This window comes from Streptomyces tanashiensis (assembly GCF_014648895.1).
Classification (GTDB): Bacteria; Actinomycetota; Actinomycetes; order Streptomycetales; family Streptomycetaceae; genus Streptomyces; species Streptomyces tanashiensis.
In genome coordinates this window covers 1-56,616 of sequence record NZ_BMRZ01000025.1, presented here as the reverse complement: position 1 = coordinate 56,616, position 56,616 = coordinate 1, and the positions used below count along the sequence as shown (strand labels likewise).

Sequence of the window (56,616 nt, the reverse complement as noted above, 5' to 3'; positions counted from 1 at the left end):
ACGATCTGGGTGATCGGCGTGAAGAAGAGGCAGGCCGCGAAGAACAGGCCGGTGATGACCGAGGAGAAGCCGGTACGGGCACCCTCGCCGACGCCGGTGGCGGACTCGACGAACACGGTCTGGCCGGAGGCGCCGGAGACGCCGCCGATCGCGCCGCCCGCGCCGTCGATGAACAGCGCCTTGGACAGGCCGGGCATCCGGCCCTTGTCGTCGGCGAGGTTGGCCTCGGTGCCGACGCCGATGATGGTGGCCATCGCGTCGAAGAAGCCGGCGAGGACCAGGGTGAAGACGATGACACCGACGGTGATGTAGCCGACGTCGCCCCAGCCGCCGAAGGAGACGTCGCCGAAGAGCGAGAAGTCCGGGCTGGAGACCGCGCTGCCCTTGAGCTCCGGAGCACCGTTGGCCCAGGCGCCCGGGCCCTTGGCCGGGATGTCGGCGACCGCGTTGACGATCAGGGAGATGACGGTGCCGGCGACGATGCCGATGAGGATCGCGCCCGGAACCTTGCGGGCCTGGAGCGCGAAGATCGCGAGCAGGGTGACGGCGAAGATCAGGACCGGCCAGCCGACGAGCTCGCCGCCGGCGCCCAGGGTGATGGGCGGACCGAACTGCGGACCGGCACCCACGAAGCCGGCCTTGTTGAAGCCGATCAGCGCGATGAAGAGACCGATGCCGATGGTGATGCCGTGCTTGAGCGGCAGCGGGATCGCGTTCATGATCATCTCGCGGAGACCGGTGACCACCAGGAGGCAGATCACCAGACCGTAGACGACGCACATGCCCATGGCCTGCGGCCAGGTCATGTTCGGCACGACCTGGGTCGCGAGCACACCGGAGACGCTGAGTCCCGCCGCGAGGACGAGCGGGACCTTGCCGACGAAGCCCATCAGCAGGGTGGTCACCGCCGCCGCGAAGGCGGTCGCCGTGATGACGGCGGAGGTGGCGAGGACGTGCTTGTCGACGTCCGGGCCGCCGAGGAGGATCGGGTTGAGCAGGAGAATGTACGCCATCGCCATGAAGGTGGTGACGCCGCCGCGGATCTCCGTCGCGACGGTGGATCCTCTCTCCGAGATGTGAAAGTACCGGTCGAGCCAAGAGCGCCCGGCGGGGGTGCGCGAGCCGGAGCCCGCGTCCTCAGCGGTGGTCTTGGGCTCCACAGACGACTGGGTCATGGGGCCTACTCCCAAGGTTCAAAGGGGCACCCGCATCAGACTTCTGAGCTCTGACGTGAAGCTGCGGGATTTGGGATATTTCGTTGGCTGCACGACCCGGGGGACGGCCCGAGACGAACGGGGTACTGCCGTGATGCGGGTACTGCCGTGGTGCGGGGTACTGCGGGTGACGCGGATCCTGCGGTGGTGCGGGTACTCCCTCGGGGGAGTGCTCCGGGCGGTGCGGGCGGGGGAAGTGTGACGTTCCGGGGAGGCACGCACCGCCCGGAGAGTCCTACAGGGTGCCGGTGAGCGCCTCGGGGCGGACCGGCGTCTTGTTGAGCTCCAGGCCCGTCGCCGCCCGGATCGCCGCGAGGACGGCCGGGGTGGACGACAGGGTCGGGGCCTCACCGATGCCCCGCACGCCGTACGGCGCGTTGGGGTCGGCCAGCTCGAGGTAGTCGACCGGGATGGTCGGCGTGTCGAGGATGGTCGGGATGAGGTAGTCCGTGAAGGAGGGGTTGCGCACCTTCGCGGTCTTCGGGTCGACGATGATCTCCTCCATCACCGCGACGCCCAGGCCCTGGGTGGTGCCACCCTGGATCTGGCCGACCACGGAGAGCGGGTTGACCGCCTTGCCGACGTCCTGCGCGCAGGCCAGCTCGATCACCTTCACGAGACCGAGCTCGGTGTCCACCTCCACGACCGCGCGGTGCGCGGCGAAGGCGTACTGGACGTGGCCGTCGCCCTGGCCGGTGACGAGGTCGAAGGCCTGGGTGGGACGGTGCCGCCACTCCTCCTCGACCTCCACGGCCTGGTCCTCCAGGACGTCCGCGATGGTGGCGAGGGCCTCGCCGCCGTCGGTGACGACCTTGCCGCCCTCCAGGAGGAGTTCGGCGTTGGCCCAGGCCGGGTGGTACGAGCCGAACTTGCGCCGGCCGATCTCCAGGACCTTCTCGCGGACGATCTCGCAGGAGTTCTTGATGGCGCCGCCGGTCATGTACGTCTGGCGGCCCGCGGAGGTCGAACCGGCCGAGCCCACCTGCGTGTCCGCGGGGTGGATGGTGACCTGCTGGACACCTAGCTCGGTACGGGCGATCTGCGCGTGGATGGTGACGCCGCCCTGGCCGACCTCCGCCATGGCGGTGTGGACCGTGGCGACGGCCTCGCCGTTGATGACCTCGATGCGGATCTTGGCGGTCGAGTAGTCGTCGAAGCCCTCGGAGAAGCCGACGTTCTTGATGCCGACGGCGTAGCCGACGCCCCGCACGACACCCTCGCCGTGCGAGGTGTTGGACAGGCCGCCCGGCAGTGCGCGGACGTCCGCGCCCTCGCCGGCGGTCTCCCACTGGCGCTCCGGCGGCATCGGGCGGGCCTTGACCCGGCGCAGCAGCTCGGCGACCGGGGCCGGCGAGTCCACGACCTGGCCGGTCGGCATGATCGTGCCCTGCTCCATGGCGTTGAGCTGGCGCAGCTCCACCGGGTCCATGCCCAGCTTGGCCGCGAGCTTGTCCATCTGCGCCTCGTAGGCGAAGCAGGCCTGGACCGCGCCGAAGCCGCGCATGGCGCCGCAGGGCGGGTTGTTGGTGTAGAGGCCGATCGCCTCGATCTCGACGTCCTCGACGACGTACGGGCCGACCGAGAGGGAGGAGGCGTTGCCGACGACCGAGGCCGTGGACGACGCGTACGCGCCGCCGTCCAGCACGATCTTGCACTTCATGTGCGTGAGCTTGCCGTCCTTGGTGGCGCCGTGCTCGTAGTAGAGCTTCGCCGGGTGCCGGTGGACGTGCCCGAAGAAGGACTCGTACCGGTTGTAGACCATCTTGACCGGCTTGCCGGTGCGCAGGGCGAGGATGGAGGCGAGGATCTGCATGGAGATGTCCTCGCGGCCGCCGAAGGCGCCGCCGACACCGGCCATGGTCATCCGGACCTTCTCCTCGGGCAGGCCGAGGCAGGGGGCGATCTGCTTGAGGTCCGAGTGCAGCCACTGGGTGGCGACGTACAGGTCGACGCCGCCGTCCTCGGCCGGTACGGCGAGGCCGGACTCGGGGCCGAGGAAGGCCTGGTCCTGCATGCCGAAGGTGTACTCGCCCTTGACGATGACGTCGGCGCGCTTGGCGGCCTCGTCGGCGTTGCCGCGGATGATCGGCTGGCGGTGCACGATGTTCGGGTGCGGGACGTGGCCCGAGTGGTGGTCGTCGCGGTTCTCGTGGACCAGGATCGCGTCCGGGGCGAGCGCCGAGGCCTCGTCCGTGATGACCGGGAGCTCCCGGTACTCGATCTTGATCTTGGCGGCGGCGCGGCGGGCGGTCTCCGGGTGGTCGGCGGCCACGAGGGCGACCGGCTCACCGTGGTGACGGACCTTGCCGTAGGCGAGGACCGGGGTGTCCTGGAACTCCATGCCGTAGTTCTTCGCGGCCGGCAGGTCCTCGTGGGTCAGGACGGCGTAGACGCCGTCCATCGTGAGGGCCTCGGAGGTGTCGATGGACACGATCTCGGCGTGCGCGACGGTGGAGCGCAGGATCTGGCCCCACAGCATGTCCTCGTGCCACATGTCCGAGGAGTAGGCGAACTCGCCGGTGACCTTGAGGGTGCCGTCCGGGCGGAGCGTGGACTCGCCGATGCCGCCCTTGACGTGGTTCTGGGTGACGTCGGTGGGCGTGCCCACCGGAACGGTGCGTGTGTTCTGAGCCATCGTCAGACCGCCTCTCCCTGACGCTCCTGGCGAGCGGCCGCGAGGCGGACCGCGTCGAGGATCTTCTCGTAACCGGTACAGCGGCAGAGGTTGCCGGAGAGCGCCTCGCGGATGTCCGCGTCCGTCGGGGACGGGTTGCGCTCCAGCATCTCGTCGGCCGCGACGAGCAGGCCGGGGGTGCAGAAGCCGCACTGGACGGCGCCGGCGTCGATGAACGCCTGCTGGATCGGCGAGAGTTCGATGCCCTCACCGGTCTGCGAGTCCTGGGGCTTGGCCTCCCACTTCTTCGCGGCGTCGACCGAGGTGCCGCAGGCGCCGGTGGCGCAACCGCCGTGCGCCTCGCGCTCCTTGGCGAACTCCGCCAGGCCCTCGACGGTGACGACCTCGCGGCCCTCGACCTGACCGGCGGCGACCAGACACGAGCAGACCGGCACGCCGTCGAGACGGACCGTGCAGGAACCGCACTCGCCCTGCTCGCACGCGTTCTTGGAGCCGGGCAGACCCAGGCGCTCACGCAGAACGTAGAGGAGGGACTCGCCCTCCCAGACGTCGTCGGCTTCCTGCGGACGACCGTTGACCGTGAAATTGACGCGCATGGTTATGCAGCTCCCTCAAGCGTGCGGCCGGCGCCGCGGTACTGCTCCCAGGTCCAGCCGAGCTGGCGGCGAGCCATGATGCCGACGGCGTGGCGCCGGTACTTGGCGGTGCCGCGGACGTCGTCGATCGGGTTGGCGGCGGCCGAGCAGAGGTCGGCGAACTGCTTCGCGATCGAAGGGGTGATGATCTTGCCGTTGTCCCAGAAGCCGCCCTCCTCCAGCGCCGCGTTCAGGAAGGCCTCGGCCTCCTTGGCGCGGATCGGGGTCGGCGCGGCGGAGCCGATGCCGGTGCGTACGGTCCGGGTCTCCGGGTGCAGGGCCAGGCCGAAGGCGCAGACGGCGATGACCATCGCGTTGCGGGTGCCGACCTTGGAGTACTGCTGGGGGCCGTCCGCCTTCTTGATGTGGACGGTCTTGATGAGCTCGTCGGGCTGGAGCGCGTTGCGCTTCACGCCCGTGTAGAACTCGTCGATCGGGATGAAGCGGTTGCCGCGCACCGACTCGACCTCGACCTCGGCGCCCGCGGCGAGCAGGGCCGGGTGGGCGTCACCGGCGGGCGACGCGGTGCCGAGGTTGCCGCCCACGCCGCCGCGGTTGCGGATCTGCGGGGAGGCGACCGTGTGCGAGGCGAGCGCGAGACCGGGCAGCTCGGCGCGGAGGTTCTCCATGATCCGGGTGTACGGGACGGAGGCGCCGAGGCGGACGTTCTCCTCGCCGATCTCGTACTCGCGCAGCAGCTCGATACGGTTCAGGTCCAGGAGGTACTCGGGGCGCCGGTGGTCGAAGTTGATCTCGACCATGACGTCGGTACCACCGGCGATGGGCACGGCCGTGGGGTGCTCGGCCTTGGCGGCGAGCGCCTCCTCCCAGCTGGCGGGGCGAAGGAAGTCCATGGTGGCTCTCTTCTAGTGATTCTGGTGATCGGGGGTCGAACTGGTGGGTCCGGGGGGACGGCCGGCCCTCGACATCGTGTTCATGTGCTGTTCACGCGGTGTGTGGCCTAGTACACAAGCCACGATCGCCCGGGTGCAGTCACCGAAAACATGAAGGAGTTGGCTGGTGCCCGTCGTCGTCTTGTAGATTCGAACGAAAGGCGGGGAACAGAAACCTCGCCGTTTTCCCCTGGAAACGGTGGCACCACCCCACCGTCGACAACGCGACACCCACCATCACCGAACGAAGGAACGGCGGCGACACGATGCGGCTGCGCGCACTGCTGGAGAACGACGCGCTCGGGCTGCGCCTGCTCGGCGGCGAGGACGAGCTGGACCGGACCGTCCGAGGCGTGATGACGACGGACCTCAAGGACCCCAGCCGGTACCTGTCCGGCGGCGAGCTGGTGCTGACCGGCCTCGCCTGGCGGGCGGAACCGGCCGACGCCGAGCCCTTCGTCCGGATCCTGGCCTCGGCCGGAGTGGCCGCCCTGGCGGCGGGTGAGGCCGAGCTCGGCGACATCCCCGACGATCTCGTAGAGGCGTGTTTGCGCCACCGGCTTCCGCTCTTCGCCGTGAACGAGTCCGTTGCGTTCGCGACGATCACCGAGCATGTTGTTCGACAGGTCTCCGGCGAGCGGGCCGGCGACCTGGCGGCCGTCGTCGACCGGCACCGGCGGCTCATGACCTCCGGACCGGCGGGCGGCGGACCCGAGGTCGTCCTCGACCTCCTCGGCTCCGACCTGGACCTGCGGGCCTGGGTCCTCTCCCCCACCGGCCGCCAGATCGCGGGCGCGGGCGAGCCCCTGGAGGCCGGTCTCGCCGCCACCCTGGCCGGTGAGCACCTGGCCGCCACCCGGACCGGCCGGCGCGGCCCGCACCGGCTGAACCTCGCCGGATCCACGTACTCGCTGTTCCCGATCCGCAACACCGGCCGGGGCGCGGCGCCCGCCTCCCGGGACGTGCGCGAGACGGTCCTGTCGGACTGGCTGCTCGCCGTCGAGGCGGACGCCGGGGACTGGCCGGCCGCCCGGCTGGACCTGCTCCAGGGCGTCACCCAGCTGATCGCCGTCGAGCGGGACCGGCGCGACGCGGCCCGTACGGTACGGCGCCGGCTCGCCCAGGAGGTCCTGGAGCTGGTGCAGACGGGCGCCGCGCCCGCCGAGATCGCGGCCCGGCTGCGGGTCGCCGCCCCGGTGCTGCTGCCCGGGCTCGGCACGGCCCCGCACTGGCAGGTGGTCGTCGCCCGCGTGGAGTGGGAGCAGGAGGCCGGCCAGGCCGCCGTGGACACCGGTCCGGTCGCCCAGGCGCTCCTGGAGGAGGTCCTCGTCGACCCGGCGACCGTCGGCGCCGAGTCGGCCGACCGGATCGCGGTCGCGCACAGCGGCGACGAGGCGATCGCGCTGGTCCCGCTGGCCGCGGGACCGCTGCCGGACAGCGAGGACGAGGGCCCGGCCCCCGCCCTGGGCCTCCACGCGGACGCGCTGCTCGCCTCCGTACGGGCCCCGCTCTCCTCGGGCCTCGCCGACGACGGGCGCCTCACGCTGGGCGTCAGCGCGGCCGTGCACTCGGCGGAGGGCCTGCGCGGGGCCCTGGAGGAGGCCCGGCACGCCCGCCGGGTGGCCGCCGCCCGCCCGGGCCGGGTCTGCGCCGCCGGGCACCACGAGCTGGCCTCGCACGTCCTGCTGCTGCCGTTCGTCCCGGACGACGTCCGGCGCGCCTTCACGGCCCGGCTGCTCGACCCGCTGCGCGACTACGACCGGCGCCACCGTGCGGAGCTCATCCCGACGCTGGAGGCCTTCCTGGACTGCGACGGCTCCTGGACCCGCTGTGCGACCCGCCTCCACCTGCACGTGAACACGCTGCGCTACCGGGTGGGCCGGATCGAGCAGCTCACCGGCCGCGACCTCTCCCGCCTGGAGGACAAGCTCGACTTCTTCCTCGCGCTGCGGATGAGCTGACCCGCGCTGCGGATGAGCTGAGTCGAACACCGCGAGGCCCGTCCGGGGCCCTGGCGATTCACTCCTTCGGGCGAGTCCGGAGGAGTGGCGTCCGGGCCCTCGGCGGGCCTCGCGCTCGGGGCCGCGCGGACCGGGTCCGGGCCTGATCACCGGCGTGATCACGGGCCGGCCGGCGGTCCGGGGGTCCGCCGGGCGGGGTCGGGGCAGAGGCTTCCACCCCCTACCGAGCTTTGTGAAATTTTTCACCCGACCCCTTGGCCGGGTGCCGCCGTTCGTGCTGAGATGCCGTCCTACTCAACAGCTCAATGGCGCGCTCGGGGAGGGCAATGTGGCGGATACCGCCATGTCTGGTTCCGAATCAAGGGGTGGCGAAGATCCGTCCCTCGCCTACGGCAAGGAGACACCCGTGGAGACCGCCATATGGCGGCTCCGCTCCCGAGGTTGCTGGACGGACGCCGCCGCGCTGCTCGCGCCGCACGCGACCGAACCGGCGGCCGCACTCGAACGCGCGGCGCTGCTCATCGAGCGCTGCCTCTACACCGAACAGGGCTGGGCCGACGCCGAGGAGGCACTGCGGGCGGCCGAGGCGGTGGCCGGCACCGACGAGGAACGCGGGGCCGCGGCCTGCGAACGCGGCTATCTCGCCTACGCCTCCACCCTGTTGGGGGTGCGCGACCGGGCCGACGAGGCCCGGATGGCGCTGGGCCGGGCGGCGGCGCTGATCGGCCCCTCCGCCACCGGCCGGCCGCTCCTGGACTTCCGGCGCGGGCTCATCGCCCAGAACCTCGGCGACTCCCCGCAGGCGGCGCGTGCCGCCTATCGCAGGGCGCACGCCGGGGCGACCGCTCAGGGGGACTCGCTCCTGCTCTCCTTCACCTGGCGGCACCTCGCCGGACTCGCCCTGCGCGAGGGCGAGTTGACGGAGGCGCGGCACGGTTTCGCGGAGTCCCTGCGGATCCGCGAGGAGCTCGGCTACCTGGTCGGCACGGCCCCGGCGCTCACGGCCCTGGCGACCACGGAGACCGAACCGGAGGCGGGACGCCTGCGCGCGGAGGCGCGCCGCCTCTTCCAGTTGCTCGGCGGCGTACCGACCTGGCTGTCGGCCCAGCTGACGCCCCGGGCGGCGACCTGAAGTCCGGTACGTACGGGGCTCGGTGACGGATCGTCACCGAGCTCCGTTCCGCACTCGCTCACCTAGGACCGGGGTGCGAGGCACACCAGGCTCTCGTCGGTGCCGACGAGCAGGGAGCCGGCTCCCGTGACGGCGACCGCGCGGACCGGGGGACCCGGGCGGAAGGAGAGCGTCGGGCCGCCCTCCGGCCGGTGGAGTTCGACGAGGCCGTCGGCCCAGGCCGCGGCGACGAGCGGCCCGTGCGGGGTCTCCGTCGCGTGCAGGGAGACCACCGGCGAGGGGCGCTCGGCGAGGGGCTCGGGGCGTGTGTCCCGGCCGGGGGTCCAGAGCCGGACGCTCCCGTCGGCGCCGCCGGAGCAGACGAACGGGGTCTCGGACTCGACCGCCGCGACGGCCGTGACCCGGCCGCTGTGCGAGGCCGACTGGTAAAGGCCCGTCAGGCCGAAGGCGTGGACCGATCCCAGCCGGTCCCCCACCACCACCGAGCCCGCGATCGCCGCGAGGGCCGTGCCCGGGTGGCGGGCCAGGGTCGCCGAGACCGCCTCGGTGAGCCGCTCCAGGTACGGCGGCCGGGGCGCCGTCCCCCGCACGGCGTGCAGCCGGCCCCGGTCGTCCAGGAGCAGCACCGTGCCGTCGGGCGCGGGCGCGAGCGCGGTGATCCGGCCGGGGACGGTGTGCGCGAGGCGGCCGGCGGGGCTCGCGTCGGCCTCGTGCAGCAGTCGTACGGTGCCGGTGGGGTCGCCGACGAGGAGGGTGCCCTCCAGCGGGCCGCCCGCCGCGCCGAGCACCGTGACCGGGCCCGGCCAGGGCGGGTTCAGGTCGCCGCGGTGACGGGCCCACCGGACGCGCCAGGGCGCGCCCTCCGCGAGCTCGGCCAGCGCGGGGCGGAGCCGGGGGTCGGCGCCGTCGCCGAGCGCGGCGAGAAGGACCAACGCCCGCTCCGCCGGGGCCTGTTCACGACAGAGGGACTGTCCGGCGCGCATCCAGGCGGTCCGCAGCCCGCCGTGCTCGTCGGCGGTGCCCTCGCCGGGCCGGGCGGACGGTTCGGGCCCGTCGAGGGTGCCGGGCACACCGGCGAGCGCGGCGCCGGTGACGTACGCCGTGGTGACGAGCAGCGGGTCGGCCGCGCAGACGGCCACCGGGTCGGAGAGGTCCGGCAGCGGCGGGGCCGGCTCCACGAGGACGCCGTCGGCGGTCTCGGGCTCGCCGTCCAGGTCGACGACGGTGACCCGGCCCTCGGCACGCAGCACGGCGGGGGCCGGGGTGCCGCTCCGGGCCTCGACCACGAGGCGGATCCTCCCGACGCCGGCGAGCTCGACGATGAGCCGGGTGACCGCGGCGGGTTCGGCGGCGGCGTGGAGGTCCGTGAGGAGGAGGACGGCCCGGCCGGCGGGCCGCGCCTCGCTGGTGGCGAGGGCGTGGACGAGGTCACCGGGCGAGCGGGCCACGACACCGAGCCGGTCGGCGATCGTCCAGGCCGCGCCGAGCGCGCTCTGCCCGGCGAGCGGGACGAGCATCCGGGCCGTGCGGCGGCGGGAGCGGCCGGAGCGCGGGCCGTGTGCGGCGAGCCAGCCGAGGAGTGCGGTCTTGCCGCTGCCCGGGGCGCCGGTGACGAGGCAGAGCCGGGGGGCCTCGGGATCGGTGAGCCAGCCGAGCAGCGCGGCGGCCTCGGCTTCCGTACCGTCCCATGCCGGGGACGGGGTCGCGGACGGCATGGGACACCTCACGGGCGACGCGGTGCGGGCGGCTGACGCCTTCGACCTTAGTCGTCCGGGGGGCTCAGGACTCCGATCCGGTGAACCAGGGTCCGGACGACCTTCGGCTGCGGGGCCGGCTCAGCACTCCGATCCGGTGAAGTGCTCGCGCACCAAGGCCTGGACGACCGTCAGGTCCTGGGCGATCAGGGCGTCGAGCAGGGCCGTGTGCTCGGCCGCGTCGGCGACGAGGACGCCGTGGCGGAGGGCGGGCGCGCTGATCAGGGGCCACTGGGAGCGGCGGTGGAGGTCGTCGGCGACGGCGAGGAGTTGCTCGTTCCCCGCGAGGGAGAGGACGGCCCGGTGGAAGGCCCGGTCGGCCTCGGCGTAGTGGGCGCGGTCGCCGCGGGCGGCGGCGGTCGCGGTGGCCTCGGCGAGCGGCCGGAGCTCGGCCCAGCGGGCGGCCGGGACGGTGCGGGCGAGCCGCAGCATGACGGGGACCTCGATCAGCGCGCGGACCTCGGCGAGCTCGGCGAGCTCGCGGGGGGTGCGCTCGGTGACGCGGAAGCCGCGGTTCGGCACGACCTCGACGGCGCCCTCGACGGCGAGGCGCTGCATGGCCTCGCGCACGGGGGTGGCGGAGACGCCGAAGCGCTCGGCGAGGGCGGGGGCGGAGTACACCTCGCCGGGACGGAGCTCACCGCCGACGAGGGCGGTGCGGAGGGCTTCGAGGATCTGCCCGCGGACGGAGTGTCTGCGCACGGTGCGGGGGCCGAGGGCCGCCGGGTCGTCGTGGGTGTGCTCGCCCCTGGCGTGCTCGGCGCCGCGGGCCGCGTCCGTGCCGCGCGCCTGCTCGGGCACGCGTACGGGCTCCGTGTACGGCTCGGGGAACGGCGGCCCGGGACGTACGGACTCCGCGCGTGCGGCGTCGCCGAAGGGCGGGGACGGCCTCTCCGTCGCCCGCTCGCGCGCTGCGCCCTGCTCCACCCGGGTCCTCCTGCGGCCTCGTGCCGGGCCCGGCTCGCGTCGCCCGGGTCCTCTGTGCACCATAGGCGAACGGACCGACATCCGGGGCATACGGGCTGCCCCGCAGGTGGGAGGGGTTCGGCGGTGGTGAGAGGCCACCCCGAATCGGGTAAGGTAAGGCTAACCTGCCCACGCTCGCGATTCGGTGGTCCCCCATGACCGTCCCCGCTCTGCTGCCCGCACCCCCCGCCTCGCCCGTCGCGGCCTCCTACGCCCGGCTCGCCGAGGTCTACGCCGGCCTGCGCATCGAGGAACCCCTCCGGGACGAGCGACTGCCGCGCGGCGCGGGCTGGGTCGGCGCGGACGAACTCGCGGCCGGCGGCCCCCACCTCGACGCCTTCCTCGCCTGGGACGACGCGCAGGTGCTGCGGGACTACGGCACCCAGGCCCGCCCCGACGTCGTCGCGAGCTTCGGACTGCACCGGTACGCGTGGCCCGCCTGTCTCCTCGTCACCGTGCCCTGGTTCCTGGACCGCCGGGTACCCCGGCTCCCCGCACGGAACGTCGCCTTCCAGCGCGCGCTCGGCAGCATGGCGGTCCGGATCGAGGAGTTCGCCTGCCTGCCGGGAGATCCGGCCGCCGACCTGCCCGGCGCCCGGGTCGTCGCCGACGAGGAGGCCCTGCGGGCCGAGGTGCGCGCCTCGCTCGCCGAGCACTTCGAGGCCGTCCTCGACGGCTTCGGGCCCCGGATGCGGCGGGGCCGCCGGGCCCTGTGGGGCATGGCCACGGACGAGATCGTCGAGGGCCTCTGGTACGTCGGGGCCCTGCTCGGCGAGGAGCCGCGGGCGATGGCCGAGCTGGAACTCCTCCTGCCGGGCACCCCCAAGCCGTACAAGCCGTACGCCGGCGGGGCCGGCTTCCGGGAACTGGCCGGCACCGAGGGGCCGGACGGCGCTCCGCGCACCACCCGCGACCGGGCCACCTGCTGCTTCTTCTACACCCTGCGCCCCGAGGACACCTGCCTCACCTGCCCGCGCACCTGTGACGCCGAGCGCGTCCGCCGGCTGACCACGGCCGCCTGAGGCTCCCGGCCCGCGGCCGCGATTACGCCACCCTTTCGAGTGACGGGAATCGAACTCAATCACCTTTCCCTGCATGGGCGTTCGACCAGATCGCACCTATTCGTATGCCCTGCGACCCCGATGGCGTGCTCTTGCCCGGAAACCCCTTGAGCGCCCCACGGGGTCGGCCAGTATGGGCCGCCAAACGCCCTACTGCGATGCAAGGGACACCGCATGAGACTGACCGACATATCGCTGGACTGGCTGCTTCCGGGCGGCGTGATGGTGGCCGGAGTCCTGACGGCGGTGGCGGTGCTCGCGCGCGGGAAGCGCGCCGGTGACCAGGCCGCGGCCGACGACTCCTGGGAACGCAGCGAGGAGCGTCGCAGACGCAAGGAGGCCGTCTACGGATTCGCCTCGTACGGGCTGCTCTTCCTCTGTGCGGCCGTCGCGGCGGCGCTCTCCTTCCACGGCCTCGTGGGCTTCGGCCGCCAGAACCTGAACCTCGCCGGGGGCTGGGAGTACCTCGTCCCCTTCGGCCTCGACGGCGCCGCCATGTTCTGCTCGGTGCTCGCGGTCCGCGAGGCCAGCCACGGCGACGCGGCCCTCGGCTCGCGCCTGCTCGTCTGGCTGTTCGCGGGTGCGGCGGCCTGGTTCAACTGGGTGCACGCACCGCGCGGCATGGGTCACGACGGGGCTCCGCACTTCTTCGCGGGCATGTCCCTCTCGGCGGCGGTCCTCTTCGACCGGGCGCTGAAGCAGACCCGCAGGGCCGCGCTCCGCGAGCAGGGCCTGGTGCCCCGCCCGCTGCCGCAGATCCGCATCGTGCGGTGGCTGCGGGCACCCCGCGAGACCTTCGCGGCCTGGTCCCTGATGCTCCTGGAGGGCGTACGGACCCTGGACGAGGCGGTCGACGAGGTGCGCGAGGACCGGCGGGAGAAGGAGCAGAACCGGCTCCGCCGGCGCGACCAGGTCAAGCTGGACCGGGCGAGACTCAAGGCGATCAACCGTCAGCACCGCGCCTTCGGGCTCGGCCGCGGCGGCGGACGCCAGGTCGAGATGGCGGCGCTCAACGCCGCGGCCGGTCCGGGTCCCGGCCCGGGTGCGGGCAGTGGTTCGGGCTCCGCGACGGCCGCCGTGCAGGCCGCCGTCGCGGAGCCCGCCATAGCGGACCCCGGACAGCTGCCGCTTCGACCCCGGCCCTCCCTGCAAGCCGTACGGGGCGATGAGCCCCGGCCCGGCGAGTCCCGGACGGTGGACCTCACCGCCGAGGACGACACCCAGGCGCTGCCCCGCCTCGACTCCCTGGAGCGCAAGCTCAAGGATCTGGAGCAGCAGTTCGGCTGAGCACGGGAAGACGAAGGTGTACGGCGGGGCCGCCTCTCAGGCGGCCCCGCCGTTCAGTTCGAACCACACCACCTTGCCCACCCCGTGGTCCTCGACCCCCCAGGAGTCGGCGAGGGCCTGGACGAGGACGAGTCCCCGGCCGTGCGTACCGTCGTCGGCGGGCGGTACGTGCGGTCTCGTGAGTCCGGGCACGAAGTCACGGACCTCGACCCTCAGTTGCTCGGGGACGACCGTCGCGGTCACGACGGCCCCGTGCTCGGTGTGGACCAGGGCGTTCGTCACCAGTTCGCTGGTGAGCAGTTCGGCCACGTCGGAGGCGCCCGGCCCGCCCCACTTGCGCAGCAGTTCACGCAGAGCATGTCGTACCTCCGGCACCGCGGTGAGATCCGCGCATCCCACCTTTCTGAGCAGTTGAGTCGGCTGTCGTGCCTCCCCGGCCATATCCCCCACCCACAGGTCGCGTCGAACAGGCTCACGGGGATGCATGCCCCGCATCACCGTCCGCATTCATGAGGTGATGGCGGAGGGTGAGCGGAGTGTCCGGAAAGTCCCTCAGGGCCGCGGCACGTTGCGCAGGTTGGACCGGGCCATCTGGAGCATCCGGCCCACTCCCCCATCCAGGACGATCTTGCTCGCGGAGAGCGCGAAACCGGTCACCATGTCGGCGCTGATCTTCGGCGGGATGGAGAGCGCGTTGGGGTCGGTGACGACGTCGACCAGGGCCGGTCCCTTGTGCCGGAAGGCGTCCTTGAGGGCGCCCGCCAGCTGCTTGGGCTTCTCGACCCGGACGCCGTAGGCCCCGGCGGCGCGGGCGATGGCGGCGAAGTCCGGGTTCTTGTTCGTCGTCCCGTACGAGGGGAGTCCGGCGACCAGCATCTCCAGCTCGACCATGCCCAGCGAGGAGTTGTCGAACAGGACGACCTTCACGGGCAGGTCGTACTGGACGAGGGTCAGGAAGTCGCCCATCAGCATCGAGAAGCCGCCGTCGCCGGAGAGCGAGACGACCTGCCGGTTCCGGTCCGTGAACTGGGCGCCGATCGCCTGCGGCAGGGCGTTCGCCATCGAGCCGTGGCTGAACGAACCGATGATCCTGCGCCGCCCGTTGGGCGAGAGGTAGCGGGCCGCCCAGACGTTGCACATGCCGGTGTCGACCGTGAAGACCGCGTCGTCGTCGGCGAGTTCGTCGACGACGGAGGCGACGTACTCGGGGTGCACCGGGACGTGCTTCTCGACCTTGCGGGTGTACGCCTTGACGACGCCCTCCAGCGCGTCGGCGTGCTTCTTCAGCATCTTGTCGAGGAAACGGCGGTCGGTCTTGGCGCGGATCCGGGGGATCACACAGCGCAGGGTCTCGCGGACGTCCCCCCAGACGGCCAGGTCGAGCCGGGAACGGCGGCCGAGGTGCTCGGGCCGGACGTCCACCTGCACGATCTTGACGTCGTCCGGCAGGAAGGCGTTGTACGGGAAGTCGGTGCCGAGCAGGATCAGCAGATCGCACTCGTGGGTGGCCTCGTAGGCGGCGCCGTACCCGAGCAGACCGCTCATGCCGACGTCGTACGGATTGTCGTACTGGATCCACTCCTTGCCCCGCAGGGCGTGGCCGACCGGCGCCTTGATCCGCTCGGCGAACTGCATCACCTCGGGGTGCGCACCCGCCGTGCCGCTGCCGCAGAAGAGCGTCACCCGGTCGGCGGCGTCGATCATCCGCACGAGGGCGTCGATCTCGGCGTCCCCGGGGCGGACGGTGGGCCGGCTGGTGACGAGCGCGGTCTCCGCCGACTTCTCCGGGGCCGGCTGGGAGGCGATGTCGCCGGGCAGTGAGACGACGCTGACGCCGCCGCGGCCGACGGCGTGCTGGATCGCCGTGTGGACCAGCCGGGGCATCTGCTTCGGGTTGGAGATGAGTTCGCTGTAGTGGCTGCACTCGCGGAACAGCTGGTCGGGGTGGGTCTCCTGGAAGTAGGAGAGGCCGATCTCGCTCGACGGGATGTGCGAGGCGAGGGCCAGGACCGGGGCCATGGAACGGTGGGCGTCGTACAGGCCGTTGATGAGGTGGAGGTTGCCGGGCCCGCAGGAGCCCGCGCAGGCGGCGAGGCCGCCGGTGATCTGGGCCTCGGCGCCCGCGGCGAAGGCAGCGGTCTCCTCGTGCCGCACCTGGATCCAGTCGAGGGCGGGGGTACGACGGATCGCGTCGACGACCGGGTTCAGGCTGTCGCCGACCACTCCGTACAGCCGCCGCACGCCCGCGCGCACGAGGATGTCGACGAACTGTTCCGCCACGTTCTGTCTGGCCATGGCTCCATCAACACACGAGACGGCGGGTTACGCCTCCCAGACGGCCACCCCCGTACGGTCGTCGGCGTACCCGGTCACCCTGAGCTGGGTGTCCGCGAGGAAGGCGGCGAGGCCGGGCGGCTCGGCCTCGGCCCAGCGGGCGGCGAGCTCGTGGGCGAGGGCGGGCTCGCCGCGCATCGGCTCGGCGAGTCCGGGCGAGGCGAGGAGGAGGGTGTCGCCGGGGCGGGCCACGGAGGCACGGAAGCGGAAGGGCTCGGCGGGCGGCGGGACGGGCTCCTCGACGAGGGGCGGCGCGGTGGTGATGCCGAGGTCCATGGTGAGCCTGTCCCCCTCCTCGGTCGCCTCCTGGACGGCGGGCGGCGAGCCGAAGCCGACGACGGGGGCGCCGATGGCGGCGGACGGTCCGGGCAGGAGCGGTTCGAGGTCCTGCCACGAGCCGTCGCGGAGCCGGAAGAGACCGCCGCCGCCGATGCCGAAGAAGACCCGGGTGCGGCACTCGGGGTCGGCGGGGACGAGGAGGCAGCGGAGGGTCGCGGTGTACTCGTCGGGGGCGAGGCCCCGCTCGGCGGCGCGGGCCCGCAGCTTGCCGTAGGTCCGGTCGGTGAGCCGGTGGAGTCCGGACTTGAGGTCGCCCCGGCGGCCGGACCTGATGTCCTCGGAGAGCCGGGCGTGGCTGCGGCAGACGGCCTCGGCGATCCAGTGGCAGGCGTCGGCGGCGGCGAGGTGGGCGTCCTCGGCGGTGCGGGAGCCGGCGGCGACGGCGACGAGGACGAGCGCGGTCTCGTCGTGTCCGAAGCGGGCGGTGAGCAGGGCGTCCCGGCGGGGTTCGCCCCGGAAGCGGGCGGAGTCGCCGCGTACGGAGGCGGCGCGCAGGGTGCAGGTGCCGTAGCGGGCGCCGTCGAGGACGGTGTCGGCGACCAGCTCGGCGAGCTCGCCGGGCCGGGCGACGGGCAGCGCGGTGGGTTCGGGCTCGTAGGTGGGCGGCCTGCTGCCCACGAAGCCGGTCCTGGGCCGCGGCACGGACACGGCCACCTCGACGGTGAGGTCGTGGGCGTCGGATCCGGGCTCTTCGTGGTCCGGCTCCTGGGGCAGGGGCACCTGGACGGTCGGCGTCTCGACAGGCGGGGCGACCGGGGGCGGCGGGGGCGGCGGCGGGGCCGGGAAGGTCCGCGGCCCACCCCCCTCGGGCGCCTCCCAGGGCGCGGGCCCGTTCACGGGCGGCACGGACCGGGGGCTCGGCCCGGCGGGCGGAGGAAGCGGGCTCGGCGCGGCGGCCACGGGGGGCGCGGGCGGCGGACCCGACTCTGCGGCCACGGGCGACGGGGGAAGCGGACTCGGCGTGGCGGCCACGGGGGGCGCGGGCGGCGGGCTCGGCGCGGGCGGGGCCGGGGGCTTCGGCGGGCTGCCCGGCGCCGCGGCCACCGGAGGCAGCGACGGCGGGCGGGGGGCGCTCGGCTCGGGCGGCGGGCTGCCCGGCCCGGCGGCGACGGGAGCCGGGGGCGGCGTCGGCCGGGTGCTCGGCGGTGGCGGTGCGGCGGGCGGGGGCGCCGGGGCCCGGTTCACCGGGACCTGCGCCGGTGACGGGTCCGGCCGGCCCGGCGCCGCGCGGGGTGTCGTGTCGAAGTGGTCGTCGAGCGAGTCACCCGAGACCGTCGGGGCCGCGTCCGGCTCCGACTCGTCGTAGAGCTTGTCCCACCAGTTGTCCCCCTGCTGAGTCATGCCCTTATTGTCCACCGCGCACGGCGCCGGAAAACGGGACATCAGGAAAACCGCTGCTGCAAATGGGTGGTCCGCCGGGCGACCCCACCCCCCACGGGAAGGACGCCCGGCGGACCGGCGTGATCAGCGCACGTCGTAGGCGCGGACCACGGTCTGGGTGACGGAGTTGCCGTTGGCGTCCGTCAGTTCGGTCTTCAGGGTGACCTGCTTCCCGGTCGCGCCCGCGTGGTTCACGGTCGCGGTCCAGCCGCCGCCCTGCTGAGAGACCCGCGCTTCGGTCCAGGTCGTACCCCCGTCGTAGGAGTACGAGAGCTTCGCCGAGGTGAGCGCTGCGGGAGTGTAGCCCGCGTGACCCGTCGCGGTGAGGCCGATGTGCTGGCCGTCGGTCGCGGCGAGGGTCTTGAGTCCGTCCTCCGGAAGGTCGTACCGGGGGAAGAGAATCGGGATGCCCTGAGAATAGACGCTCTCGTCAAGCTTGGAGGTGAATTCCCACACCGAGTTGACGGATGTGGAGCGGGCCCACACCTTGCTGCCGATCTTCATGGTGTTCTGTTCGAGCGTGTACGTCCCGGCTTCGGCCGGTACCTCGAAGACACCGAACGGCCAGCCGGTCTCGCCGATGAGCTCGCCGTCGCGGCTCAGCCTCAGGTTGCCGATGTCGCCGAAGGAGCCGGGCTCGGCGTGGTGGGTGCTGTCGCCCCACATGGCGTTCGCGAAGCCGATGAGGTTGCCCTGGCGCTCGGAGACGAGGACGGGCCTGCCGGCGGTGTCGCGGGGCGCGGTGGGGGCGATGACGCCGTCGTACCACTTCTCGGTGCGCTTCTCGCCGGGCTTGTAGGCGTGACGGGCGCCGATCATGATCTCCCCGAACGGGAAGCTGCTGTTGACCATCTGCTGCCAGGTGGTGTCACCGGCGGAGTAGTACTCGGTGCGGGTGCCGGGCGCCGGGACGGTCTCCAGCGAGCCGAAGGAGACGGCGACGCCGTTCGGGCGGTAGGCGGCCGGGAAGTCCGTGAAGTCCGTGGTGATGCCGGCCGAGCCGTAGGTCGACTCCGTGCGGCCCAGCCGGTCGTCGCGGACCCGGTAGTCCTTGTCGCCGCGGAGGGCGCCGGTCTCGGGGAAGGCGAGGTTGTAGAGGTACGGGCTCTTCGCCGTGGCCTTCCAGGCGAGGGTGACCTCGCCGGCGGTCAGCTTGCCCAGGAGCGCGGTCGCCTCGGTGGACGGGACGGACAGGACGGGCAGGCCGAGGCCGGTGAACCCGCCGGTCGGGTACCAGCGGCCGGGGGCCGAGTGGTACGTGACGACGGCGACGGCGCCGGCGGCCTTGGCGTTCCGGGCGAGGGTGCCCGCGCCGGTGGAGTCGTCCGGGAGGCGGACGAGGGCGATACGGCCCTGGACCCCGGCGGCCTTCAGCTCGTCCGGCGTGCCCGTTCCGGCGTCGACGAGGCGGGCGGAGCCCGTGCCGTCGAGGTTGTCGGAGCCGATCGAGGCGGTCAGCGGGTGCAGGGTGAGACCGTCGGCGGTGCGCAGCGAGGTGATCTGCGGGGCGGCGGCCCGCCAGTAGCTGCCGAACTCGAAGTCGCCGTCGTCGGCCCCGCCTTCGACCGAGGCGTAGTAGCCGCGGATGGTGCGCGGTCCGGTGGCGGTTCCGGAGTGCAGCCAGAAGTCGTCCCAGGAGCGGGCGAACGCGAGGGTGGCGCCCCGGAGTTCGGAGGCCTTGTCGGTCCTGATCGACAGCTTGTGGGCCTTGCGGGCGTCGAGGACGACCGTGGTGTCCTTCTTCAGCTCCAGCTGCGGACGGCCGAGGTAGCTCAGCGAGTCGTTCAGCGTGGCGCCCTCGCCCGCGTCGGGCGTGGCGACGAAGGAGGAGAGGAAGTAGCTGCCCGGGCGCAGGCGGTAGACCTGGTCGGCGGCGCCCTCGTTGAAGCGGCGCTCGCCGCTGGCGGTGTCGGTGCCGATGACGTCGAGGGAGGAGGCTCCGTCGGCGGGCTTGCCCTGACGGTCGATCAGCTTGACCCGCAGGGTGACCGTCTCGGGCTCCACGTAGAGCGAGAACGGGGTGGAGACGTGGACGCCGCCCTTGCCGGTGGCGACGACGCGGCCGGTGACGTCGCCGTACTGGGCGCGCTCCAGGCGGGCGTCGGGGGCGAGGTCGAGCGGGACCTCGACGGTGGCGCCGGCCGGAACGGTGACGGTGCGCTTCCCGAGGCGGGCGACGGTCGACCGGACGGCGGAGCCGTCGTTGCCGGTGACCTTCTCCACGGCCAGGTTCAGGGTGACCGGGGCGTCGGAGGTGTTGGTGTACGGCACGGAGACCGTGGTGCGGTCGGTCCTGTCCTGCGGCCAGTTGAAGGTGCCGCCCTGGACGGCGGGGGCGCCGAGGACCGTCTGGTCGATGGCGGCCTTGACGTCGAGGCGGCCGCCGCCGACCTCGCGGACGTCGCCGGGGACGCCGCTGTCGGCGGAGGCGACGAGCGCGGACTTGATCTGCTGGGCGGTCCAGTCGGGGTGGCGCTGCTTGACGATGGCGGCGGCGCCCGCGACGTGCGGGGTGGCCATCGACGTACCGGACATGGACTGGTACGCGTATACGCCCCGGCCGCCGGCCGCGGCGGCGGAGATGCCGACGCCGGGCGCGGCTATCTCGGGCTTGAGGGTGTGGTTGACGATCGTCGGGCCGCGGCTGGAGAACCACGCGGTGGAGTCGTCGCGGTCGGTGGCGCCGACGGTGAGCACGCTGGGCGCGCAGCCGGGCGAGGAGACCGTGTTGAGGGTGGGGCCCGAGTTGCCGGCGGCGATGACGAACAGCGTGCCCTCGTTCTGGGCGAGTTCCTCGGCCGCGACGCTCATCGGGTCGGTGCAGTCGGTGGGGACCTGGCTGCCGAGGCTCATGGAGACGACGTCGGCGCCCTGGGCGACGGCCCACTCCATGCCCGCGATGATCCAGGAGGCGGCGCCGGAGCCGGAGTCGTTGAGGACCTTGCCGTTGAGGAGGTCCGCGCCGGGGGCGACGCCCTTCTTCTTCCCGTCGCTCGCGGCGCCGGAGCCGCCGACGGTGGAGATCGTGTGGGTGCCGTGGCCCTGGTGGTCGCCGGTGGTGTCGGAGTCGGTGAAGTTCTCCGAGGCGACGATGCGGCCCTTGAGGTCGGGGTGTTCGGCGTCGGCGCCGGTGTCGAGGACGGCGACCTTGGTGCCCTTGCCGTCGTAGCCGGCGGCCCAGGCCTCGGGGGCGTGGATCTGCTTCGTCGACTGCTCCAGGGTGGCCTCGACCTTGCGGTCGAGCCAGAGCTTCTTCAGGCCGGAGGAGCGGGCGGTCGGAGTGCTGATCTCGGCCCAGAAGGTGGCGGCCTGCTTCTTCTCCGCCTTGAGCGCGACGCCGTCGACGGCCTTGAGGACCTGGCCGCGCCGGGCGCCGCGGGGGGCCGCGGGGACGGAGCGGGCGAGGTCGGAGCCGTAGACCGCGATCAGGGGCAGCGTGGTGGTGGCGGCGTCGTCGTAACCCTGGCGGATCAGACCGGTGACGTTGAAGAGTTCCTCGTCGACCCGCCCGGCGGCGAGCGCGGCGGTGGCGTCCTCGGGGTAGACGTACAGGTCTCGGCCGGAGCGGCGGGTCTGGACCAGCGGGACCGTCCCGTCCTCGCGCGGCAGGGCCGTGGCCGCCGGATTGCCTTCGGCGTCGCGGGTGACCAGGACGCGGTCGCCGGTGACGAGGGTCACCGTGGCGGTCCTGGCTCCGTCGCCGGCGCGGGCCGAGGCCTCGCTGCCGACCAGCGGTCGCTTGCCGGCCGTGTCGTCCTGCGGCTCATCGGCCATGGACGGCGCGACCGCGGTGACGGCCAGGACGACGGCGGTCGCCGCCCCCAGGGCCGTACGCGAAATCGGGCGCATCGCTCTCCCCATCTGAATCCGGAAAAAGGGCATAAGACGCCCTTCTCCGGAGGCTGTTGGTGCTGCGGTGGCGCCACATTGGCAGAGGTGAGGGCGGTACAGGGATGATGGGAGAGGCGGGAATACGCCGTGGCCGTTTCCCGCCAGGTCACCAACGGAACGAATGCCTCCGGTGAACGTCCCTGGAAGGTCCGGGACGCCCGCCGGAGGTACGGCGAGGGGTGGGGCATCCATGCTGGGAGCGATAGGACTCGACGAGCGCCAGGAGTCCGCGTACCGCGCCCTGGTCGCGCTGGGCGCGGCCGAGGTCACCGACCTCGCGCACCGGCTCGCCCTGCCCGAGCAGGACACCGAGCGGGCGCTGCGCCGCCTGGAGTCGCAGGGGCTCGCGGCGCAGTCCTCCGCCCGCACCGGCCGGTGGGTCGCGGCGCCGCCCGGGGTCGCGCTCGGCGCGCTGCTCACGCAGCAGCGCCACGAGCTGGAGCAGGCCGAGCTGGCGGCCAAGCTGCTCGCCGAGGAGTACCGGGCGGAGGCGGCGGAGGCGGCCGTGCACGACCTGGTGGAGGTGGTGACCGGCGCGAGCGCGGTGACCCACCGCTTCCTCCAGCTCCAGCTGGGCGCCCAGGAGGAGGTCTGCGCCCTGGTGACGGGCAAGCCGATCGCGGTCTCCGGCATGGAGAACGACGCCGAGGAGCAGGCGGCCGGGCGCGGGGTCCGCTACCGGGTGGTGATCGAGCGCGAGGTGCTCACCCTGCCGAGCGGGCTGCTCGAACTGTCCGCGGCGCTCGGTCGCGAGGAGAGGATCCGGGTCGCGGACCGGGTCCCCACGAAGCTGGTCGTCGCCGACCGGTCCCTGGCCATGGTGCCGCTGACCGGCCGGGGTGCCGAGCCCGCCGCGATCGTCGTGCACGCGAGCGGGCTCCTCGAATCGCTGATGGGCCTCTTCGAGTCGGTGTGGCGGGAGGCGCTGCCGCTGCGGCTGGGGGCGGGCGCGCAGATCACCGAGGACGAGGCGCCGGGCCCGGACGTGATGGACCTGGAGATCCTGTCGCTGCTGCTCGCCGGCATGACGGACGCGAGCGTGGCCAAGCAGCTGGACCTGGGGCTGCGGACCGTACAGCGGCGGGTGAAGGGCCTCATGGAGCTGACCGGGGTGACGACCCGGCTGCAGCTGGGCTGGCACGCGTACGAGAAGGGCTGGGTCGCCCGCGGCTGACGCCGGGGCCCGTGGGAGGGTGAGCGTCCGGTTCCCCTTGCACCTCAGGAGTTCAGCCCCCATGAACGGAAGGCGTCGTCGCGCGCTGCTGGCCACGGTCCACCCCCTGCTCGAACCCGGCGAGCGGGTCGAGGTGACGGCCGTCGTGAACCTGAGCAGCGTCTCCGTCGGTCGGACGACGGCCTTCGCGGTGGCCTCCGCGATCGCCTCCGCCGGTGCGATGGCGGTGATACCCACGCCCGTGCCGATGTACCTCACGATGACCGACCGCCGGATCATCGTCCACCGGGCGGACCCGGTCTTCGCGAAGCCGGTGGAGCACACCGTGACGCTCGCGCGCGCGGGCCTCGTCCGCTCGGAGATCAAGGAGCGGATCGTCAACTCCTCCTTCGTCGTGTGCCCCGCGGAGGGCGGGACGGGCCTGAAGCTGATCTTCCCCCTGCTCGCCCGCAAGGAGCGCGACGCGGTGGCCGCCGCGCTGCCCCTGGCCGCCTGACCGTCCGGCGCGCCCCGTCGCGTCCCCCGTACGCCCCGTGCGACCTGCGGAAATCCGTACCGTCGTGCACGCTGGGCAGCGTGGGTGTGTGGCAGCTCCTGATGGTCGCTACGGTGATGCTGCTCGGTCTGTTCGGGGTCCTGACGCCCGGCGTGCCGGGGACGTGGCTGGTGTGGGCGGCGATGCTCTGGTGGTCGCTGCACGAGCGGACGGACCTCGCCTGGATCCTGCTGGCCTCCTCGACCGGCCTGCTGCTCCTGACCCAGGTGATCGTCTGGCAGCTGCCGCCGCGCCGCTTCCGGGGCGTCGGCATCACCCGGCGCATGGTGGCGTACGCGGGGGCGGGCGCCGCCCTCGGCTTCGTCCTGATCCCGGTGATCGGCGCGATCCCCGGCTTCGTCGGCGGCATCTACCTCTCGGAACGGCTCCGCCTGGGCGGCCACGGCCAGGCGAGGGCGGCGACCCGGGCCGTGATGCGCGCGGCCGGCACGAGCGTGCTCGTCGAACTCTTCGCCTGCCTGCTGATCGTCGGCGCGTGGGCGGGGGCGGTGATCTGGGGCTAGGGCCTGTCTTTCGGATCAGGCCGGATCAGGGAGCGGGGCCTGGTGCGTGCGATCGCAAGGCGGAGGAGGGAGTCAACGCGGAGCGTTGGCGACCGACGACAACGCGGCGAGCGTGCGTGCCAGGCCCCGCGAGCCCGGCATGATCCGAAAGACAGGCCCTAGGCGCCCCGTGGACTCTGGCCGGAACACTCCTAGGCCGGAGGTCCGAGTCGGGACCCGTCCCGGGGCCGATCCGTCGGCGGCGGGACCGCGCGATCCTGGACACATGAGGGATTTCGAGGGATTCAGCGAGGCCGAGCGCGCCTATCTCACGGAAGGGCGGAAGCTCGCCCGGATGGCGACCGTGGACCCGTCCGGGCAGCCGCAGGCGAATCCGGTGGGCTTCTTCCCGCAGGAGGACGGCACCGTCCTGGTGGGCGGACTCCGGATGGGGCAGACGAAGAAGTGGCGCAATCTGCGCCAGAACCCCAGAGTGGCGCTGGTCGTCGACGACCTCGCGAGCGTCCGCCCCTGGCGGGTGCGGGGCGTCGAGATCCGCGGCGAGGCGGAGCTCCTCGTGGGCCCGCACGCCCTGGGCCCGCACTTCAGCGAGGAGGTCATCCGGATCCATCCGCGCCGGGTCCACAGCTGGGGCCTGGAGGACTAGGGTCCCAGGGCCTGTCCGACCCTGATCCGCCGCGCAGCCCCTACACCGCCGGGGAGGCCGGCTCCAGGTAGCGCGCGGCGTAGGAGCGCCAGGGGCGCCAGTCCTCCGTGTCCGGGGTGTCCCTCGGGGGCACGTCGGGGTCGCCGAGGGCGCGCATCCGGATCAGCGCCGCGGCCTCGGCGGTCACGCCGGGGACGGTGAGCAGGGCGCGCTCGGCCTCGTCGCGGTCGGCGCCGGGGTCGAGGCGTACGGCTCCGTCGGCGAGGGCGCGGGCCAGCGGGCCCGCGACGGGGTGGCCGGTCAGGGCGGCCGGTTCGGGGAAGACGTGGGTGAGGGTGCCGCAGGCGGTGGCCAGCGGGGTGCCGTGCCGCTCGACGAGCCGGGCCGACTCCTCGGCGCCGAGGACCGTCCGCAGCGCGAACTCCTCCGGCTCGGCCGTGCCCGGGGAGCGCACGCCCGGGCGGGCGGCCACCTCGGCGGCGAGCCCGGGGGCCGCCCCGAGGCGCTCGGCGACCGCGTACGGGTCGGCGTCGAGGTCGAAGAGGCGGCGCAGCCGGTGTACGGCGGTGGTCAGGTCGCGCAGCTCGGTGAGGTGGATCCGGGCCTCCAGCCAGCGTCCGCCGGACCGCTCGTCCACGGAGACGACCCCGGTGCCGTACGGGAGGCGGAGGGTACGCCGGTAGGTGCGGCCGCCGGGGGTGCCGACGACCTCCTCCACCCGGGGCACGGCCTCGGCGGCGAGCAGGTCGAAGACCTCGCCGGCCGCGTACGGGCCCCGGTGGGCGAGCCGCAGCGGCACTCCGGCGGCGAGCGCGGTCCGGGCTCCCGCGCCGCTGCCCGCCTCGGCGCGCAGGGCGCTGGGGGTGCGGGCGTAGACGGCGCGGATCGTCTCGTTGAACTGGCGGACGCTGGCGAATCCGGCCGCGAAGGCGATCTCGGTGACGGGCAGTGCCGTCGTCTGGAGCAGCAGCCGCGCGGTGTGCGCCCGCTGGGCGCGGGCGAGCGCGACGGGCCCGGCGCCCAGCTCGGCGGTGAGCTGGCGCTGGACCTGCCGGGTGCTGTAGCCGAGGCGTCCGGCGAGTCCGGGCACGCCCTCGCGGTCGACGACGCCGTCGCCGATCATCCGCATCGCGCGTCCGACGACGTCGGCCCGGACGTTCCACTCGGCGGAGCCGGGCACGGCGTCGGGCCGGCAGCGGCGGCAGGCGCGGAAGCCGTGGCCCTGGGCGGCGGCGGCCGTCGGGTAGAAGGAGACGTTCTGCCGCTTGGGCGTGACGGCGGGGCAGCTGGGCCGGCAGTAGATCCCGGTGGTGCGGACGGCGAAGAAGAACTCTCCGTCGAATCGCGCGTCCCTGCTGCTGACCGCCTCGTAGCGGGTGTCGTCGTCCCTCATGACTCCCAGTGTGCGGGAGCCGTCCCGACCCGGCTCGCGGTTTTCGGACACCGCGCTCGGGGGTCGGGACGTCGGTCCGACAGCATCCGGCAGGGGCCTACCGCCCCCGGCCGCCGCGCTTGATCTCCATGGCCGTGCGGCCCTCCCGCCCCATGCGCTTCCAGTCCTTGAGCATCTCGGCGCGCACGCGGGCGTCGGTCTTGGCCACGATCCGGCGGTTCTCGCGGATCAGCTTCTGGTAGCTCTCCAGGCGGCGCACGGGGAGCGAGCCCTCCTCGATCGCCGCCGCCACCGCGCAGCCCGGCTCGGACTCGTGGGAGCAGTCGTGGAAGCGGCAGTTCCCGGCCAGCTCCTCGATCTCCGAGAAGACCTGGCCGACACCGGTCTCGGCGTCCCAGAGCCCGACGCCGCGGAGTCCGGGGGTGTCGATGAGGACTCCCCCGCCGGGCAGGACGAACAGGTTGCGGGTGGTCGTCGTGTGCCGGCCCTTGCCGTCGACGTCACGGGCGGCCTGGACGTCCATGACGTTCTCGCCGACCAGGGCGTTGGCGAGGGTCGACTTGCCGGCGCCGGAGACGCCGAGCAGCACGGTGGTGCCGCCCGCGACGGTGGCGGCGAGCACGTCGAGCCCTTCTCCGGTGGTGGAGCTGAGCGGCAGCACCTGCACGCCCGGCGCGACCGTCTCCACGTCCTCGACGAGGTAGGAGAGCCCGACCGGGTCGGGCACGAGGTCGGCCTTGCTGAGGACGATGGTCGGCTGGGCGCCGGACTCCCAGGCCAGGGCCAGGAAGCGTTCGATCCGGCCGAGGTCGAGCTCGACGGCGAGCGAGACCGTGATGACGGCGTGGTCGACGTTGGCGGCGAGGATCTGCCCCTCGGACCGCTTGGAGGAGGTGGAACGCGCGAAGGCCGTACGGCGCGGCAGGCACGCCCGTACGTACCGGGGGTCGCTGACGCCCTCCGGGTCGACGGCGGCCCAGTCACCGGTGCAGACGACCCGCAGCGGGTCGTGCGGGGTCACGAAGGCCGTGTCGGCGCGGATGACGCCTTCGTCGGTGGCGACGTCGCACTGACCGCGGTCGACGCGGATGACGCGCCCCGGGACGAGTCCCTGGGCGGCGTAGGGCGCGAAGGCGGAGGCCCAGCCGGAGTCCCAGCCGTGGGCGTCGAGCGAAGAGGAGGAGGAAGAGAGGGAGGAAAGCGGGAAAGACAAGGGGGACCCTTCAAGGGGCGGCCCCGGCGCTGAAAGACGGAAGAGTGAGGTCAGCCGGTGGCCGCGGAGGTGGTGTGGATGAACTTCCGCGTGGGGGCGAGGCCCTGCGTGACGACAGCCATCGGTCACACCTCCTGTGTCTTTCGCGATCGCGTCTTCTCGCGATCTTGTACGGGGTTCACCGTAGACGGAGCGGTCCGCGCGCGCCACGGATTTGTTCAGGCCATGACGCAGGCGCCAGTTCAGGCCATGACGCGGGCCGCGGCTCAGGCCCGGGCGTAGGCCGCGGCTCAGGCCCGGGCGAGCAGGGTCACCAGGACCGCCGTGAGTATCCCGGTGAGCAGCAGGACCGGGGCGCCCGGGGGCGGGGTCCAGACGCGTGGGGCGGGCTCGGGGTCCTCGGTGCGGGCGGCTGCGCGGGCGGCCGTCAGTTCGGCGGCGGACGGGTGGGAGGGCAGGTCGACCAGCCAGGGGCGGCGGGGGTCGTGGCGGACGAGAGCCGCGCCGTGGACGCGGATGTCCTGGAGGTCGAGGGGGTGCTCGACCTCGATCCGGTACGGGGCGCCGCGGGCGGGGCGCACGGTCAGGTCGAAGACGAAGGCGGTCCCGCGGGTGGTGAGGGCGTTCAGCCGGGCGGGCGCGTGGGCGGCGGTCTCGTCGGGGACGGGGCCCTGTGCGACGCCGGGGCGGTGGTTCAGCCGGGCCGCGCCGAGCGCGACGAGCAGGGCGACGGTGGCGTTGAGGCCGAGCATCATGATCCAGCGCGGCCCGTCGAGGGCCCCGTGCACGAGCCCGGTGACCGCGAGGGTCCCGGGGACGGCCGCGAGCAGGGTCGCCGGTGCGACCAGCAGGCGCAGCAGGGCCGGGACGGCCGGGCGGCCGGGCGGCCGCGCGGGCGCGGGGGCCCGCCCTCCGCTTCGGCCGTCGGCCCGCGGCGGACGGCGCGGACCGCGCCGGCCAGGACGAGGGCGACGCCGAGCGCGGCGATGCCGTAGGCGGCGAGGAGCGCGTGGTCGTCCTCGCGGCGCACGAGGAGCCCGAAGGCCGCGAGGAGCGCGCCGACGCCGGCGCCGCCGAGGCCCAGGTACGGGGCGGCGAGGACGGCCGCGAGGAGCGCCGAGATCACCGCGAAGGGGATCGCCGGGCCCGCGAGGTCGTTCGTGCCGCAGCCCTCGGAGTCGCAGTCCCAGCGGACGGCCGCGTGCTCGGTGGCGTACACGTGGAAGAGGAACCAGGTCTGCCAGAACAGCAGGACGGCCGCCGCGGCCCAGGGCCAGGACGTCCGTCCGTACGCGCGCGTGCTCATGGCCCGACCGTAGCCCTCGGGCCGGACGGTGCGGGAGGCGGCCGGGACACGCGTCCGATTCGTACAAGACCGGCCGCCGACGGCGCGCCTACCGTGCCGTCATGGACACAGCACCCCGCATCACTCCCCGTTTCGACCTCGTCGGCCTCGTCGTCTCGGACATGGCCGCCTCGCTCGCCTTCTACCGGCGCCTCGGTCTGGACGTCCCGGCCGGGGCCGAGTCCGCCCCGCACGTGGAGGCGGTGCTGCCCGGCGGGCTGCGGATCGCCTGGGACACGGAGGACGTCGTCCGTTCCTTCGATCCCGGCTGGAACCGCCCCGTCGGCGGCGACCGGGTCGGGCTCGCCTTCCGGTGCGGTGCGCCGGCGGAGGTGGACGCGGTGTACGAGGAGCTGGTCGTCGCCGGGTACCGGGGGCATCTGAAGCCCTGGGACGCCGTGTGGGGGCAGCGCTACGCGGTGGTCCTCGACCCGGACGGCAGCGGGGTCTCGCTCTTCGCCGACGCTCCCACCGCACGCGCGTAGGCGCCGAGGGTCGTGCCGGCCAGGGCCCGGGTCTCACGGGCGAGGTGGGCCTGGTCGGCGCAGCCGGCGCGCACGGCGGCCTCGGCGTACGGCACGCCGGCCCGGACCAGGGCGAGCGCGCGCTGGAGGCGCAGGACGCGGGCGAGGGTCTTGGGGCCGTAGCCGAAGGCGTCCAGGGAGCGCCGGTGCAGCTGCCGGGCGCCGAGCCCGACCTCCCGGGCCGTCTCGGCGACCGGCCGGCCCGCCGCGAGGCGTGCCACGACGGCGCGGAGCAGCGGGTCGGGCGTGAAGACGCCGGCCGCCCTGCGCAGGACGAGCGCGTCCAGGGCGGCGGCCGGGTCGGGGGCCTCCGTGATCCGCTCGCCGAGCCTCCGGGCCTCCGCCTCGCCCCACAGCGCGCCGAGGGCGACGCGCCGGTCGCGGAGTTCGTGGGCCGGGACGCCGAGGAGGCCGGGGGCGTCACCGGGGGCGAAGCGGATGCCCGCGTACCGTGCGGCGAACTCGGCCGGCGCGTACGCGCGCGTGTCGGGTCCGGCGACGAGGAGGCTTCCGTCGGCCCAGATCAGGTCCATGCAGCCGTCGGGCAGCACGGGCCGTTCCGCCGTGGGTCCGGCGGCGGTCCGGGTCCACAGCACGGCTCCGTCGAGCAGGGCGGGGCGCTCCTCGTACATCCTTCGAGCCTATGCCGCCCCGGCCCGCGGAGGGGTCAGTCCTTCTCCCAGCCCGAGTGGAGGCGGGACTTCACGTCGTCCGGGGGGAGGAACCGGGACCAGCGCTCGGGGAACTCGGAGGGCATGTCCGGGTCGTCCTCGTCGACGTCCTCCGCCTCGGCCCGGACGCGGGCGACGAGCTCGGCGGCCTGGACGGCGCGGGCCCGTTCGTTGGCCTCGCGGGCGGCGGCGGTGGCGACGGAGGGCCAGACGCGGTCGATGGCGGCGTTCACGGCGGCGCCGACGAGGACCGCGAAGGCCGAGATGCCGATCCAGAGGAGGACGGCGATGGGGGCGGCGAGCGAGCCGTAGATCGTCGGTCCCTCGACCTGGCTGGTCAGGTAGATGCGCAGCAGGAAGCTGCCGAGGACCCACATCCCGAGGGCGACGAGGGCGCCGGGGATGTCCTCGATCCAGGGCGATCTGACGGGCACGGACACGTGGTAGAGCGTGGTGAGGAAGGCGATGGAGAGCAGGATGACGGCGGGCCAGTAGAGGACGGCGACGACCTCGGTGCCCCAGGGGACGAGTTCGACGACGCGGTCGGGGCCGACGACCGCGAGCGGCAGCACCACGGCGCCGATGAGCAGCGCCACGATGTAGAGCAGCAGGGCGAGGAGGCGGGTCTTGACGATGCCGCGGTGCCCGTCGAGTCCGTACATGACGGTGATGGTGTCGATGAAGACGTTCACCGCGCGCGATCCCGACCAGAGGGCGATGGCGAAGCCGAGGGAGATCAGGTCGGGCCGTTTGCCCTGGGTGATGTCGTCGAGGAGCGGTTCGGCGATCTCGTGGACGCCCCGGTCGGAGAGGACCGTGCCGGCCGCGTGGAGGATGTTCTCCCGGATGCTGGCGACGGTGTCGGTGTTGGTCCAGTCGTCGGCGTAGCCGAGGACGGCGATCAGGCCGAGCAGCAGGGGCGGCAGGGACAGCAGGGTGAAGAACGCGGCTTCGGCGGCGAGGCCGAGGATCCGGTACTCGATGCACGAGTTGACGGTGTCCTTGAGGAGCAGCCAGACCATCTTCCGCTTCGAGACGTTGCGGTAGAGGACGCGCGCGCGGTGGAGCCTGCTCCAGGGCCGCCGCTCGGGCCGGTCGGGTGTTTCTCTTGCTGCCTGCACCTGCTTACCGTATCGGCATGGAAGCGAGCACCCACACCGTGACCAACCAGGCCCCTCCCCTACTGGGATACGACGTCTTCACGAGCGACCGGGCACTGACGGAGGCGGTCGGACGGCACCTCGCGCCGGACCTCCTGGCGGAGGCGCGCGAGGAGCTGGCGCTGCTCGGCCGGGCGTCCGGTTCGGCGCAGGTGCGGGAGTGGGGCGAGCAGGCGAACGGGAATCCGCCCCGGCTGCGGACGCACGACCGCTACGGGCACCGGATCGACGAGGTCGAGTTCCATCCGGCCTGGCACCGGCTCCTCGGGCGGTCGGTCTCGGCGGGGCTCACGCACGCGTGGGACCGTCCGGGGGGTCATGTGCGGCGCGCCGCCGGTTTCCTGGTGGTCTCGCAGGCGGAGGCGGGGCACGGCTGCCCGCTGTCGATGACGCACGCCGCGGTGCCCGCGCTGCGCGCCGAACCGGAGCTCGCAGCCGTCTGGGAGCCGGCGGCCCTCTCGCACGTGTACGAGCGGGAGCTGCGTCCGGTCGCGGAGAAGCCGGGGGCGCTGCTCGGCATGGCGATGACGGAGAAGCAGGGCGGCAGCGACGTCCGGGCGAACACGACGGAGGCCCGGCCGCTGGCGGCCGACGGCGAGTACGTCCTGACGGGGCACAAGTGGTTCTGTTCGGCGCCGATGTCGGACGCCTTCCTGGTCCTCGCGCAGGCTCCGGCGGGGCTGACCTGCTTCCTGGTGCCCCGGGTGCTCGCGGACGGCTCGCGCAACGCCTTCGCGATCCAGCGTCTCAAGGACAAGCTGGGCAACCGGTCGAACGCCTCCGCCGAGGTGGAGTTCGACGGGACGACCTGGGCGCACCGGGTCGGCGAGGAGGGGCGCGGGATCCGGACGATCATGGGGATGGTCACGGCGACCCGGCTCGACTGTGTGCTCGGCTCGGCGGCGCTGATGCGGCAGGCGGTGGCGCAGGCCGTGCACCACGCCTCGTACCGCTCGGCGTTCGGCGGGCCGCTCGTCGAGAAGCCCCTGATGCGCAACGTGCTGGCCGATCTGGCTCTGGAGTCCGAGGCGGCGACGGTCCTGGGCATGCGTCTCGCGGCGGCCTACGACGTCGCCGGTACCGAGGGCGGCAGCGACGTCGACCGGGAGCGGGCCCTGCTCCGCATCGCCGTGCCGGCGGCGAAGTACTGGGTGACGAAGCGGTGCGTGCCGGTGGCGGCGGAGGCGCTGGAGTGCCTGGGCGGCAACGGCTACGTGGAGGAGTCGGGGATGCCCCGGCTGCTGCGGGAGTCGCCGCTCAACTCGGTCTGGGAGGGCTCGGGGAACGTGCAGGCGCTCGACGTGGTGCGGGCGCTGCGGACCGAGCCCGCCGCGCTCGACGCGCTGCTGCGGGAGGTGGGGGCGGCGCGGGGCGCCGACCACCGGCTCGACCGGGCGATCCGGGGGCTGCTCGTCGAACTCGCGGATCTGGAGGGGATCGAGGCGCGGGCGCGGCGGCTCACGGAGCGGCTGGCACTGGTGCTCCAGGGTGCGCTGCTCGTGCGGTGGGCTCCGCCGGAGGTGGCGGACGCGTTCTGCGCGGCGCGGCTCGGCGGGGACGGCGGCGCTGCGTTCGGGACGCTCCCGCACACGCTGGACCTGCGGGCGCTGGTGGAGCGGGCGCGGGTGGAGGTCTGAGGGGTCGCACGAAAGTTCTGAGGAGTCGTACGCCGTCTGAGGAGTCGTACGTTCCGAGGAGTCGTACGAAAGTACTGTCCGCGCGTACCAGGGGTGGGCCCGAGGGGTGTTCGGTCGGGCCGGTACGCGCGGAAAAGCGGGGGTGGTGCTGCGCCGACACGGCACCACCCGCCGCTCTCACCACCCTCACTCAGGGGGCCGGTGGATCGCCAGAGTTGCAAAGGGTTGCAGGATTACCCGAACCGGGCCTCGCCCGGCGGTCCCGGACGGCACGATGGGCACCGACACTCCGGACATCTGCCCTGTGCAGAACCGATACAGCACCCCGGGTGGCTGGGAGAGACCGATGAAGAACACGCAGCTCGACATGAAGCGGCTCGCCGCCATGGACGCCGCTCAGGCCACCCGGCTGCTGCACCGGGTGCGCGAGGAGACCCTGGCGGGCCGCAGGCCCCCGATCGCGCCCCGCCCGGTGATCGACGCGTCCTGGCAGCGGATGGCCCGGCTCGGCCTCGACCCCGACCAGAGCACGAGCTCCGTGCTGCTCCGGCGCGACGAGCTGGAGCAGCGGCGCAGGACCACGCTCCTCTCCGAGGTGATGCAGACGCTGAGCGGCGGGCTCGCCGGCATCGCCGACGCCTCCCTCCAGATCATGGTGGTCACCGACGAGCACGGCCGGGTGCTGTGGCGCCAGGGGAACCTCTCGGTGCTGCGGCAGGCGCACAGCATCTGCCTGGAGGAGGGCGCCGCCTGGTCCGAGCACGCCACCGGGACGAACGCGGTCGGGACGGCGCTCGCCATGGGCCGGGCGGTGCAGGTGCACTCCGCCGAGCACTACGTGCAGGCGCTGCACAACTGGACCTGCGCCGCCGCGCCCGTGCACGATCCGCGCGACCAGCGGCTCCTGGGGATCCTGGACGTGAGCGGCCCCGCGTCCAGCTTCCATCCGGCGATGCTCGCGCTGGTCGGCTCGGTGGCGCAGCTCGCCGAGGCCGAGATGCGGGAGCGGCACCGCCGGTCGATCGAGCGGCTGCGTGCCGTGGCCGCGCCGATCCTGTGCCGGGTGGGCGGCCGGGCGGTCGCCGTGGACGCCCACGGCTGGACGGCGGCCGTGACCGGGCTCGCGCCGGTGGACCGGATCGCGCTGCCCAAGTCGTTCCGGGCCGGCCGGGTCTGGCTGCCCTCGCTGGGCGTGTGCGCGGTGGAACCGCTGCCGGGCGGCTGGCTGCTGCGGGTCGAGGAGGAGGCTCGGCCCGAGGAGCCGGGCGCGGAGGCGGCGAGCCGGGTGGTCCTGGACCTGAGCAGGCCGCGCCGCTGGACGGTGGCGGTCTCGGGGGTGGCGGGCAGCTGGCAGCAGGAGCTGAGCCCCCGTCACGCGGAGCTCCTGTACGTCCTGGCGCTGCACCGCGACGGGCGGACGGCGGCGGAACTGGCGGACGACGTCTTCGGGGACCGTACGCGGACGGTGACGGTGCGGGCGGAGATGTCCCGGGTGCGGCGGAACCTGGCGGGGGTCTTGGCGCACCGCCCGTACCGCTTCCGCGAGGAGGTCGCGGTGGAGGTCCTGCGCCCGGAGCGCCCCGCGGACCTGCTCCCCCACTCGACGGCCCCGGCGGTCCGGGCGGGCCGGGCCTAGAGCACCGGAGGGCCCGGCTCGTCGGTGCGGGTCCGTCCCTCGCCGTGGCCGACGAGCCGTACGCCGTACGCCGCGCACCCCGCACCCCGCACCCCGCGCCGTGCGCCGTGCGCCGTGCGCCGTGCGCCGTGCGCCGTGCGCCGTGCGCCGTCGACCAGGATGTACGCCCCGGTGTCGTCGCCGTCCTGCCGGCCGATGGCCGTCTCCCCCAACTCCCTTTTCCTCCGCGGCCCTTGCGCCCCGGCAGCGCGCGCCCTAGCCTCACGTCCACCAAACGATAGGAAGCTTTCCTATCAGTCTGGCGCTCCGCCGTCCCCGAGTCCCCCGCGATTCCCACCAGATGGAGTGACATGCCCCCCACGATCAACGCGCTGCGCGGCCGCCGCCTCGCGGCCCTCGTCGCCGCCGCGGCCACCGGCGTCCTGCTCCCCACCCTGGCCGGCCTCACGTCCGCCACCGCCGCGGCCGTCAACCTCGCCGCGAACCGCCCCGTCACCACCTCCTCCACCGAGTCCGGCTCGTTCGGCGGCGCCAAGGCCGTGGACGGCTCCGCCTCCACCCGCTGGGCAAGCGCCGAAGGCGTCGACAACCAGTGGATCCGGATAGACCTCGGCTCGGCGACGACCCTCGGCCGGGTCGTCCTCAAGTGGGAGGCGGCCTATGCCAGGGCGTACCGCGTCGAGCTCTCGGACGACGGCTCGACCTGGCGCCAGATCCACGCCACCACCACCGGCGACGGCGGCACCGACGACCTGAGCGTGAACGGAACCGGCCGCTACCTCCGCGTCTTCGGGACGCAGCGCGGCACGCCGTACGGCTACTCGCTCTACGAGGTCGAGGCGTACGGCGCGGGCGCGACGACCCCGCCCCCGTCCTCCGGCACCGGCCTCGACGACCCGCGCAAGAAGGAGGTCGCCATGAAGCTGGTGTCGTCCTTCGAGAACTCCTCCCTCGACTGGCGCGCCCAGTTCGCGTACATCGAGGACATCGACGACGGGCGCGGCTACACCGCCGGCATCATCGGCTTCTGCTCGGGCACGGGCGACATGCTGGAGCTGGTCGAGCGCTACACGGCGAAGAAGCCGGGCAACCCGCTCGCCCGCTACCTGGGCGCCCTGCGCGCGGTGGACGGCACCGACTCCCACGAGGGCCTGGACCCGGGCTTCACGAACGCCTGGCGCCAGGCGGCGCAGGACACCGTGTTCCAGCAGACCCAGGAGGAGGAGCGCGACCGCGTCTACTTCACTCCCGCGGTCTCCCAGGCCAAGCAGGACGGCCTGCGCGCGCTGGGGCAGTTCGCCTACTACGACGCCGCCGTCATGCACGGCGAGTCCGGCTTCCGCGACATCCGCTCGGTCGCCCTCTCCCGCGCCCTGCCGCCGTCCCGGGGCGGAGACGAGAAGGCCTATCTGAAGGCCTTCCTCGACGCGCGTGAGGAGGAGATGCGCAAGGAGGAGGCGCACAGCGACACCACCCGGGTCAGCACGGCCCAGCGCCGCTTCCTGAACGAGGGCAACCTCGACCTGAACACCCCGCTCCACTGGAGCGTCTACGGCGAGGCCTTCTCCCTCACCGGCTGACCCGCACGGGTACGGGGCCGCCCACCGGCCCCGTACCCCGCGGACGACCTCCGACGCCCGCCCCGGGGGCCCGGGGCGGGCGTCGGGGGCGTACCGTCAGGCGTGGCAGTCGGGAAGACGGCCGTGGTACGTCACCATCTCGCCGAACACCCCGACGACGTCCAGGGGGCTCGCCAACCGGGGATCGTCCCGTTCGTGCCAGGCGCGGTGCAGGTTGCCGACGAGCCGCTCGGAGTCGAGCAGTCCGGCGAAGGGGCCCAGGTCGCACGTCCTGGCCGCCTCCAGCGGGGTGAGCCCGCGCGCGGCGCCCTCGGCCGCGACCTTCTCCAGCCACCGCAGGTACTCCTCGGTGGCGTCGAAGGCCTCGGGGCCGGCGAGCGGTCCGTGGCCGCCCACGACCGTGACCGGCTCCAGCGCGCGCAGCCGCTGCAGGACCTCCAGGGAGCCCCGTACCGTCCCCATGAGGACGAACGGCGTGCAGCCGGGCATCACGATGTCCCCGGTGAACAGGACCCGTTCCTCCGGCAGCCAGACCACGGTGTCGCTGCGCGTGTGCGCGGGGCCGAGGTGCAGCAGGTCCACGCGCCGGCCGTCGGCGTGCAGGGTCAGGCTTCCGGAGTACGTGAGGTCGGGCAGGACGACCTCCACGTCCCCCCACTCGACGTCCGGCCAGAGGCCGGTCAGCGCCAGCCCGGTCTCGGCCATGTCGGTCCGGGTGAGGGCGTGGCTGACGACGGTGGCGTCCGGCCCGAAGACCTTGTTGCCGAAGGTGTGGTCGCCGTGGAAGTGGGTGTTGACCACCGTGCGCCGCGGACCTGCCGCGAGGGAGTCGACGCTCTCCTTCAGCCGCAGCGCACGGCGTTCGGTAGCGGCCGTGTCGACGACGATCGCCTCGTCGCCGGCGAGGATCACGCCCGCGTTGTTCAGGCACCAGCCTCCGTCGGGCTGCACGTACGCGTGGACCCCGTCGGCGACCTCGACGAGCCGCGAGGTGTCGTCAGCCACGGTCCGCCGCCTTGACCACGACGGCGGAGTTGAAGCCCCAGCGGCCGCGGGCGAGGACCAGGGCGGCCCGCGCGGAGGTCGGCCGGGGTGTCCCGCGGACCAGGTCGATGCCGTACGCGTCCGGCGTCTCGCCCTCGTACGGGACGGCCGGGAGGAGCCCGTCCCGCAGGGCGAACAGCGCCGCGACCACGTCCAGCGGCCCGCCGCCCGCGAGGAGACGGCCCGTCAGTGCCTTCGGCGCCGCGACCGGCACGCCGCGGGGACCGAAGACCGCGGCGATCGCCTCGGCCTCGGTCCGGTCCAGGTCGGCCGAACCGGCGGCGTCGGCGAAGACGACGCCGATGTCCGAGGGTTCGAGGCCCGCGTCGGCGATCGCCAGCTCCGCGGCCCGGCGCAGGGCCGGGGGCCGGCCGGAGTCCGGGTGCGGGTCGAAGGTGGCCGCGTAGCCCGCGAGTTCGCCGTAGACCTGGCCGGCTCCCCGGCGAAGGGCGCCCTGTTCGTCCTCCATGACGAGGAACGCGCCGCCCTCGCCGGGCACATGGCCGCGCGCCCTGGCGTCGAAGGGCAGATAGGCCCGGTCCGGGTCGTCGCTGTCGCTGATCAGCCCGCTGGACAGGTGACTGGCCCAGCCCCAGGGGTCCAGGGCGGAGTCGACGCCGCCGGTGACGACGAGCGGGGTCCCGAGCCTGAGGGAGCGGCGGGCGTGGCCCAGCGCGTCCAGGCCGCCGGCCTGTTCGGCGACCAGAGCGGCGCCCGGGCCGCGCAGCTTGTGCCGGATGGAGACCTGGCCGGTGTTGACCGCGTAGAACCAGGCGAACGACTCGTAGACGCTCACGTACTCCGGGCCCTTGGACCAGAGGTTGGCGAACTCCCGGTGGGTGAAGGCGAATCCGCCCGAGGCGTTGGAGGTGATGACGCCGAGGTCGAAGTCGACGAGCTCCGCCGGGTCGACGCCGCCGTCGGCGAGGGCCTGCTCGGCGGCGACCAGGGCCAGCCGGGTGGACACGTCGGTCTGCGGGAGGAGCCGGTTGGGAAGGTGCTCCGCCGGGTCGAAGCCGAGGATCTGGCCGGCCAGCCGGGACGGGTAGCGGGACGCGTCGAAGCGGGTCAGCGGGGCGATGCCGCCCCGCCCTTCGAGGGTGGCGTTCCAGTACTCCTTGACGCCGAGGCCGTTGGGGGCCACCACGCCGATGCCGGTGATCAGGGCTCGGTCGCTCATGCCGCCGCCTCCTCGGGCCGTCGGAGCACCATCGCGGACTGGAATCCGCCGAAGCCGCTGCCCACCGTGAGGACGCTGCGCAGCCGTGCCTCGCGGGCGGTCAGCGGGACGTAGTCGAGGTCGCACTCCGGGTCGGCGGTGTGGAGGTTGGCCGTGGGCGGGACGACCTGGTGCGTCAGGGCCAGGAGGCTCGCCGCGATCTCGATGGAGCCGATGGCGCCGAGCGAGTGGCCGACCATCGACTTGATGGAGCTGACGGGCACGGCGTAGGCGTGGTCGCCGAGGCTCCGCTTGAAGGCGGCCGTCTCGTGGCGGTCGTTCTGCTTGGTGCCCGAGCCGTGGGCGTTGACGTAGTCGATGGCCGTCGGGTCGATCCTGGACTCGTCGAGGGCGACGCGGATGGCCTCTGCCATCTCCCGGCCGTCGGTCTTGAGCCCGGTCATGTGGTGGGCGTTGAGACGGGTCGCGTAGCCGGTCACCTCGGCGTAGATCCGGGCTCCGCGGCGTACCGCGCTCTCGTACTCCTCCAGGACGAACATCGCCGCGCCCTCGGCGAGGACGAAGCCGTTGCGGGACAGGTCGAAGGGCCGCGAGGCGTGTTCGGCGTCGTCGTTGCGCGGGGTGGTGGCCTTGATGGCGTCGAAGCACGCGGCGACGATCGGGGTGAGGGGGGTGTCGGTGGCGCCGGCCAGCATGACGTCGACCGAGCCCTCCTGGATCAGCCGGCAGGCGTAGCCCACGGAGTCGAGGCCGGAGGTGCAGCCGTCGGAGACCACGGTGACCGGGCCCTCGGCGCCGACGGTCCAGGCGACCTCGGCGCCGAGGACGCTGGGCACCATGTGGTCGAACATGTGGGGGGTCAGGTAGGTGGGGTCGACCTCCCATTCGCGGCCCTGGTCGGAGAGGACCCGGTACTCCTTCTCCAGGGACATGGCCGCCGCCACCGCGCTGCCCACGCTGACACCGATCCGCTCGGGGCGGACGCCCTCGAAGGAGAGGCCGCTGTCGGCCACGGCCTCGCGCGAGCAGACGACGGCGAATTGTGCCGCCCGGTCCATGCGGCGGATCTCGCGGGGGGAGAGGCCTTCGGCGACGGGGTCGAAGTCGATCTCGCCGGCCACCTGGGAGCGGCAGGCGGAGGCGTCGAAGGAGGTGATGCTGCGGGTGGCGGTGCGGCCGGAGCTGAGCAGGTCCCAGAACTGCCGCGCCCCCGAGCCTCCCGGGGCACGCACCCCGAGGCCCGTGACGACGACACGGCGGGTCATCGGGAGCCCCCCGCCGGGTAGCGGGACCGGGCGTGGCCCTCGGGGCCTGCCGTCGTTCGCTGGTTGCACGACATCGGGTGCGTCTTCCCTTCTTGTTTCTGCTGTACGGGTGTTCCGGCCGGTCACGCGGCTCGCGTGCCGGTCACGGGGTGTCGAGGGCCCGCGAGGCGCGGACCAGCGCGCTCGCCACGGGCGGGAACTGCAGGCCGCTGTGGCCGGCCCCGGCGTTGACGTCGCGCCAGAACCGCTGGAGGGGTTCGGTGTCGGCCTGGCCCCTGCTGCCCGAGGAGCGCAGCAGCCGGTCGACGGCTCCGGCGAGCAGCTCGGCCGCCAGCGCGCAGTCGCGTCCGTTGCGGGCAGTCAGGAGCGGGTCCACGGCGTCGTGGTCGAGGACCTCCGCCACGCGGCCGAGCAGCAGGGCGGCCGCGTCGACCTCGCCGTCGGTGCGGGCCAGCGTGAGCTCGTGGGGAGTCCGGTCCGCGGCGCCGGTGACGGCGGCGGCCGGTGCCTGGAGCTTGCCGCGCACCAGGCCGGACCAGTGGCGCAGCGCGCCGCGGGCCGCCCCGAGCAGGGGGGCCGTGAGGGTCAGGCCGTTGGCGGCCTTCAACGGGACGCGGTGGCAGCGGGCCTCGGCTTCGGGTGCCCGGCCGGCGAGCAGCTCGGCGAGGGCGACGGAGCGCGTGTCGGGCACGGTGACGCCGTCGAGGACGAGGGTGTTGCTGCCGGTGGCGCGCAGGCCGACGTTGAACCAGGAGTCCCCGAGTCCGTACGCGGCGCGGGGCACCGCGAAGAAGCGCGGCTCCTGGTGGTCGCCGTCGAGCGCCCTGGCGCAGACCAGGGCCCAGGCGGAGGAGTCGACGCCGCTGACGTACGGCCACTGGCCGCTGACGCGCCAGCCGCCGGGGACGCGTTCGGCGGTGCCGGCGGCCGCGAGGGCCGCGACGAGCGGGGTGTCGGGGCCGTCCGCCCAGAGTTCCGCCTGGCCCTCCGTGGGGAGGTGGGCGGCGAGGCGGCCGACGCTCGCGGCGAGCGAGGCGAACCAGGCGGCCGAGGTGCAGCTCTCGCCGATCGTGGTGACGGCGGGCAGGAGGGCGCCGAACGTGCCCGCCGAGCCGCCCCAGCGGGCCGGGACGAAGTGCCGGGCGAAGCCGGCGGCCAGGATCGGGTCGACGACCTCGGGCGGCAGTCTCCGCTCGGCCTCGGAGGCCGCCGCGTGCTTGGCGGCCGTCTCGGCGGCCTCGCGCACGGTGTCCGGGGACAGTGATGTCGGCTGGGTGGCAGGCATGGGGCTCCCTGAGGTGCTGGTTGCGGGGTCCGGTCAGTAGTTGCCGAGGCCGCCGCAGACGTTGAGGGCCTGGGCGGTGACCGCGGCGGCTCCGTCGCCGACGAGGTAATCGACCATGGCGGCGACCTCGGAGGGCTCGACGTACCGGCCGATCGGCACCCGGGCGGTGACGCGCTCGAAGGCCTCCTCCTCCGTGGTCCCCCAGATCCCGGCGTAGTGGGTGCGGACCTTCTCCGCCATGGGGGTCTCGACGAAGCCGGGGCAGACGGCGTTGACGGTGATGCCGGTCTTGGCGAGCTCCAGGCCCCAGGCCTTCGTCAGGCCGACGACGCCGTGCTTGGAGGCCGAGTAGGGGGCGCCGTGCAGGACGCCCTGCTTGCCGCCGGTGGAGGCGATGTTGACGATGCGGCCGCGCTTCTTCCCCTGCATGCCGCCGACGGTGAGGACCGCCTTCGTCATCCGGAAGACGCTGTTGAGGTTGGTGTTGACGACGTCGAGCCAGAGCTCGTCGGTGACGTCGGCGGTGATGCCGCCGCCGCTGCGGCCGGCGTTGTTGACCAGGACGTCGATGGGGCCGTAGCGGGCGACGGCGGCCGTGACGAAGGCCGTGACCTGGGCGGGGTCGGCGACGTCGCAGGTGCTGCCGTCGGCGTCGAAGCCGCGGTCCTGGAGCTGCTTGACGGCCTCGGCCAGCCGGTCCGCCGACCGCGCGCAGAGGTAGACCCGGTGGCCGGTCTCGGCCAGGCGGACGGCGATCTCCCATCCGATGCCGCTGGTCGCGCCGGTGACCACGGCCACACGGCCGTTCGCCTGAGTCATGGGGGCCTCCAAGAAGTCTGCTGTACGGGGGTGTCGGGGGCCGGGACGTGCGGTGACCCGGACTCGGCCGACGGTCGCCCCCGGGTCTCGAAGGGCGTTCGAAGCGCACTCGAAGCGGGCCGTCGGGGCGGTACGGAAACGGAACTTCGAGTTCGGCTCGAAGGGACGTCGACGGACGTTCGAGCGGGGTGACGATGCTTTCGTCTCGCCGGCACCACCGGCCTCCCTGCTCTCGGTCGTGAGGCAGGGGCCACGTACCGCAGCGAGAGAGGCCACACGCACCATGAAGAAGAAGAGCGCGGCGGGGATCGCCGCCGCCCTGAGCATCTCGGCGGCCACCGCAATGCTGAGCGTCGCGTCTCCGGCGAACGCCACCGGCCCGGGGACCAGCACCTCGTCGACCGTCGGCTACGTGTGCCAGAGCCGCTACGACGGCGCGTGGTTCCCGATCAACGGGTACTCCCGGGGCTTCACCACCACGGCTCCGGCGCAGGTCGGCAAGGGCGTCGCGTTCAACGTGTCGTTCGACCCCGCGCCGATCCTGGCGGTGGGCGACTACAACAAGGAGCTCACCGACATCGAGGTCGCCTACAAGGTGTCGCCCGAGGCCCGCGTCCTCGGCTACAAGCTGGTCGGCGGCAGCAACCTCGGCACGGCCAGGTTCCACGTCGAACGCCGCGGCGCCGAGTTCGTCGTCACCTCGCCCGACACCCTGCCCGGCGGCGTCGAGTTCGATCTGCCCACCCTCGTGGTCGCGCTGCGCGCGCCCTCCACCGCGGGCACGGTCACGACCGCCCCCGGCGGTTCGAGCTTCGAGAACCGCTCCTTCGGCTGGAACCGTCTGCACCCGGTGAACAACCAGTGGGACCCGTTCCAGTGCTACGCCAACCCGGCGACGCCGGTCGTGTTCAGCACGACGAACGTCGCCTGACGCGAGCCCACAGGCAGGTCACGCCCCGGGGGCGGTCACGGAGGATCCCGTGACCGCCCCCGGCGGCGTTCCCCGCCCGGGTCAGGCGGCCAGCCGCTCCAGGGCCGTGACCACCTCCGCCGGCCCGGGCAGGGCGGCGATCTCGGCGGCGATCTCTGCGGACCTCTTCCGGGGGCCGGGCTCCTCCAGGAGCTCCCGGCACGCCCGCAGCACGGCCTCGGGCGAGGTGTCCTCGGGGAAGAGGACCCGCGCCGCGCCCCGCTCGGCCGTGCGGCGCATGGTCGAGGCGAAGATGTCCCAGCGGGACAGCAGCAGTTGGGGCGTCCCGGCGGCGAGCGCGGTCATCCCGGTGACTCCCCCGCCGTGGTGGACGAGGAGGTCGCAGGTCGGGGCGACGACGTCGAGCGGCATCCACCCGATCCGTACCCGCCCGGCGGTCTCCCGCAGCCGGGCCGCGGCCTCCTCCGGGGCGGCGACGAGGATCTCCGCGTCGAAGGCGGCGAGGTCCGCGACCAGCCGGCCCAGGAAGTCCCGGTTGGCCTCCGTCTCGCGGCTGCCCGAGGTCACGCACACCCGGGGCCGGTCGCCCCGGCCGTACATCCACGGTTCGAGCTCCTGCTGCCGGTTGTACGGGATCCAGCGCATCGGCTGCGCCGGGTCGGCGTCCGGGGGCCGCAGGCTCGGCGGGCAGACGTCGACCCGGAGGTCCGGCTCGGGGAGCCGGTCGAGCCCCAGCGCGGCCAGCTCCGGGCGGAGCTCCTCCGCCGCGTACGGGTCGACCCCCCGGGTGTCGTACAGGTCCCAGGCCTGGCGGACGTACGGGACGCCCAGCTCGGCCGCGAGCAGCGGGGCCGCGTACGACATGCTGCCGCCGACGACCAGTCCGGGGCGCCAGTGGGCGGCGAGTTCGCGCAGACCGTGCAGGCTCTCGGCGGCCAGCCTGCCGAACCAGCCGCCGTGGTGGCGGCGTTCCGGCTCGACGCCCCGGGGCATCCGGGGCACCGCGCCGCCGGACCGGTCGGTGACGATCAGGCTCTCCCAGGTGCGTGGCGTGACCGCCGCGCCGGGCAGGCCGACGCCGGTGATGTGCGGGACGAGCTCCTCCGTCCCGGCCACGATCACCCGGTGTCCCGCCTGACGTGCGGCGACGGCCAGGGACGCGAGCCCGAAGACGGTCGCCGGGCTGGGGCCGGCGACGAAGAGGATCCTCATGCCCCACCCCCCGCGGTCCGGGTGCCGCGGCCGGTGAGGAGCACGATGCGCCCCAGCTGGGCCCGGCTCTCGACGATCTCGTGCGCCTTGCCGACGTCCTCCAGGGGCAGGGTCGCGTGCACGGTCTGGCGGACGGTGCCGGCGAGCAGGTGGGCGGTGAGCGCGTCGTGGTCGGCGCGGTACCGCTCGGGCCGTGCGTTCCGCCAGGCCGAGAGGGCGAATCCGGTGAGGAACCGCATCCCGATGAGCTCCATCGGCGAGACGGCGGGGATGCCGAGGCCGCCGCCGGCCGAACCGTAGAAGACGAGCCGGCCGAACGGGGCGAGGAGGCCCACGCCCTGCCGGAGCACGTCACCGCCGACGCTGTCGAGGATCACGTCGACGCCCCGGCCGCCGGTGGCCTCGCGCACGGCGTCCGGCCAGTCCGCGCGGCTGTAGTCGACGGCGACGTCCGCGCCGAGGGAGCGGGCGTAGGCGCACTTCTCGGGCGTGCCGGCGGTGGCGATCACCGTCCCCGCCCCGGCGAGCCGGGCGAGCTGGACGGCGAGGTGTCCGATGCCGCCCGAGGCGGCGTGCACGAGGACGCTCTCCCCGGGGGCGAGGGAGGCCGTGCCCATCGTGCCCATGGCGATGGGTCCGGGGGCGGGGAGCGCCGTCGCCTGGGCCGCGTCGAGGGCGGCGGGGACCGGGAGGACGGTGTCCGCGTCGACGACGACGTACTCGGCGTAGGCGCCGTGCAGGGTGAAGGCGCCGACCCGGTCGCCGGGCGCGATGCCGGTGACGCCGGGGCCCACGGCGACGACCTCGCCGACGACGTCCCCGCCGAGCGTGATGGGGAACTCGGGGCGCCACATGGGGGCGGGGAAGACGTTCCGCCGCATCTGGGTCTGGGCGAAGCCCACGGAGATCGCCTCGGCCTCGATCAGCACCTGGTCGGGCCCTGGCTCCGGTATCGGCACCTCTTCGGTGCGCAGCACCTCCGGGCCGCCGTACTCATGGATTCGGACAGCGCGCATGGCATTCCTCCACGGAAGGGAGCGGGGGGACGGGGGCGGGGCCGGTCACGATTCCGGCAGGTGGTCGTGCTCCACCCGGCGGGAGCGGGTGAGGAGGCGGCCGTCCTCCTCGACGAGGACGTCCCGGACCAGGCAGCTGGGGGCGATCTCGGGGACGCGCTCGCCCTCACGGGTCAGCAGCGCCAGGACGTAGAAGGTGGCGTGGATGGTGCCGTCGGCCTGCTCCTGGACGTTCAGCATGTTGAACCAGTGGCGGCGCTGGACGGGTTCGCCGGCGAAGCGCTCCTGGTGGAACGCCGCGAGCTCCTTGGCGATGCCGGCCCGGGTGTGGGCGGCCGGCCTGCCGGGCGAGTGCCGGAACTCGCCGTCCTCGGTGAAGGTGTCGGCGTACTCGTCGAACCGGCCGCTGTCGAGCGCCTGCATCTGCGCCGCGTGGAACTGCTGCACCCGGCTGTACAGGTCTCCCTGGACTCGGTGGGTGGACATGGTTCTCCCTTCGTCAGGCCGCGCGGACGGTCCGCGCGACCGGGTTCAGTACCTCGTGATGGAGCCGTTGCACGTCGGGCGACGGCTCGATGCCCAGTTCGTCGGAGAGCGAGCGCCACAGGTCGCGGTAGACCTTGAGGGCCTCGGCCCGCCGGCCGCAGTTGTTGAGCGACTCGATGAGCTGGGCGTGGAACCACTCGTTGAGCGGGTACTGCTGGATGAGCGCGCGCAGTTCGGGGATGAGGTCGCGCTCGTTCCCGAGCTGCTTGAGCGCCTCGATGCGCTGCTCGACGGCGCGCACCCGCAGCTCCTCCAGGTACATGGTGTAGCCGGTGAGGACGCGGCCGGTGGAGATGTTGGCCAGGGCCGGGCCGGTCCAGATGTCGAGGGCGTCGCCCAGGGTGCGGGCGGCCAGTTCGAGGTGGCCCCGGTCGGCGGCCCGCCGTCCGCACTTCACGAGCTCCTCGAACTCCCGGGTGTCCACGCCGTGTCCGGTGGGGTCGATGAGGTAGCCGGGGCTGCGGGTGACGAGGATCCGTTCCCCGGCTCCGGCGAGGCCCTCGCCGACCAGGATCTTGCGCAGGTGGTAGATGTACGTCTGCAGGGTGGTCAGGGCGCTGCGCGGGGGGTTCTCGGCCCAGAGTTCCTGGATGAACGCGTCGACCGGCACGATCTCCCGGGGCCGGGAGAGCAGCAGGGCGAGGACCTGACTGGCCTTCGGGGTGGGCGGGATGCACGACCGGCCGTCCTCCGTGGTGATCTCGAAGGGGCCGAGGAGATGGAATTTCACTGACTGACCTCGGACGTCTCGTTTCCGGTCGGTTCCGGACAAGGGATGGCTGTCACTGATCTGGGGTGGTTCTCCGTCGGGGTTCCCCGTCGAGCACGTGTCGAGAATCCGTCGAGCACGGCGCGCCAGCATGTCCCGGTGCGAGAGCGCACGCAGGGACACCAGGACGGGAGAACGAAAACGATGAGCGGAACCGGCCGGCCCACCGTGGCGGTGATCGGCGCGGGGACGATCGGCCTCGGGTGGATCACCCTGTTCCTCGGACACGGACTGGACGTGCGGGTGAACAGCCGCCGTCCCGAAGCGCGGAGCGTCGTCCTGGAGGGCCTGCGGACCTTCGTGCCCACGCTGCCCGGCGGCGCCGGACTCGACCCCGAGGAGCTCCTGGAACGGATCACCTTCGAGCCCGACGTGGCCCGCGCCGTGGAGGGCGTCGACGTCGTCCAGGAGAACGCCCCGGAGGACCTGCCGCTCAAGCAGGAGCTGTACCGCCTGATCGGCGAGGCCGCTCCGGGGCGGGCGCTGCTGCTGTCGTCGACCTCGACCCTGCTGCCCGACGCCATGGGCGAGCGGATGAAGGACTCCGGCCGTCTGGTCGTCGGGCACCCCTTCAACTCCCCCCACATCGTTCCTCTGGTGGAGGTCGTCGGAGGCGAGCGGACGGACCCGGACGCGATCGCGCGGGCGGTCGGCTTCTACCGCTCGGTGGACCGGACGCCCGTCGTGCTGCGCCGGCCGATCGCCCGGTTCGTCGCGAACCGGCTGCAGTCCGCGCTGCTCCAGGAGAGCATCCACCTCGTCCGTGAGGGCGTGGTGACGATGGAGGAGCTGGACACCGTCGTGACGCGGTCGATCGGCCTGCGGTGGTCCACGATCGGCCCGTTCCACTCCTTCCATCTCGGGGGCGGGGAGGGCGGTCTGCGGAAGTGGCTGGGCCATCTCGGCGTCGGCCTCGAGAAGAGCTGGGCCGAGCTCGGTTCGCCCCGGATGACCGAGGAGACGATCGACGCCCTCGGCTCGGAGGCCGAACGTCTCTTCGGCGGGACCACGTACGCGCACCTGTGCCGGGAGCGCGACCTGCGGCACCGCGCGGTGCTCGACGCGCTGGCGGCGGTCGAGGCGGAGCGCGGAGAAGCCGAGCCCGGGAGCGCGTCGTGAGGGCGCCGTGCGGTCGGCGGGTGCCCCGGAGCGGAGGCACGTCGTGACCGTGCGCGCGGACATCAGGTCCGTACGCGACGCGGACACGTTCAAGGACGCGCTGTCCCTGCTCGCCTCGCCGCTCACCCTCGTGACGACGGCGGACGAGGAGGGGCGTCCGTGGGGGTTCACGGCGAGTTCGGTCACCTCCGCCTCGCTCTCTCCGCCGCTCGTCATGGTCGGCATGGCCCGCACCTCCAGTTGCGCCGCGGCGCTCGACGCCGCGTCCGAGTTCGTCGTCAACGTGCTCGGGGAGCAGCACGAGGAGCTGGCCCGCAGGTTCGCGACCCGGGGCATCGACCGGTTCGCCGGTCAGGGGCTCGGCGCCTGGCCCGGGACCCGGCTGCCCTTCGTCCCCGACGCGCACGCGGCGTTCCGCTGCGCGGTCGAGGACCGGTTGCGGGTCGGTGACCACGAGCTGCTCGTCGGGCGCCCGACCGAGGTGCTCCTCGACGGAGGTTCCCGGCCGCTGCTGTGGCACCGCCGGGGGTTCCGTACGGCGACCTGACCGGCCGTCGGTGACCCGCCGCCCCGCTGCGGGGCGGCGGGTCACCGGCGGTGGGGGGTCAGGAGGGCTCGGCGCCGACCGCCGTTTCGGCCGGGCGTACGGCCTTGACCTCCGGCTCCAGGTCGGCGGCGGCCTCGGGCCCGTACGCGTCCGCGATGCGGGCGAGGAGCGGCGCGCCGTCGAGCGTGTACGCCTGCGGCCCCACGGACTCCAGGGCCGTGGTGGCGAGGGCGGCGCCGAGGCGGGCGGCCCGCACCGGATCGTCCGCGCGGGCCGTGGCCGCGAGGAATCCGGCCCGGAAGGCGTCGCCGGCTCCGGTGGGCTCCACGGGCCCGTCCGCGGGGACGGCCGCCACGTCGACGGCGGGCCGGCCGGACGCCAGGATCCGGACACCGTCCGCGCCCCGGGTGATCACCCAGGTGCCGACCCGCTCCAGGACCTGCCGCTCGGTCCACCCCGTCCGTTCCTGGACGAGCTGGGCCTCGTACGCGTTGGTGAAGAGGTGGCGGGGCCCGCGCAGGAGCAGCCGGACCTCGTCCCTGCCGAGCCGCGCCAGCTGCTGGGAGGGGTCGGCGCTGAACGCGACGCCGAGCGCGGCGGCCTCCCTGGTGTGCCGCAGCATCGCCTCCGGGTCGTTCGGCGAGACGAGCACCAGGTCGAGGCCCCCGGCGCGGTCGCGCACCGGTGCGAGGGCGATGTGCCGTGCCTCGCTCATGGCGCCCGCGTAGAAGGTGCCGATCTGGTTCTGGTCCGCGTCGGTGGTGCAGATGAACCGGGCCGTGTGCCGGGTCTCGCTGACGTGGACGGAGCCGGTGTCGACCCCGTGTGCCGCGAGCAGCCGCCCGTACTCGGCGAAGTCCCTGCCGACGGACCCGACGAGGAGGGGCCTCAGTCCGAGGGCGCCGAGGCCGAAGGCGATGTTCGCCGCCACACCGCCCCGGCGCACGTCGAGCTCGTCGGCGAGGAACGAGAGCGAGACCTTGTCCAGTTCGCCCTCGATGAGCTGCTCCCCGAACCGGCCGGGAAACGTCAGCAAATGGTCGGTGGCGATGGAGCCTGTCACCGCGATACGCACATCCACTCCAGTCTGTTCGGGGGTGAGGGCCCGGCCGTCGTTCAGACGGCGGCGGGCCGGCCGCTGACGTCCGCCCAGTAGGCGGCGAGCGACTCCTGCAGACCGCGCCTCGGCCGCCAGCCGAGGACCTCACGGGCCGGGGCGAGATCCGTCCGGATCCAGTCCCGCTCCGAGGCGGCGCCGGGCTCCGCCGGCCGTTCGACGATCCGGGCGGGCACCCCGCTCACCCGCACCAGGAGGTCCACGAGCCACCGCACGGGCACGGCCTCGCCGCGTCCGATGTCGACGGCCCGGCCGCTGGCGGGCGAGAGCGCCGCCGCGAGCACGGCCTCCGACACGTCCCGTACGTCGACGTAGTCGCGGTGGGCCCGCAGCGGGGCGAGTTCGACGGTGACCGTCCCGCCGCCGGCGGAGCCCGTCACCAGGCGCTCGGCGACCCTGCCGAGCAGGCTGACGTCGGGGGCGCCGACGCCCGACACGTTCGAGACGCGCAGGACGAGGGCCCGCACGGCGCCGCTCGCGGCCGCCTCCAGGACGGCGCGGGACGCGGCGAGCTTCGCCCTTCCGTACGGGGTGGTCGGCTCGGGTGCCGGGTCGGGGCGGGGGGTGCCGTCGGGCGGCAGCGGACCGTACTCGAGCACGGTGCCGAGGTGGACGAGACGGGGCCGGTGCCGCAGCGTGGCGAGGGCGTCGAGGAGCCGCAGGGTGGGGACGGTGCAGATGCGTTCCATGGCGGCGTCGTCCCGGCTCCAGATGCTCCCGGTGGCGTTGACGACCACGTCGGGGCGTTCGGCCTCCAGGACGCGGGCGAGCGTGGCCGACGGTGTCTCCGCCAGGTCGAGGGCGAGGAACCGGGTCGCGGCGGGCCTCTCCGGCGCGGTCCGTGCCACGGCCAGGACGTCCCAGCCGGCGGCGCGGAAGTCCGCGCAGACGGTCCGCCCCACGAAGCCCGTGCCGCCGAGCACCATGACGCGCCGGGCGGGTGCGGTCCGCGGGACGGTGGGCGGTCCGGCCGTCACTTGCGGACCCCGACGAGGAACCCGCGGGCGGACACCGGGCTCGCGACCCGCTCGAAGGCGAAGCCCGCGGCGGTGAAGGCGGCCTCGTACCGGTCGGCGCCGAAGAGCCGGCACACGTGGTCCTCGCTGAAGTGCCTTACGCCGTGGTCGGCGTGGGCCACCACGTAGTGGACGCGCATGAGGGAGGCGTCGCCGGCGGGCGTGGCGAGCGAGGCGTGCGAGACGCGGGCCACGTGCGTTCCGTCGGCCTCGACCACGTCGGCGGAGACGTGCCCGGGGGTGAAGGTGTCCGGGGCCCACCACGGTTCCACGACCAGGACGCCGCCGGGGTTGAGGTGGCGGGCGAAGGAGCGCAGGGTGGCGTCGAGTTCGTCGGCCGAGTCGACGTAGCCGATGGAGCCGAACAGGCAGACCGCGGCGTCGAAGCGGCGGCCCAGGTCGAAGTCGCGCATGTCGCCGAGGGTGAACGGGACGCCGGGCAGCCGGGTCCGGGCGAGGGCCAGCATGGGCTCGGAGAGTTCCACGCCCTCGACGCGCTCGTACCGCTCGGCGAAGCGGGCGAGGTGGGCGCCGGTGCCGCAGGCGATGTCGAGGAGGGAGGCGGCGCCGGGCATGCGGTCGTCGACGAGCGCGGCGACCGCGGCGGCCTCGCCGTCGAAGTCCTTGCCCCGGGCGCTGTGCAGGAGGTCGTAGAGCTCGGCGGAGTCGTTTCCGTACATGGAAGTCCTCAGGGGATGCGGTGGATGCGTGAGCAGGGTCTGACGTGAGGTCAGAGCGGCCCGACGGCACCTGCGTTGATGCAGGCGAGCAGCGTGCGGGCCTGGACGTTCACATAGCGCGCGTGCTGGGCGAGGGCTCCCAGCTGGCCGGGGGTGACCCACAGGTAGCCCTCCGGCGGGTCGGGCGGGGTCCCGGGGTCGGCCTCGACGACGAGATAGCGGCTCTCGGCGTCGAGGAACCGGCCGCCCTCCTCGGAGTGGACCGCCTCGTAGCGGATGCGCCGGGGGTCGGCCGCGAGGACCTCCGCCAGGAACGGCGGCCGGTCGTCGGGGTCGAGGTGGGCGTAGTTCTCCGGGACGTACTGCACAGTGGGGGCCAGCTCCAGGACGTCGAGCAGGCCGGCCTCCACGCGCGCGTGCACCAGGAGGTGGGGGACGCCGCCGAAGCGGCGGGTGAGGAAGGCGGTCACGCCCCGCCCGGTCGGTTCGATGAGCGGCTGCGTCCAGTCGGCGGTCTCGCGGCTGCCGGCCTCGACGGCCACGGCCACCACGCGGAAGTAGCGGCCGTCCGCGCGCTCGACGGCGGTGGCGGTATGGTGCCAGCCGCGCACCTCGGCGAGCGGGAGCCGCTCCACGCGGACCTCGTGGCGGGCGCGTTGGGCGGTGATCCAGGAGAGCAGTTCGCGGTCGGTGTGCAGCGCCCGGGCGAGGCGGTCGTCGGCGGAGGAGGTCGGCAGCCCGGCGAGGACGGTGCGCGCGTCCATGTTGACGAGGTTGTCGAGCCGGAGGAGCCGTCCGATCTGACCGAGGGTCAGCCAGCGGAAGTCCTCGTGCGCCGGCACGTCCTCGTCGGTCTCCACGAGGACGTTCCGGTTGGCCTTGCGCAGGAACCAGGAGCCGTGCTCGGACTGGAGGACGTCGGCGAGCACCCGCCCGCGACCGTGCCCGAGGAAGTACTCCAGGTAGCGCACGTCCGCGCCCTTGTGCACCTTGGTGTAGTTGCTGCGGGTGGCCTGGACCGTCGGGGAGAGCTGGAGCAGGTTCCGGTTGCCCGGCTCCATCTTCGCCTGCATCAGGAAGTGCAGGACTCCGTCGATCTCCTTGGCCAGGATGCCGAGGATGCCGACCTCGGGCTGGTGGATGATGGGCTGCTGCCATTGCGGGAAGGGCCCGTGGTCGACGGTGACGCCGACGCCCTCGACCGAGAAGAACCGGCCGCTGCGGTGGACGAGGTTCCCGGAGCCCGGTGCGAACGACCAGCCGTCGAGGGCGGCGAAGGGGATGCGGTCGACCCGGAACCGGTGGGCCCGCACGCGGTCCGCCAGCCAGTCGGCGACCTCGTCCGTGCGGGGTCCGGCTCCCTCCGTCGCGGCGGCCGAGCGGGCGAGCCGCTCGGCCAGGCCGGTCTCCGCGCGGCGGCGCAGTGCCGCCGTCGCGGGGTCCGGCCCGGGCAGCGCCGCCCGGGTGGCGGTGTCCGGGGTGCCGGTCACCTGCCCGTCTCCGGGCCGGGGGCGGTCCGCTCCCGGTGTTTCACCGGCTTCCACCACTGGGGGTTCTCCCGGTACCAGGCGACGGTGTCCGCGAGGCCCCGGTCGAAGGGGACGAGGGGCTCGTAGCCGAGCTGTTCCCGGATCTTGCCGTCGTCCAGGGCGTAGCGGAGGTCGTGGCCCTTGCGGTCGGCGACCGGCTGGATCGCGGACTCGTCGGCGCCGCAGAGCTCGACGAGCCGGCGGGTGAGGTCGAGGTTGGTGATCTCGTTGCCGCCGCCGACGTTGTAGATCTCGCCGGCTCCGCCGTGGGCGAGGACGAGCTGGACCGCCCGGCAGTGGTCGTCGACGTGCAGCCACTCGCGGACGTTGCGGCCGTCTCCGTAGAGCGGCAGGGGCAGGCCTTCGAGGAGGTTGGTGACGAACAGCGGGACGAGCTTCTCGGGGTGCTGGTGGGAACCGTAGTTGTTCGAGCAGCGGGTGATGGAGAGGTCGAGCCGGTGGGTGCGCCAGTAGGAGCGGGCCACCAGGTCGGCTCCCGCCTTCGAGGCCGCGTAGGGGGAGTTGGGAAGGAGCGGCCGGCTCTCCGTCCAGGAGCCCGTCTCGATCGATCCGTACACCTCGTCGGTCGAGACGTGGACGACCCGCTCGATGCCGGTCTCGACGCAGGCGTCGAGGACCGTCTGGGTGCCGCCGACGTTCGTGCGGACGAACTCGGCGGCGGACTCCACGGAGCGGTCGACGTGCGACTCGGCGGCGAAGTGGACGAGACCGTCGTGGCCCGGGAACACGTCGAGGAGCAGGGGGAGGTCGCAGACGTCGCCCTGGACGAAGTCCAGCCGGGGGTGGTCGGCCGGGAGGTTGTCCCGGTTGCCCGCGTAGCTGAGCTTGTCGACGACGGTGATCCGCGCGTCCTCGTAGCCGGGGTAGCCGCCCGCGAGCATGGTGCGGACGTAGTGCGAGCCGATGAAGCCGGCGCCGCCCGTGACGAGCACCCTCATGCCGCCACCTCGATACGGGTGTGGTCGCCGATCACGAGACGGTGCCCGTCGCCCTCGGCGCCGGCGCCGACGACGGCGTTGCGGCCGATCAGCGAGCCCCGCAGGCCGGTCACGGCGGTGATGGAGGCCCCGTCCATGACGATGGAGTCGGTCAGGGTCGTGTCGCGCAGGAGACAGCCCCGGCCGATGGAGGTGTGGGGTCCGACCGTGCTGTCCTCGATCACCGTGCCGGCGCCGATGACGGCCGGTCCGGTGACCGTGGAACGCACGAGGCGGGCTCCCGCCTCCAGCACGACGCGGCCGGTCACCCGGCTGGCCGCGTCGACCTCGCCGTCCACCCGGGCCGTCTGGTCGCCGAGCAGCTCCCGGTTGCAGGCGAGGACCTCCTCGACCCGGCCGGTGTCCTTCCAGTACCCGTCGTACTCGCTGGCCGCGACGTGCGAGCCGTGGGCGACGAGCCACTGGACGGCGTCGGTGATCTCCAGTTCGCCGCGGGCGCCGGGCTCGATGGCGGCGACGGCCTCGTGGATGGCGGCGGTGAAGAAGTACACGCCGATGAGGGCCAGGTCGCTCCTGGGCCGCTCGGGCTTCTCCACGAGCCGCAGCACGCTGCCGTCGGGGGCGAGTTCGGCCACGCCGAAGGCCCGGGGGTCGCGCACCTTGTGGACGACGACCAGGGCGTCGGGCCGTCGGGCGGTGAAGTCGGCGGCGATCGTGTCGATCCCGCCCGGGAGCATGTTGTCGCCGAGGTACATCACGAAGTCGTCGTCGCCGAGGAAGGGCCGGGCGAGGGCGACGCAGTGCGCGAGGCCGAGCGGCTTCTCCTGGGGGATCAGGGTGATGCGCAGCCCCAGCCGGGAGCCGTCGCCGATCACCTGGGCGATCTCGTCGGCCCAGTCGCCGACGATGACGCCGACCTCGGTGATGCCCACCGCGCGGATGTTCTCCAGGACGTGTTCGAGGACGGGCTTGTTGGCGATGGGGATGAGCTGCTTGGGCATCGAGTAGCTGAAGGGGCGCAGGCGGGTGCCCGCTCCGCCGGACAGCACGAGGGCCTTCATGACCGGGTCCCCTCGGTGAGGACCTCCCGCAGGGCGGAGATCACCTTGTCCTGGACGTCCTCGGAGAGCGAGGGGTACATCGGCAGGGAGAAGATCTCGCCGGCCAGCCGCTCGGTCACGGGCAGCGAGCCCGGGGCGTATCCGAGGTGTGCGAAGCCGCTCATCGTGTGCACCGGCCAGGGGTAGCTGATGTTCAGCGAGATGCCGTAGCCCTTGAGCCGCTCGATGATCTCGTCGCGCCGGGGGTGGCGGACGACGTAGACGTAGTGGACGTGGTCGTTGCCCTCGGCGGTGACGGGCAGCCGGAGCCCGTCCGGCGCGACGAGGTCCCCGAGCCCCTCCTCGTAGCGGCGGGCGACCGCCCGGCGGCCCTCGATGTAGGTGTCGAGGCGGCGGAGCTTGCGCCGGAGGATCTCGGCCTGCACCTCGTCGAGGCGGGAGTTGTGTCCGGGGGTCTGGACGACGTAGTAGGTCTCCGCCATGCCGTAGTAGCGCAGGCGCCGCAGGGCGGCGTCGACCTCCGGGTCGTCGGTGACGACCGCGCCGGCGTCGCCGTACGCGCCGAGGACCTTGGTCGGGTAGAAGGAGAAGGCCGCGGCGTCGCCGATGGTGCCCGCCGTCCGGCCGTGGTGGTGGGCGCCGTGCGACTGGGCGCAGTCCTCGAGGATCTTCAGGCCGTGCTGTGCGGCGAGGCGCTCCAGCGGGGCCATGTCCACGCACTGGCCGTAGAGGTGGACGGGCAGCAGGACCTTGGTCCGGGGGGTGATGGCCGCCGCCACCTGGTCGGTGTCCATCAGGAAGTCCTGTTCGCGGATGTCCACGAACACGGGGGTGGCTCCGGTGCCGTCGATGGCGACGACGGTGGGCGCGGCGGTGTTGGAGACGGTGATGACCTCGTCGCCGGGGCCGACGCCGAGGGCCTGGAGGCCGAGCTTCACGGCGTTGGTGCCGTTGTCCACGCCGGCGCAGTGCGCGAGGCCGTGGTAGGCGGCGAACTCGCTCTCGAAGCCCTCGACCGACGGGCCGAGGATGAGGCGGCCGGAGCGGAAGACGGTGTCCACCGCGTCGATGAGGTCGTCGCGTTCGTTCTCGTACTCCGGGAGGTAGTCCCAGACGTAGGTGGTCATGGTGTTCCTTCTGCGCGTGCGGATTCGGACGGGACGGTCAGCGGCGGGCCGCGGCGTACTCTCCGGCGTGCCTCAGCGTGGCCAGGCTGTTCGCACCCAGCGCCTCGCGGAGGTAGCGACGCGCCGCCGGCAGGTCGGCGGTCTCGCCGAGGACCCGGGTGACGGCGGCGGGCTCGACCACGGCGGTGTGGCGCGAGGTGACGACGGTGGCGCCGGCGCCGTCCTCCGCGAAGCTCCACTCGCCGGTGTGCAGGGCCATCAGCGGGGGCAGGGTGGTCTGCTTGTAGACGATCCGCTCGTACGGGACGCAGACGCGCACCGACTCGGTGGTGTGCGGGCTGCCGTCCTTGGTGAGCGTGTCCATGGCCAGGATCTGGACGCCCGGGCCGGCGTCCCGCAGGTTCACGGCCGTGACGTGGGGCAGGCGGTCGGCCCAGTGCTGGGCCTGGTCGATGAAGTCGTAGACGTCCTTGACGTGGCCTTCGAGGCGGACGGTGTCCTCGAAGGTGAGGAAGGTGTCGCCCTCGCCCGGGCCGTCGGCGCCGCGTTCGGCGTGGCGCTTGAGGGCGGCGAGCTCCGACCGGCTGTTGGCGTCCACGGCGCGGTCGATCCAGTCGAGGGTCCCGGGGTCGTCGCCGACGGCCCGGAAGTCGTGCAGCAGCCGTACGCGGCACTCCCCCGGTCCCGTGGGTTCGATGATCCAGGCACCGCCCATCGCGGCCATCGGCGGACTCGGCACCTCCTGCCGGAAGTCGACGCGGAGTCCTGCGCGGTCCAGGGTGCGCCGGGACGTCCAGTGCTTGACCTGCCCGTCGACGGTGGCCCAGAGCCGGATGCGCTCCTCCTTGTCGCCGCGCTCCAGGTGGTCGGCGTGGACCGAGGGCGGGAAGATCGAGGGCCAGCCGCCGACGTCGGCGATCAGTTCGTAGAGCCGCTCGGCCGTCGCGCGGACGGTGATCTCGTGGGCGGTCTCCCGTGGGGTGGGCTGGGTCATGGTCGGCTCCTTGGGGTCGGCGCCCGGCTGCTCCGTCGTCACTGCGGCGGGTTTCCGTGTTTGCGCGAGGGGAGTTCGGCGTGCTTGGCGCGGAGCATCTCCAGTCCGCGGACGAGCACCCGGCGTGTGTCGGAGGGGTCGATGACATCGTCGACGAGGCCGCGCTCGACGGCGTAGTAGGGATGCATCAGTTCGGTCCTGTACTCCTTGATCTTCTGCAGGCGTTCCGCCTCGGGGTCCGGGGCCTCCGCGATCTGCCGGCGGAAGATGACGTTGGCGGCGCCCTCGGCGCCCATGACCGCGATCTCGTTGGTGGGCCAGGCGTAGGTGAGGTCGGCGCCGATGGACTGGGAGTCCATGACGATGTAGGCGCCGCCGTAGGCCTTGCGCAGGATCACGGAGATCCGGGGCACGGTCGCGTTGCAGTAGGCGTAGAGCAGCTTGGCGCCCCTTCTGATGACGCCGTGGTGCTCCTGGCCGACGCCGGGGAGGAATCCCGGTACGTCGACGAGCGTGACGATCGGGATGCTGAAGGCGTCGCACATCTGCACGAAGCGGGCCCCCTTCTCGGAGGCGTCGATGTCCAGGACGCCCGCCATCACGGAGGGCTGGTTGGCGACGATGCCGACGACCCGGCCGTCCAGCCGGGCGAGGGTGCACACCAGGTTGGCGGCCCAGCCGCTGTGCACCTCCATGTGCTCCTCGTCGTCGACGAGTTCCTCGATCACGGCCCGGACGTCGTACGAGCGGACGGCGTCTGCGGGCACCAGGTCGAGGAGGGCGGGGGTGGCACGGTCCGGGGAGTCGTCCGGTACGACGGCGGGCGGGTTCTCGCGGTTGTTCTGCGGGAGCATCGACAGGAGGTAGCGGACCTCGGCGA

The 56,616-nt window shown here is 73.5% G+C and carries 50 protein-coding genes (1 of these 50 only partly in view); 15 read left to right on the top strand and 35 right to left on the bottom strand.

Translation table 11 applies throughout. The features are described 5' to 3' along the window. From IE237_RS38570 to IE237_RS38555, 4 genes are all read right to left on the bottom strand, one after another. Positions 1-1,175 carry the 5' portion of an NCS2 family permease gene (locus tag IE237_RS38570; protein ID WP_189806877.1) on the bottom strand. It extends 298 nt beyond the left edge of the window, so the window shows 1,175 of its 1,473 coding nt (coding positions 1-1,175); the start codon lies at positions 1,173-1,175; the stop codon falls past the left edge of the window. A gap of 274 nt (positions 1,176-1,449) precedes the next feature. Further along, a complete protein-coding gene (pucD, locus tag IE237_RS38565; protein WP_189806876.1) occupies positions 1,450-3,849 on the bottom strand; it encodes a xanthine dehydrogenase subunit D in 2,400 nt (799 codons plus the stop codon). A 2-nt stretch (positions 3,850-3,851) separates the two neighbouring features. Then, a complete protein-coding gene (locus IE237_RS38560; protein WP_189806875.1) occupies positions 3,852-4,445 on the bottom strand; it encodes a (2Fe-2S)-binding protein in 594 nt (197 codons plus the stop codon). A gap of 2 nt (positions 4,446-4,447) precedes the next feature. Then, positions 4,448-5,338: an FAD binding domain-containing protein gene (locus tag IE237_RS38555; RefSeq protein WP_189806874.1), complete on the bottom strand. Its 891-nt coding sequence runs from the start codon at positions 5,336-5,338 to the stop codon at positions 4,448-4,450. A gap of 305 nt (positions 5,339-5,643) precedes the next feature. On the opposite strand from IE237_RS38555, the gene IE237_RS38550 reads away from it, so the two are divergent. Both IE237_RS38550 and IE237_RS38545 read left to right on the top strand, forming a co-directional pair. Continuing rightward, the gene (locus IE237_RS38550; protein WP_189806873.1) at positions 5,644-7,338 is read left to right on the top strand and encodes a PucR family transcriptional regulator; all 1,695 of its coding nucleotides are present in this window, start codon (positions 5,644-5,646) and stop codon (positions 7,336-7,338) included. Positions 7,339-7,666: 328 nt separating this feature from the next. After that, positions 7,667-8,470, top strand: a complete 804-nt coding sequence (locus IE237_RS38545) for a hypothetical protein (protein ID WP_370468347.1) — start codon at positions 7,667-7,669, stop codon at positions 8,468-8,470. Between the two features lie 62 nt (positions 8,471-8,532). Here IE237_RS38545 and IE237_RS38540 read toward each other — a convergent pair whose 3' ends face one another. Both IE237_RS38540 and IE237_RS38535 read right to left on the bottom strand, forming a co-directional pair. Next, entirely contained in the window at positions 8,533-10,185 is a 1,653-nt protein-coding gene (locus IE237_RS38540; protein WP_189806871.1) for a WD40 repeat domain-containing protein, read from the bottom strand. Positions 10,186-10,305: 120 nt separating this feature from the next. Then, entirely contained in the window at positions 10,306-11,151 is an 846-nt protein-coding gene (locus tag IE237_RS38535; protein WP_189806870.1) for a GntR family transcriptional regulator, read from the bottom strand. 194 nt (positions 11,152-11,345) lie between these two features. Here IE237_RS38535 and IE237_RS38530 point away from each other — a divergent pair, with 194 nt between their 5' ends. Next, complete coding sequence (locus tag IE237_RS38530; RefSeq protein WP_189806869.1) at positions 11,346-12,212, top strand: (2Fe-2S)-binding protein; 867 nt, start codon at positions 11,346-11,348, stop codon at positions 12,210-12,212. A 213-nt stretch (positions 12,213-12,425) separates the two neighbouring features. Next, positions 12,426-13,538 (top strand): DUF2637 domain-containing protein, encoded by a 1,113-nt coding sequence (locus IE237_RS38525; protein WP_189806868.1) that lies wholly within the window; start codon positions 12,426-12,428, stop codon positions 13,536-13,538. A gap of 36 nt (positions 13,539-13,574) precedes the next feature. On the opposite strand, the gene IE237_RS38520 is transcribed toward IE237_RS38525, so the two are convergent. The 4 genes from IE237_RS38520 to IE237_RS38505 all read right to left on the bottom strand — a co-directional run bounded on the left by IE237_RS38520 (position 13,575) and on the right by IE237_RS38505 (position 21,440). After that, on the bottom strand, positions 13,575-13,979 hold the full coding sequence (locus tag IE237_RS38520; protein WP_189806867.1) for an ATP-binding protein: 405 nt from the start codon (positions 13,977-13,979) through the stop codon (positions 13,575-13,577). A 111-nt stretch (positions 13,980-14,090) separates the two neighbouring features. Further along, positions 14,091-15,833, bottom strand: a complete 1,743-nt coding sequence (locus tag IE237_RS38515) for a pyruvate dehydrogenase (RefSeq protein ID WP_189806866.1) — start codon at positions 15,831-15,833, stop codon at positions 14,091-14,093. A gap of 27 nt (positions 15,834-15,860) precedes the next feature. Further along, the gene (locus IE237_RS38510) at positions 15,861-17,594 is read right to left on the bottom strand and encodes a protein phosphatase 2C domain-containing protein (RefSeq protein ID WP_370468346.1); all 1,734 of its coding nucleotides are present in this window, start codon (positions 17,592-17,594) and stop codon (positions 15,861-15,863) included. A gap of 81 nt (positions 17,595-17,675) precedes the next feature. After that, positions 17,676-21,440: a S8 family serine peptidase gene (locus IE237_RS38505; protein ID WP_189806864.1), complete on the bottom strand. Its 3,765-nt coding sequence runs from the start codon at positions 21,438-21,440 to the stop codon at positions 17,676-17,678. Positions 21,441-21,672: 232 nt separating this feature from the next. On the opposite strand from IE237_RS38505, the gene IE237_RS38500 reads away from it, so the two are divergent. The 4 genes from IE237_RS38500 (at position 21,673) to IE237_RS38485 (ending at position 24,361) form a co-directional block, all read left to right on the top strand. Then, on the top strand, positions 21,673-22,656 hold the full coding sequence (locus IE237_RS38500; RefSeq protein WP_189806863.1) for a helix-turn-helix transcriptional regulator: 984 nt from the start codon (positions 21,673-21,675) through the stop codon (positions 22,654-22,656). 61 nt (positions 22,657-22,717) lie between these two features. Beyond that, positions 22,718-23,152 (top strand): hypothetical protein, encoded by a 435-nt coding sequence (locus IE237_RS38495; protein ID WP_189806862.1) that lies wholly within the window; start codon positions 22,718-22,720, stop codon positions 23,150-23,152. Between the two features lie 80 nt (positions 23,153-23,232). Next, the gene (locus IE237_RS38490; RefSeq protein WP_189806861.1) at positions 23,233-23,715 is read left to right on the top strand and encodes a DUF456 domain-containing protein; all 483 of its coding nucleotides are present in this window, start codon (positions 23,233-23,235) and stop codon (positions 23,713-23,715) included. A gap of 265 nt (positions 23,716-23,980) precedes the next feature. Continuing rightward, positions 23,981-24,361 (top strand): PPOX class F420-dependent oxidoreductase, encoded by a 381-nt coding sequence (locus IE237_RS38485; RefSeq protein WP_189806860.1) that lies wholly within the window; start codon positions 23,981-23,983, stop codon positions 24,359-24,361. Between the two features lie 40 nt (positions 24,362-24,401). Here IE237_RS38485 and IE237_RS38480 read toward each other — a convergent pair whose 3' ends face one another. The 4 genes from IE237_RS38480 to IE237_RS38465 form a co-directional block, all read right to left on the bottom strand. After that, positions 24,402-25,754: a DNA-3-methyladenine glycosylase 2 family protein gene (locus IE237_RS38480; protein ID WP_189806859.1), complete on the bottom strand. Its 1,353-nt coding sequence runs from the start codon at positions 25,752-25,754 to the stop codon at positions 24,402-24,404. A gap of 97 nt (positions 25,755-25,851) precedes the next feature. Then, positions 25,852-26,967, bottom strand: a complete 1,116-nt coding sequence (rsgA, locus tag IE237_RS38475) for a ribosome small subunit-dependent GTPase A (protein ID WP_189806858.1) — start codon at positions 26,965-26,967, stop codon at positions 25,852-25,854. 290 nt (positions 26,968-27,257) lie between these two features. Continuing rightward, positions 27,258-27,755, bottom strand: coding sequence for a hypothetical protein (locus tag IE237_RS38470; RefSeq protein ID WP_189806857.1), 498 nt, complete (start codon positions 27,753-27,755; stop codon positions 27,258-27,260). Further along, complete coding sequence (locus tag IE237_RS38465; protein WP_189806856.1) at positions 27,719-28,273, bottom strand: hypothetical protein; 555 nt, start codon at positions 28,271-28,273, stop codon at positions 27,719-27,721. Before IE237_RS38465 ends, IE237_RS38470 begins: the two co-directional genes overlap by 37 nt. Before the next feature lie 101 nt (positions 28,274-28,374). Here IE237_RS38465 and IE237_RS38460 point away from each other — a divergent pair, with 101 nt between their 5' ends. Then, positions 28,375-28,797 carry a VOC family protein gene (locus IE237_RS38460; RefSeq protein WP_189806855.1) on the top strand — a complete coding sequence of 141 codons (423 nt, stop codon included), beginning with the start codon at positions 28,375-28,377 and terminating at the stop codon, positions 28,795-28,797. On the opposite strand, the gene IE237_RS38455 is transcribed toward IE237_RS38460, so the two are convergent. Both IE237_RS38455 and IE237_RS38450 read right to left on the bottom strand, forming a co-directional pair. Beyond that, positions 28,725-29,468: a helix-turn-helix domain-containing protein gene (locus IE237_RS38455; protein ID WP_189806854.1), complete on the bottom strand. Its 744-nt coding sequence runs from the start codon at positions 29,466-29,468 to the stop codon at positions 28,725-28,727. The genes IE237_RS38460 and IE237_RS38455 overlap by 73 nt on opposite strands. A 35-nt stretch (positions 29,469-29,503) precedes the next feature. Further along, positions 29,504-30,628 carry a YihY/virulence factor BrkB family protein gene (locus IE237_RS38450; protein ID WP_189806853.1) on the bottom strand — a complete coding sequence of 375 codons (1,125 nt, stop codon included), beginning with the start codon at positions 30,626-30,628 and terminating at the stop codon, positions 29,504-29,506. Positions 30,629-30,645: 17 nt separating this feature from the next. Here IE237_RS38450 and IE237_RS38445 point away from each other — a divergent pair, with 17 nt between their 5' ends. Both IE237_RS38445 and IE237_RS38440 read left to right on the top strand, forming a co-directional pair. Then, positions 30,646-32,304, top strand: a complete 1,659-nt coding sequence (locus IE237_RS38445; protein WP_189806852.1) for an acyl-CoA dehydrogenase family protein — start codon at positions 30,646-30,648, stop codon at positions 32,302-32,304. 346 nt (positions 32,305-32,650) lie between these two features. Beyond that, positions 32,651-33,940, top strand: coding sequence for a GAF domain-containing protein (locus IE237_RS38440; RefSeq protein ID WP_189806851.1), 1,290 nt, complete (start codon positions 32,651-32,653; stop codon positions 33,938-33,940). Here IE237_RS38440 and IE237_RS38435 read toward each other — a convergent pair. Continuing rightward, entirely contained in the window at positions 33,937-34,152 is a 216-nt protein-coding gene (locus IE237_RS38435; protein ID WP_189806850.1) for a hypothetical protein, read from the bottom strand. The two genes, IE237_RS38440 and IE237_RS38435, sit on opposite strands and share 4 nt — an antisense overlap. A gap of 138 nt (positions 34,153-34,290) precedes the next feature. On the opposite strand from IE237_RS38435, the gene IE237_RS41735 reads away from it, so the two are divergent. Next, entirely contained in the window at positions 34,291-35,520 is a 1,230-nt protein-coding gene (locus tag IE237_RS41735; RefSeq protein WP_189806849.1) for a chitosanase, read from the top strand. Between the two features lie 96 nt (positions 35,521-35,616). Here the strand turns inward: IE237_RS41735 and IE237_RS38425 are convergent, their stop codons facing one another. The 5 genes from IE237_RS38425 to IE237_RS38405 form a co-directional block, all read right to left on the bottom strand. Next, positions 35,617-36,525: an MBL fold metallo-hydrolase gene (locus tag IE237_RS38425; RefSeq protein ID WP_189806848.1), complete on the bottom strand. Its 909-nt coding sequence runs from the start codon at positions 36,523-36,525 to the stop codon at positions 35,617-35,619. After that, a complete protein-coding gene (locus tag IE237_RS38420; protein ID WP_189806847.1) occupies positions 36,518-37,744 on the bottom strand; it encodes a ketosynthase chain-length factor in 1,227 nt (408 codons plus the stop codon). The genes IE237_RS38425 and IE237_RS38420 overlap by 8 nt, the downstream gene beginning before the upstream one ends. Continuing rightward, a complete protein-coding gene (locus IE237_RS38415) occupies positions 37,741-39,009 on the bottom strand; it encodes a beta-ketoacyl-[acyl-carrier-protein] synthase family protein (protein ID WP_189806846.1) in 1,269 nt (422 codons plus the stop codon). Before IE237_RS38415 ends, IE237_RS38420 begins: the two co-directional genes overlap by 4 nt. Positions 39,010-39,151: 142 nt before the next feature. Further along, complete coding sequence (locus tag IE237_RS38410) at positions 39,152-40,294, bottom strand: acyl-CoA dehydrogenase family protein (RefSeq protein WP_189806845.1); 1,143 nt, start codon at positions 40,292-40,294, stop codon at positions 39,152-39,154. Positions 40,295-40,327: 33 nt separating this feature from the next. Continuing rightward, positions 40,328-41,113, bottom strand: coding sequence for an SDR family NAD(P)-dependent oxidoreductase (locus IE237_RS38405; protein WP_189806844.1), 786 nt, complete (start codon positions 41,111-41,113; stop codon positions 40,328-40,330). Between the two features lie 283 nt (positions 41,114-41,396). Between IE237_RS38405 and IE237_RS38400 the strand changes: the two genes are divergently transcribed. Next, the gene (locus IE237_RS38400) at positions 41,397-42,044 is read left to right on the top strand and encodes a hypothetical protein (protein ID WP_189806843.1); all 648 of its coding nucleotides are present in this window, start codon (positions 41,397-41,399) and stop codon (positions 42,042-42,044) included. A gap of 81 nt (positions 42,045-42,125) precedes the next feature. Here IE237_RS38400 and IE237_RS38395 read toward each other — a convergent pair whose 3' ends face one another. The 4 genes from IE237_RS38395 to IE237_RS38380 are packed head-to-tail and all read right to left on the bottom strand — an operon-like array spanning position 42,126 to position 45,548. Continuing rightward, the gene (locus tag IE237_RS38395) at positions 42,126-43,256 is read right to left on the bottom strand and encodes a nucleotide disphospho-sugar-binding domain-containing protein (protein ID WP_189806842.1); all 1,131 of its coding nucleotides are present in this window, start codon (positions 43,254-43,256) and stop codon (positions 42,126-42,128) included. Then, on the bottom strand, positions 43,253-44,272 hold the full coding sequence (locus IE237_RS38390) for a quinone oxidoreductase family protein (protein WP_189806841.1): 1,020 nt from the start codon (positions 44,270-44,272) through the stop codon (positions 43,253-43,255). The genes IE237_RS38395 and IE237_RS38390 overlap by 4 nt, the downstream gene beginning before the upstream one ends. Before the next feature lie 45 nt (positions 44,273-44,317). After that, positions 44,318-44,758: a nuclear transport factor 2 family protein gene (locus IE237_RS38385; RefSeq protein WP_189806840.1), complete on the bottom strand. Its 441-nt coding sequence runs from the start codon at positions 44,756-44,758 to the stop codon at positions 44,318-44,320. Positions 44,759-44,771: 13 nt separating this feature from the next. Beyond that, on the bottom strand, positions 44,772-45,548 hold the full coding sequence (locus tag IE237_RS38380; RefSeq protein WP_189806839.1) for an AfsR/SARP family transcriptional regulator: 777 nt from the start codon (positions 45,546-45,548) through the stop codon (positions 44,772-44,774). Between the two features lie 183 nt (positions 45,549-45,731). Here IE237_RS38380 and IE237_RS38375 point away from each other — a divergent pair, with 183 nt between their 5' ends. Together IE237_RS38375 and IE237_RS38370 are read left to right on the top strand one after the other, a co-directional pair. Beyond that, a complete protein-coding gene (locus IE237_RS38375; RefSeq protein WP_189806838.1) occupies positions 45,732-46,706 on the top strand; it encodes a 3-hydroxyacyl-CoA dehydrogenase NAD-binding domain-containing protein in 975 nt (324 codons plus the stop codon). 43 nt (positions 46,707-46,749) lie between these two features. Further along, positions 46,750-47,253: a flavin reductase family protein gene (locus IE237_RS38370; protein ID WP_189806837.1), complete on the top strand. Its 504-nt coding sequence runs from the start codon at positions 46,750-46,752 to the stop codon at positions 47,251-47,253. Between the two features lie 58 nt (positions 47,254-47,311). Here the strand turns inward: IE237_RS38370 and IE237_RS38365 are convergent, their stop codons facing one another. The 9 genes from IE237_RS38365 to IE237_RS38325 all read right to left on the bottom strand — a co-directional run. After that, positions 47,312-48,328 carry a carbohydrate kinase family protein gene (locus tag IE237_RS38365; RefSeq protein ID WP_189806836.1) on the bottom strand — a complete coding sequence of 339 codons (1,017 nt, stop codon included), beginning with the start codon at positions 48,326-48,328 and terminating at the stop codon, positions 47,312-47,314. Between the two features lie 41 nt (positions 48,329-48,369). Beyond that, on the bottom strand, positions 48,370-49,347 hold the full coding sequence (locus tag IE237_RS38360; protein ID WP_229844020.1) for an NAD-dependent epimerase/dehydratase family protein: 978 nt from the start codon (positions 49,345-49,347) through the stop codon (positions 48,370-48,372). Continuing rightward, a complete protein-coding gene (locus IE237_RS38355; protein ID WP_189806835.1) occupies positions 49,344-50,066 on the bottom strand; it encodes a class I SAM-dependent methyltransferase in 723 nt (240 codons plus the stop codon). The genes IE237_RS38360 and IE237_RS38355 overlap by 4 nt, the downstream gene beginning before the upstream one ends. 50 nt (positions 50,067-50,116) lie before the next feature. Next, on the bottom strand, positions 50,117-51,556 hold the full coding sequence (locus IE237_RS38350) for an NDP-hexose 2,3-dehydratase family protein (protein WP_189806834.1): 1,440 nt from the start codon (positions 51,554-51,556) through the stop codon (positions 50,117-50,119). Then, positions 51,553-52,554, bottom strand: coding sequence for a dTDP-glucose 4,6-dehydratase (rfbB, locus tag IE237_RS38345; protein ID WP_189806833.1), 1,002 nt, complete (start codon positions 52,552-52,554; stop codon positions 51,553-51,555). Before rfbB ends, IE237_RS38350 begins: the two co-directional genes overlap by 4 nt. Beyond that, the gene (locus IE237_RS38340; protein ID WP_189806832.1) at positions 52,551-53,615 is read right to left on the bottom strand and encodes a glucose-1-phosphate thymidylyltransferase; all 1,065 of its coding nucleotides are present in this window, start codon (positions 53,613-53,615) and stop codon (positions 52,551-52,553) included. Before IE237_RS38340 ends, rfbB begins: the two co-directional genes overlap by 4 nt. Beyond that, positions 53,612-54,742, bottom strand: a complete 1,131-nt coding sequence (locus tag IE237_RS38335; protein ID WP_189806831.1) for a DegT/DnrJ/EryC1/StrS family aminotransferase — start codon at positions 54,740-54,742, stop codon at positions 53,612-53,614. Before IE237_RS38335 ends, IE237_RS38340 begins: the two co-directional genes overlap by 4 nt. A gap of 37 nt (positions 54,743-54,779) precedes the next feature. Beyond that, complete coding sequence (locus IE237_RS38330) at positions 54,780-55,736, bottom strand: aromatase/cyclase (RefSeq protein ID WP_189806830.1); 957 nt, start codon at positions 55,734-55,736, stop codon at positions 54,780-54,782. Between the two features lie 38 nt (positions 55,737-55,774). Then, positions 55,775-56,616 (bottom strand): acyl-CoA carboxylase subunit beta (locus tag IE237_RS38325; protein ID WP_308433158.1); only part of this gene is annotated, 842 nt, incomplete at its 5' end.

Bases quoted from the DNA above. Each gene is read 5' to 3' on its own strand.
- pucD (WP_189806876.1), bottom strand. From the start codon at position 3,849: ATGGCTCAGAACACACGCACCGTTCCGGTGGGCACGCCCACCGACGTC.
- IE237_RS38560 (WP_189806875.1), bottom strand. From the start codon at position 4,445: ATGCGCGTCAATTTCACGGTCAACGGTCGTCCGCAGGAAGCCGACGAC.
- IE237_RS38555 (WP_189806874.1), bottom strand. From the start codon at position 5,338: ATGGACTTCCTTCGCCCCGCCAGCTGGGAGGAGGCGCTCGCCGCCAAG.
- IE237_RS38550 (WP_189806873.1), top strand. From the start codon at position 5,644: ATGCGGCTGCGCGCACTGCTGGAGAACGACGCGCTCGGGCTGCGCCTG.
- IE237_RS38540 (WP_189806871.1), bottom strand. From the start codon at position 10,185: ATGCCGTCCGCGACCCCGTCCCCGGCATGGGACGGTACGGAAGCCGAG.
- IE237_RS38530 (WP_189806869.1), top strand. From the start codon at position 11,346: ATGACCGTCCCCGCTCTGCTGCCCGCACCCCCCGCCTCGCCCGTCGCG.
- IE237_RS38525 (WP_189806868.1), top strand. From the start codon at position 12,426: ATGAGACTGACCGACATATCGCTGGACTGGCTGCTTCCGGGCGGCGTG.
- IE237_RS38520 (WP_189806867.1), bottom strand. From the start codon at position 13,979: ATGGCCGGGGAGGCACGACAGCCGACTCAACTGCTCAGAAAGGTGGGA.
- IE237_RS38515 (WP_189806866.1), bottom strand. From the start codon at position 15,833: ATGGCCAGACAGAACGTGGCGGAACAGTTCGTCGACATCCTCGTGCGC.
- IE237_RS38510 (WP_370468346.1), bottom strand. From the start codon at position 17,594: ATGTCCCGTTTTCCGGCGCCGTGCGCGGTGGACAATAAGGGCATGACT.
- IE237_RS38505 (WP_189806864.1), bottom strand. From the start codon at position 21,440: ATGCGCCCGATTTCGCGTACGGCCCTGGGGGCGGCGACCGCCGTCGTC.
- IE237_RS38500 (WP_189806863.1), top strand. From the start codon at position 21,673: ATGCTGGGAGCGATAGGACTCGACGAGCGCCAGGAGTCCGCGTACCGC.
- IE237_RS38495 (WP_189806862.1), top strand. From the start codon at position 22,718: ATGAACGGAAGGCGTCGTCGCGCGCTGCTGGCCACGGTCCACCCCCTG.
- IE237_RS38485 (WP_189806860.1), top strand. From the start codon at position 23,981: ATGAGGGATTTCGAGGGATTCAGCGAGGCCGAGCGCGCCTATCTCACG.
- IE237_RS38480 (WP_189806859.1), bottom strand. From the start codon at position 25,754: ATGAGGGACGACGACACCCGCTACGAGGCGGTCAGCAGCAGGGACGCG.
- IE237_RS38465 (WP_189806856.1), bottom strand. From the start codon at position 28,273: ATGAGCACGCGCGCGTACGGACGGACGTCCTGGCCCTGGGCCGCGGCG.
- IE237_RS38460 (WP_189806855.1), top strand. From the start codon at position 28,375: ATGGACACAGCACCCCGCATCACTCCCCGTTTCGACCTCGTCGGCCTC.
- IE237_RS38455 (WP_189806854.1), bottom strand. From the start codon at position 29,468: ATGTACGAGGAGCGCCCCGCCCTGCTCGACGGAGCCGTGCTGTGGACC.
- IE237_RS38445 (WP_189806852.1), top strand. From the start codon at position 30,646: ATGGAAGCGAGCACCCACACCGTGACCAACCAGGCCCCTCCCCTACTG.
- IE237_RS38440 (WP_189806851.1), top strand. From the start codon at position 32,651: ATGAAGAACACGCAGCTCGACATGAAGCGGCTCGCCGCCATGGACGCC.
- IE237_RS41735 (WP_189806849.1), top strand. From the start codon at position 34,291: ATGCCCCCCACGATCAACGCGCTGCGCGGCCGCCGCCTCGCGGCCCTC.
- IE237_RS38420 (WP_189806847.1), bottom strand. From the start codon at position 37,744: ATGAGCGACCGAGCCCTGATCACCGGCATCGGCGTGGTGGCCCCCAAC.
- IE237_RS38415 (WP_189806846.1), bottom strand. From the start codon at position 39,009: ATGACCCGCCGTGTCGTCGTCACGGGCCTCGGGGTGCGTGCCCCGGGA.
- IE237_RS38410 (WP_189806845.1), bottom strand. From the start codon at position 40,294: ATGCCTGCCACCCAGCCGACATCACTGTCCCCGGACACCGTGCGCGAG.
- IE237_RS38405 (WP_189806844.1), bottom strand. From the start codon at position 41,113: ATGACTCAGGCGAACGGCCGTGTGGCCGTGGTCACCGGCGCGACCAGC.
- IE237_RS38400 (WP_189806843.1), top strand. From the start codon at position 41,397: ATGAAGAAGAAGAGCGCGGCGGGGATCGCCGCCGCCCTGAGCATCTCG.
- IE237_RS38395 (WP_189806842.1), bottom strand. From the start codon at position 43,256: ATGAGGATCCTCTTCGTCGCCGGCCCCAGCCCGGCGACCGTCTTCGGG.
- IE237_RS38390 (WP_189806841.1), bottom strand. From the start codon at position 44,272: ATGCGCGCTGTCCGAATCCATGAGTACGGCGGCCCGGAGGTGCTGCGC.
- IE237_RS38385 (WP_189806840.1), bottom strand. From the start codon at position 44,758: ATGTCCACCCACCGAGTCCAGGGAGACCTGTACAGCCGGGTGCAGCAG.
- IE237_RS38375 (WP_189806838.1), top strand. From the start codon at position 45,732: ATGAGCGGAACCGGCCGGCCCACCGTGGCGGTGATCGGCGCGGGGACG.
- IE237_RS38355 (WP_189806835.1), bottom strand. From the start codon at position 50,066: ATGTACGGAAACGACTCCGCCGAGCTCTACGACCTCCTGCACAGCGCC.
- rfbB (WP_189806833.1), bottom strand. From the start codon at position 52,554: ATGAGGGTGCTCGTCACGGGCGGCGCCGGCTTCATCGGCTCGCACTAC.
- IE237_RS38340 (WP_189806832.1), bottom strand. From the start codon at position 53,615: ATGAAGGCCCTCGTGCTGTCCGGCGGAGCGGGCACCCGCCTGCGCCCC.
- IE237_RS38335 (WP_189806831.1), bottom strand. From the start codon at position 54,742: ATGACCACCTACGTCTGGGACTACCTCCCGGAGTACGAGAACGAACGC.
- IE237_RS38330 (WP_189806830.1), bottom strand. From the start codon at position 55,736: ATGACCCAGCCCACCCCACGGGAGACCGCCCACGAGATCACCGTCCGC.